The organism is Nostoc sp. (assembly GCF_036917435.1).
Classification (GTDB): domain Bacteria; phylum Cyanobacteriota; class Cyanobacteriia; order Cyanobacteriales; family Nostocaceae; genus Nostoc.
On the sequence record NZ_JBALDM010000049.1, the window covers coordinates 115,343 to 173,013 of the forward strand.

At 41.5% G+C, this 57,671-nt stretch carries 54 protein-coding genes and 2 tRNA genes (1 of these 56 cut by a window edge); 39 read left to right on the forward strand and 17 right to left on the reverse strand.

The window, feature by feature from the left end; all coding sequences use genetic code 11:
- Positions 1-484 precede the first annotated feature (484 nt).
- Positions 485-2,422, reverse strand: a complete 1,938-nt coding sequence (gene gyrB / locus V7K98_RS24845; protein ID WP_335026739.1) for a DNA topoisomerase (ATP-hydrolyzing) subunit B — start codon at positions 2,420-2,422, stop codon at positions 485-487.
- A 182-nt stretch (positions 2,423-2,604) separates the two neighbouring features.
- Between gyrB and miaA the strand changes: the two genes are divergently transcribed.
- Positions 2,605-3,507: a tRNA (adenosine(37)-N6)-dimethylallyltransferase MiaA gene (miaA, locus tag V7K98_RS24850; protein WP_335026741.1), complete on the forward strand. Its 903-nt coding sequence runs from the start codon at positions 2,605-2,607 to the stop codon at positions 3,505-3,507.
- Positions 3,508-3,568: 61 nt separating this feature from the next.
- On the opposite strand, the gene V7K98_RS24855 is transcribed toward miaA, so the two are convergent.
- Entirely contained in the window at positions 3,569-4,297 is a 729-nt protein-coding gene (locus V7K98_RS24855; protein ID WP_335026743.1) for a Uma2 family endonuclease, read from the reverse strand.
- A gap of 259 nt (positions 4,298-4,556) precedes the next feature.
- Positions 4,557-4,793 carry a type II toxin-antitoxin system VapB family antitoxin gene (vapB, locus tag V7K98_RS24860; protein ID WP_335026745.1) on the reverse strand — a complete coding sequence of 79 codons (237 nt, stop codon included), beginning with the start codon at positions 4,791-4,793 and terminating at the stop codon, positions 4,557-4,559.
- Positions 4,794-5,003: 210 nt separating this feature from the next.
- On the opposite strand from vapB, the gene glcD reads away from it, so the two are divergent.
- The 8 genes from glcD (at position 5,004) to V7K98_RS24900 (ending at position 14,890) form a co-directional block, all read left to right on the forward strand.
- Positions 5,004-6,476, forward strand: coding sequence for a glycolate oxidase subunit GlcD (gene glcD, locus V7K98_RS24865; protein WP_335026747.1), 1,473 nt, complete (start codon positions 5,004-5,006; stop codon positions 6,474-6,476).
- A gap of 587 nt (positions 6,477-7,063) precedes the next feature.
- Entirely contained in the window at positions 7,064-7,579 is a 516-nt protein-coding gene (locus V7K98_RS24870; protein ID WP_335026750.1) for a hypothetical protein, read from the forward strand.
- Positions 7,580-7,862: 283 nt separating this feature from the next.
- A complete protein-coding gene (locus V7K98_RS24875; RefSeq protein WP_335026752.1) occupies positions 7,863-9,101 on the forward strand; it encodes a glycoside hydrolase family 10 protein in 1,239 nt (412 codons plus the stop codon).
- Positions 9,102-9,154: 53 nt separating this feature from the next.
- Positions 9,155-9,715, forward strand: coding sequence for a hypothetical protein (locus V7K98_RS24880; protein WP_335026843.1), 561 nt, complete (start codon positions 9,155-9,157; stop codon positions 9,713-9,715).
- A gap of 366 nt (positions 9,716-10,081) precedes the next feature.
- Positions 10,082-12,331: a PAS domain-containing sensor histidine kinase gene (locus V7K98_RS24885; RefSeq protein WP_335026754.1), complete on the forward strand. Its 2,250-nt coding sequence runs from the start codon at positions 10,082-10,084 to the stop codon at positions 12,329-12,331.
- Positions 12,332-12,392: 61 nt separating this feature from the next.
- Positions 12,393-12,464, forward strand: a tRNA-Lys gene (locus V7K98_RS24890).
- Between the two features lie 629 nt (positions 12,465-13,093).
- The gene (locus V7K98_RS24895; protein ID WP_335026756.1) at positions 13,094-13,249 is read left to right on the forward strand and encodes a hypothetical protein; all 156 of its coding nucleotides are present in this window, start codon (positions 13,094-13,096) and stop codon (positions 13,247-13,249) included.
- 144 nt (positions 13,250-13,393) lie between these two features.
- On the forward strand, positions 13,394-14,890 hold the full coding sequence (locus tag V7K98_RS24900) for a flavin-containing monooxygenase (protein WP_335026758.1): 1,497 nt from the start codon (positions 13,394-13,396) through the stop codon (positions 14,888-14,890).
- 45 nt (positions 14,891-14,935) lie between these two features.
- Here V7K98_RS24900 and rppA read toward each other — a convergent pair whose 3' ends face one another.
- Positions 14,936-15,628 (reverse strand): two-component system response regulator RppA, encoded by a 693-nt coding sequence (gene rppA, locus V7K98_RS24905; protein ID WP_335026760.1) that lies wholly within the window; start codon positions 15,626-15,628, stop codon positions 14,936-14,938.
- Positions 15,629-15,694: 66 nt separating this feature from the next.
- On the opposite strand from rppA, the gene hisG reads away from it, so the two are divergent.
- The 6 genes from hisG to V7K98_RS24935 all read left to right on the forward strand — a co-directional run bounded on the left by hisG (position 15,695) and on the right by V7K98_RS24935 (position 23,953).
- Positions 15,695-16,339: an ATP phosphoribosyltransferase gene (gene hisG, locus V7K98_RS24910; protein WP_335026762.1), complete on the forward strand. Its 645-nt coding sequence runs from the start codon at positions 15,695-15,697 to the stop codon at positions 16,337-16,339.
- Between the two features lie 107 nt (positions 16,340-16,446).
- Positions 16,447-18,987 carry a GAF domain-containing protein gene (locus tag V7K98_RS24915; protein ID WP_335026764.1) on the forward strand — a complete coding sequence of 847 codons (2,541 nt, stop codon included), beginning with the start codon at positions 16,447-16,449 and terminating at the stop codon, positions 18,985-18,987.
- Between the two features lie 14 nt (positions 18,988-19,001).
- Positions 19,002-19,427, forward strand: a complete 426-nt coding sequence (locus V7K98_RS24920; RefSeq protein ID WP_442940440.1) for a response regulator — start codon at positions 19,002-19,004, stop codon at positions 19,425-19,427.
- 5 nt (positions 19,428-19,432) lie between these two features.
- Positions 19,433-21,712 carry a hybrid sensor histidine kinase/response regulator gene (locus V7K98_RS24925; RefSeq protein WP_335026847.1) on the forward strand — a complete coding sequence of 760 codons (2,280 nt, stop codon included), beginning with the start codon at positions 19,433-19,435 and terminating at the stop codon, positions 21,710-21,712.
- A 206-nt stretch (positions 21,713-21,918) separates the two neighbouring features.
- A complete protein-coding gene (locus V7K98_RS24930; protein WP_335026849.1) occupies positions 21,919-22,830 on the forward strand; it encodes a hypothetical protein in 912 nt (303 codons plus the stop codon).
- Between the two features lie 118 nt (positions 22,831-22,948).
- On the forward strand, positions 22,949-23,953 hold the full coding sequence (locus tag V7K98_RS24935) for a zinc-binding dehydrogenase (protein WP_335026766.1): 1,005 nt from the start codon (positions 22,949-22,951) through the stop codon (positions 23,951-23,953).
- Positions 23,954-24,131: 178 nt separating this feature from the next.
- Here the strand turns inward: V7K98_RS24935 and ychF are convergent, their stop codons facing one another.
- From ychF to yidD, 3 genes are all read right to left on the reverse strand, one after another.
- On the reverse strand, positions 24,132-25,223 hold the full coding sequence (ychF, locus tag V7K98_RS24940) for a redox-regulated ATPase YchF (RefSeq protein ID WP_335026768.1): 1,092 nt from the start codon (positions 25,221-25,223) through the stop codon (positions 24,132-24,134).
- Positions 25,224-25,268: 45 nt separating this feature from the next.
- Positions 25,269-25,454, reverse strand: a complete 186-nt coding sequence (locus tag V7K98_RS24945; protein ID WP_335026770.1) for a hypothetical protein — start codon at positions 25,452-25,454, stop codon at positions 25,269-25,271.
- A gap of 152 nt (positions 25,455-25,606) precedes the next feature.
- On the reverse strand, positions 25,607-25,843 hold the full coding sequence (gene yidD / locus V7K98_RS24950) for a membrane protein insertion efficiency factor YidD (RefSeq protein ID WP_012412579.1): 237 nt from the start codon (positions 25,841-25,843) through the stop codon (positions 25,607-25,609).
- A 61-nt stretch (positions 25,844-25,904) separates the two neighbouring features.
- Here yidD and V7K98_RS24955 point away from each other — a divergent pair, with 61 nt between their 5' ends.
- The gene (locus tag V7K98_RS24955) at positions 25,905-26,639 is read left to right on the forward strand and encodes a diacylglycerol/polyprenol kinase family protein (RefSeq protein WP_335026772.1); all 735 of its coding nucleotides are present in this window, start codon (positions 25,905-25,907) and stop codon (positions 26,637-26,639) included.
- A gap of 220 nt (positions 26,640-26,859) precedes the next feature.
- Here the strand turns inward: V7K98_RS24955 and V7K98_RS24960 are convergent, their stop codons facing one another.
- Positions 26,860-27,759 (reverse strand): alpha/beta fold hydrolase, encoded by a 900-nt coding sequence (locus tag V7K98_RS24960; protein WP_335026774.1) that lies wholly within the window; start codon positions 27,757-27,759, stop codon positions 26,860-26,862.
- 452 nt (positions 27,760-28,211) lie between these two features.
- Between V7K98_RS24960 and V7K98_RS24965 the strand changes: the two genes are divergently transcribed.
- The 4 genes from V7K98_RS24965 to V7K98_RS24980 all read left to right on the forward strand — a co-directional run bounded on the left by V7K98_RS24965 (position 28,212) and on the right by V7K98_RS24980 (position 31,548).
- Positions 28,212-28,766 (forward strand): thioredoxin family protein, encoded by a 555-nt coding sequence (locus V7K98_RS24965; protein ID WP_335026776.1) that lies wholly within the window; start codon positions 28,212-28,214, stop codon positions 28,764-28,766.
- Between the two features lie 71 nt (positions 28,767-28,837).
- Positions 28,838-29,566 carry a UMP kinase gene (pyrH, locus tag V7K98_RS24970; protein WP_335026777.1) on the forward strand — a complete coding sequence of 243 codons (729 nt, stop codon included), beginning with the start codon at positions 28,838-28,840 and terminating at the stop codon, positions 29,564-29,566.
- Between the two features lie 25 nt (positions 29,567-29,591).
- On the forward strand, positions 29,592-30,113 hold the full coding sequence (gene frr / locus V7K98_RS24975; protein WP_335026851.1) for a ribosome recycling factor: 522 nt from the start codon (positions 29,592-29,594) through the stop codon (positions 30,111-30,113).
- Positions 30,114-30,426: 313 nt separating this feature from the next.
- Positions 30,427-31,548, forward strand: coding sequence for a geranylgeranyl reductase family protein (locus V7K98_RS24980; protein WP_335026779.1), 1,122 nt, complete (start codon positions 30,427-30,429; stop codon positions 31,546-31,548).
- A 326-nt stretch (positions 31,549-31,874) separates the two neighbouring features.
- Here the strand turns inward: V7K98_RS24980 and V7K98_RS24985 are convergent, their stop codons facing one another.
- Complete coding sequence (locus V7K98_RS24985; protein ID WP_335026781.1) at positions 31,875-32,681, reverse strand: CPBP family intramembrane glutamic endopeptidase; 807 nt, start codon at positions 32,679-32,681, stop codon at positions 31,875-31,877.
- 399 nt (positions 32,682-33,080) lie between these two features.
- The gene (locus V7K98_RS24990) at positions 33,081-33,518 is read right to left on the reverse strand and encodes an AbrB family transcriptional regulator (RefSeq protein WP_335026783.1); all 438 of its coding nucleotides are present in this window, start codon (positions 33,516-33,518) and stop codon (positions 33,081-33,083) included.
- A 1,445-nt stretch (positions 33,519-34,963) separates the two neighbouring features.
- Between V7K98_RS24990 and V7K98_RS24995 the strand changes: the two genes are divergently transcribed.
- Positions 34,964-35,971 carry a succinate dehydrogenase/fumarate reductase iron-sulfur subunit gene (locus V7K98_RS24995; RefSeq protein ID WP_335026785.1) on the forward strand — a complete coding sequence of 336 codons (1,008 nt, stop codon included), beginning with the start codon at positions 34,964-34,966 and terminating at the stop codon, positions 35,969-35,971.
- Between the two features lie 115 nt (positions 35,972-36,086).
- On the opposite strand, the gene V7K98_RS25000 is transcribed toward V7K98_RS24995, so the two are convergent.
- The 4 genes from V7K98_RS25000 to psbX form a co-directional block, all read right to left on the reverse strand.
- On the reverse strand, positions 36,087-36,611 hold the full coding sequence (locus V7K98_RS25000; protein ID WP_335026853.1) for a TolB family protein: 525 nt from the start codon (positions 36,609-36,611) through the stop codon (positions 36,087-36,089).
- 102 nt (positions 36,612-36,713) lie between these two features.
- Positions 36,714-37,274 carry a TolB family protein gene (locus V7K98_RS25005; protein ID WP_335026787.1) on the reverse strand — a complete coding sequence of 187 codons (561 nt, stop codon included), beginning with the start codon at positions 37,272-37,274 and terminating at the stop codon, positions 36,714-36,716.
- A 47-nt stretch (positions 37,275-37,321) separates the two neighbouring features.
- Positions 37,322-38,248 (reverse strand): Ycf66 family protein, encoded by a 927-nt coding sequence (locus V7K98_RS25010; RefSeq protein WP_335026789.1) that lies wholly within the window; start codon positions 38,246-38,248, stop codon positions 37,322-37,324.
- 249 nt (positions 38,249-38,497) lie between these two features.
- Entirely contained in the window at positions 38,498-38,617 is a 120-nt protein-coding gene (gene psbX, locus V7K98_RS25015) for a photosystem II reaction center X protein (protein ID WP_012412183.1), read from the reverse strand.
- A gap of 279 nt (positions 38,618-38,896) precedes the next feature.
- Between psbX and V7K98_RS25020 the strand changes: the two genes are divergently transcribed.
- Positions 38,897-39,190, forward strand: a complete 294-nt coding sequence (locus V7K98_RS25020; RefSeq protein WP_335026791.1) for a YggT family protein — start codon at positions 38,897-38,899, stop codon at positions 39,188-39,190.
- Here V7K98_RS25020 and V7K98_RS25025 read toward each other — a convergent pair.
- Entirely contained in the window at positions 39,187-39,336 is a 150-nt protein-coding gene (locus V7K98_RS25025) for a histidine kinase (RefSeq protein WP_335026793.1), read from the reverse strand. The two genes, V7K98_RS25020 and V7K98_RS25025, sit on opposite strands and share 4 nt — an antisense overlap.
- A 4-nt stretch (positions 39,337-39,340) precedes the next feature.
- Positions 39,341-40,684, reverse strand: a complete 1,344-nt coding sequence (gene accC / locus V7K98_RS25030) for an acetyl-CoA carboxylase biotin carboxylase subunit (protein WP_335026795.1) — start codon at positions 40,682-40,684, stop codon at positions 39,341-39,343.
- A gap of 396 nt (positions 40,685-41,080) precedes the next feature.
- Here accC and V7K98_RS25035 point away from each other — a divergent pair.
- The 13 genes from V7K98_RS25035 (at position 41,081) to V7K98_RS25095 (ending at position 51,276) form a co-directional block, all read left to right on the forward strand.
- Positions 41,081-41,163 (forward strand) — tRNA-Leu (locus tag V7K98_RS25035).
- Between the two features lie 124 nt (positions 41,164-41,287).
- Entirely contained in the window at positions 41,288-41,911 is a 624-nt protein-coding gene (locus V7K98_RS25040) for a chorismate lyase (protein ID WP_335026797.1), read from the forward strand.
- Between the two features lie 350 nt (positions 41,912-42,261).
- Positions 42,262-42,825, forward strand: coding sequence for a Uma2 family endonuclease (locus V7K98_RS25045; RefSeq protein ID WP_335026799.1), 564 nt, complete (start codon positions 42,262-42,264; stop codon positions 42,823-42,825).
- Positions 42,826-43,338: 513 nt separating this feature from the next.
- Positions 43,339-45,108, forward strand: coding sequence for a DUF3352 domain-containing protein (locus tag V7K98_RS25050; RefSeq protein WP_335026801.1), 1,770 nt, complete (start codon positions 43,339-43,341; stop codon positions 45,106-45,108).
- Positions 45,109-45,111: 3 nt separating this feature from the next.
- Complete coding sequence (locus V7K98_RS25055; protein WP_335026803.1) at positions 45,112-45,270, forward strand: hypothetical protein; 159 nt, start codon at positions 45,112-45,114, stop codon at positions 45,268-45,270.
- 41 nt (positions 45,271-45,311) lie between these two features.
- Positions 45,312-46,373, forward strand: a complete 1,062-nt coding sequence (gene ccsB / locus V7K98_RS25060) for a c-type cytochrome biogenesis protein CcsB (RefSeq protein WP_335026805.1) — start codon at positions 45,312-45,314, stop codon at positions 46,371-46,373.
- 293 nt (positions 46,374-46,666) lie between these two features.
- Entirely contained in the window at positions 46,667-46,975 is a 309-nt protein-coding gene (locus tag V7K98_RS25065; protein ID WP_334862251.1) for a KGK domain-containing protein, read from the forward strand.
- 70 nt (positions 46,976-47,045) lie between these two features.
- Entirely contained in the window at positions 47,046-47,666 is a 621-nt protein-coding gene (locus V7K98_RS25070) for a Uma2 family endonuclease (RefSeq protein WP_335026807.1), read from the forward strand.
- 60 nt (positions 47,667-47,726) lie between these two features.
- Positions 47,727-48,080: a KGK domain-containing protein gene (locus V7K98_RS25075; RefSeq protein WP_335026809.1), complete on the forward strand. Its 354-nt coding sequence runs from the start codon at positions 47,727-47,729 to the stop codon at positions 48,078-48,080.
- 145 nt (positions 48,081-48,225) lie between these two features.
- The gene (tnpB, locus tag V7K98_RS25080; RefSeq protein ID WP_335026811.1) at positions 48,226-49,500 is read left to right on the forward strand and encodes an IS200/IS605 family element RNA-guided endonuclease TnpB; all 1,275 of its coding nucleotides are present in this window, start codon (positions 48,226-48,228) and stop codon (positions 49,498-49,500) included.
- A gap of 65 nt (positions 49,501-49,565) precedes the next feature.
- A complete protein-coding gene (gene tilS / locus V7K98_RS25085) occupies positions 49,566-50,561 on the forward strand; it encodes a tRNA lysidine(34) synthetase TilS (protein WP_335026813.1) in 996 nt (331 codons plus the stop codon).
- 30 nt (positions 50,562-50,591) lie between these two features.
- Positions 50,592-50,891: a type II toxin-antitoxin system HigB family toxin gene (locus V7K98_RS25090; RefSeq protein WP_335026815.1), complete on the forward strand. Its 300-nt coding sequence runs from the start codon at positions 50,592-50,594 to the stop codon at positions 50,889-50,891.
- Positions 50,875-51,276, forward strand: a complete 402-nt coding sequence (locus V7K98_RS25095) for a helix-turn-helix domain-containing protein (RefSeq protein ID WP_335026817.1) — start codon at positions 50,875-50,877, stop codon at positions 51,274-51,276. Before V7K98_RS25090 ends, V7K98_RS25095 begins: the two co-directional genes overlap by 17 nt.
- Before the next feature lie 217 nt (positions 51,277-51,493).
- Here the strand turns inward: V7K98_RS25095 and hmpF are convergent, their stop codons facing one another.
- Positions 51,494-53,254 (reverse strand): pilus motility taxis protein HmpF, encoded by a 1,761-nt coding sequence (gene hmpF / locus V7K98_RS25100; RefSeq protein ID WP_335026819.1) that lies wholly within the window; start codon positions 53,252-53,254, stop codon positions 51,494-51,496.
- 408 nt (positions 53,255-53,662) lie between these two features.
- On the opposite strand from hmpF, the gene V7K98_RS25105 reads away from it, so the two are divergent.
- The 4 genes from V7K98_RS25105 to V7K98_RS25120 form a co-directional block, all read left to right on the forward strand.
- A complete protein-coding gene (locus tag V7K98_RS25105) occupies positions 53,663-54,838 on the forward strand; it encodes a response regulator (protein ID WP_335026821.1) in 1,176 nt (391 codons plus the stop codon).
- Positions 54,839-55,132: 294 nt separating this feature from the next.
- Positions 55,133-55,498: a response regulator transcription factor gene (locus V7K98_RS25110; protein ID WP_069073698.1), complete on the forward strand. Its 366-nt coding sequence runs from the start codon at positions 55,133-55,135 to the stop codon at positions 55,496-55,498.
- Between the two features lie 13 nt (positions 55,499-55,511).
- Complete coding sequence (locus tag V7K98_RS25115; protein ID WP_335026823.1) at positions 55,512-56,042, forward strand: chemotaxis protein CheW; 531 nt, start codon at positions 55,512-55,514, stop codon at positions 56,040-56,042.
- 14 nt (positions 56,043-56,056) lie between these two features.
- Positions 56,057-57,671, forward strand: the 5' portion of a protein-coding gene (locus V7K98_RS25120) for a methyl-accepting chemotaxis protein (RefSeq protein ID WP_335026825.1). It continues 1,322 nt past the right edge of the window; 1,615 of the gene's 2,937 nt are visible here — the first part of the coding sequence; its start codon is at positions 56,057-56,059; its stop codon lies off the right edge, out of view.

Here is a 57,671-nt window from a genome sequence, read left to right on the forward strand (position 1 = left end):
TAAATCAATTGTAAATTTAAATACTTTTATTTCGGTAAGTTCCTGTCATCTGATGATGAGAAATCCTCAAAGTACTTATTAATTCTTGTTTGATAGATAATATTCAGTTATTTTCTTGAAGGATAACAAATGTGTTTCTAGTTGGTAGACAAAATTTATTAGCTAGTTTAGTGCAAAAGTATTATCTTAACTAACTTCCCAATAAAATTGGTAGTTTTGCTAACACTAGAATATTGAATTTTTGTAAAGTATTGACAAGAAGCGAATTATATGGATATGAAATAAATTAGATTTATCCAAGAGTTACGGAATAACAAACCACAGAAGACAGGGAGAAATGAGTTTAAGCAATATTTGTTATGCTGTGTACAAAAAATTTATAAGAAGTATTTTTTATATTTCGGATATAAAAAAGGTAATGGGTGAAAACGTATCACTCATTACCAATGTCACAAATTATTGGAGTAGTGTTAGGGAATTGATATTAGATATCTAAATCGGTGAAGTTGAGTTTAGAACCATAAGTTTCGATGAATTCTCGTCTGGGTGCGACGCGATCGCCCATTAAAATTGTGAAGATGCGATCGGCTTCGGCAGCGTCCTCAATTTCGACTTGCTTCATTTTGCGGGTTTCTGGGTTCATTGTGGTGTCCCAGAGTTGTTGTGGCATCATTTCACCCAAACCTTTGAAGCGTTGGATGGTGTAGTTGGCGTTAGCGGGGAATTTGGCGATCGCTTGATTCTTTTCGCGATCGCTGTAGCAGTACTCATGATTACGTCCCCGTTCTACTTTAAACAGTGGGGGACAAGCAATATAAATAAAGCCTTGTTCGATGAGTGCCCGTTGATATCGATAGAAGAATGTTAACAACAAAGTACGGATGTGCGCCCCATCTACGTCAGCATCCGTCATGATAACTATGCGGTGATAGCGCAGCTGGGTAGAATCGAATTCATCACCTTTGACACCTAAACCAAGGGCTGTAATTAACGATTGAACTTCGTTATTTTTATAAATTTTAGCGTCATCGGTTTTTTCAATGTTGAGAATTTTACCACGTAGAGGCAAGATTGCTTGAGTGCGGCGATCGCGTCCTTGTTTCGCACTTCCGCCGGCTGAGTCGCCTTCCACGATGAATATCTCAGATTCGCTAGGATCGCGAGAACTACAATCTGCCAATTTACCGGGTAATGGTGAAGATTCTAGTACAGATTTGCGTCGAACTAATTCCCGTGCATGACGGGCTGCTTCTGCGGCTTTGAAAGCTTGGATAGCTTTATCTAAAATTGAATCTGCGATCGCAGGGTGAAATTCTAGATATTCGGTGAGGACTTCTCCCACCAGAGAATCGACAATACCGCGAACTTCAGTGTTACCGAGTTTGGTTTTGGTTTGTCCTTCAAATTCTGGATCTGGGACTTTAACGGAAATTACCGCAGTCAAACCTTCACGGACGTGTTCGCCACTGAGGTTAGTTTCATTCTCTTTAATTTTATTGCGCTTGCGTGCGATCGCATTTAATGTCCGAGTCAAAACCGCCTTCAACCCTTCTAAGTGCGTACCACCATCAACCGTGCGAATATTGTTAGCAAAACCTAGCACATTATCAGTATAAGCATCAGTACACCATTGCAATGAAACTTCTACTTGTACGTTGTTGCGTTCGCCCTGTACATAGATAATTTCTTCATGCAACGGCTGCTTCTCGCGGTTCATGTACGCGATATATTCTTTAATGCCACCCTTGTAATTGTAAGATTCTACCTTCGGTGTATCGCTCTTTAGTAGTTCTAAGCGGTGGTCAGTAAAGGTAATTTTGACACCTGCATTCAGATACGCCAATTCCCGTAGGCGACCTGATAAAGTAATGTAATCAAACTCAATGCTAACTGTAAAGATTTGAGTATCTGGCTTAAAGGTGACAGAAGTTCCGGTTCTAGCTTCTTTATAAGGCTTTGTTTGCAGTTCGGTAACTGGGATACCGCGTTCATAGCGTTGGAGATGAACCTTTTTATCTCGCCAAACTGTAACTTCTACAACCTCAGATAGGGCATTAACAACAGAAATACCAACCCCGTGCAATCCTCCAGAAACCTTGTAGCCACCGCCGCCAAACTTACCACCAGCGTGGAGTACCGTCATCACGGTTTCCAAAGCCGATTTCCCGGTGCGCGAGTGAGTATCTACGGGGATACCGCGACCATCATCTGTTACAGTCACGGAACCATCAGCGTTGATATCCACTTCTATATGAGTGCAATGACCTGCTAAAGCCTCATCAACTGAATTGTCCACCACCTCGTAAACTAAATGGTGGAGTCCTCGCGGCCCGGTGGTACCGATGTACATTCCTGGTCGTTTGCGGACGGCTTCCAGACCTTCCAGAACTTGAATCTGATCGGCACTGTAACTGCTCGTCATGTAAACTCTCCTGATGCGTGGGGTTAAACTCGCCTAAAAGTAAATAAAAGCAAAAACACTCCAAAATTGTAACACAAAAGCCTTGCTAGCGTCTGTAGGGCATTTTCAAGAGAAGTTTATACTAGGGTTGCACTACCGGGCAAGATGAGGAAGATGAGGGGGATGAGGGAGATGGGGGAGAAATGACTAAATTAATTGTGATTTGTGGGGCGACGGCAACGGGTAAGTCCGGTTTAGGTTTGGCTTTGGCGATGCGGTTGGGTTCTGTAATTCTGAGTGCCGACTCTCGTCAAGTTTACCGTGACTTTGATATTGGGACGGCGAAACCAACTGTGGCTGAACAAAAATTAGTGCCGCACTACTTAATAGATATCTGCGATCCCATAGACACGATGACAGTAGCAGACTACCAGGAGCAAACACAAGCCTTAATTGCTTCTGTTGATGTTACACCACTTTTGCTAGTTGGTGGGACTGGTTTATATATCCGTTCCATTGTCCAAGGCATGAAAATTCCGAGAGTTGCACCACAAATGGAATTGCGATCGCAACTTGAATCTATAGGGCAACCACAACTCTACGCAATGTTACAACAAGTTGACCTAGTTGCAGCACAAAAGATTCATGCTAATGATTCAGTCCGAACTTTAAGAGCATTAGAGGTATATTATGTTACCGGATATCCAATCTCCGAACAACAAGGGGAGAATCCACCAAACTATCCGATTTTGCAAATTGGTTTGGATTGCGATGTTGAAAGGTTGGGGAATAGGATTAAACAGCGTACTGAGCAAATGATAGCAGATGGTTTAGTTGCTGAGGTGGAATATCTTTCTCAAAAATATGGCGCTGATTTGTCTCTGTTGAATACTTTGGGCTATCAAGAAATCAAGCAATACTTAGCTGGGGATATTTCCTTAGATGAAGCGAAAGAATTAATAATTTTGCATACGCGACAATTTGCCAAACGACAACGCACTTGGTTTCGAGCATATCCCCAAATTGAATGGTTTGATGTCGATTATCCTGATTTATTAGAGAAGGTTTGGCAGCGAATAAATGAGTTTATTAATTCCACTAATTAGTGAGATTTTTTTGCTCATGTAAAGACGCAAAAAAAAACTTTGCGTCTTTACAGCGAGTGTATTAAAGAGTGTCGGGATCTACACCCATAGCCCGTAGCCTATCTGCTAGTAATTGGCTGCGTTGTTCTGCTTGTTCAGCACGTTGTCGTTCCTGTTCAGCACGTTGTCGTTCCTGTTCAACACATTCATCCCCAGTTAGCAAAACATTACCATTTTGGTAGCACCAGCGTAACCAATTATCCTGTCTGCCTTCAAATTCACCTTCCCACATAGTTACACCTAAACCAACTTGTTCTAACCAAGTTTCTGAAGTTTCAAAGTACCGTGTTCCCCTAAGTTCATAAATGCGTAGTACTTTTTCTCCTAATTGCTGATTTGGGTCATATACGATGTAGTAACTAGCCCGCATGTGTTCATAAATTTTCAGCTTTTTGCCCAGTTCATCACCTTCTTTATTAGAGACAATTTCGAGGACAACTTCCGGTGGTTTGCCAAAACGCCAAACCATATAACAACGATTTTGTTTTTCCCACCACTTTTCAGGTACTTGGACATCTAAGCTGAGAAAGACATCAGGTACAATGGGCGGCTGAAGGTCTGTGTAGTAAATACCTACATTAGCTTCAGCTAAAAAAGTCTGGTTTTGTAAAGAACTGTAAAGAGAACTAACTAAAAGGCGTTGTTGTTTGGCAGATGCGAAATTATCCGCAGGTGTATCATTTTCAGTGACTAGCTGGTTGGCATCTGGCACATAGTAGTCATCATTATTGATTAGAACTTCCTGAACCATGACTTTATCCAGTATTTAAGAGCGTTATTTATAGGTTAGTTGATTCGTAGTGGGAGGTGCGCGTATCTTTCCACACTGACAGACACGTTTTGACAGCTACTGACTGGTGTTGAACCTCACTCGCTTCCAGAAGATAACAAAGGTGAAGTAATTTGGAGAAATTACCTTATCTAGAAAGCAAGAATAAAACATAAGATATGAGATAGTTTTTCTGGGTTTCCTGCTGACCAAATAATTACGTGAGTGTCTAATAACAGTTTCATCTTTCACTTTCATCTAACCAAAATTCATCAGGTAAAGGTTCATTAAAATCATCACTTATCCAAATCTTACCTTGGTTTAAACCAAGTACCCGATTCTGGGGTGGTTGTTGGGGTTGAGCATATTTTTGTGCTATGAATTCCACAAAATCTAGCACTTGTTGTTGCTGTTCGGGTGCTAGGGTTTGCAGCTTGGCAATTAATTTTGAGGTGGTATCTACAACATTGGAAGTCATCTCACCCTCTCCTGTTGAATGTCTGACTCTATGTTACTTTAACCCCAAAGTTAACTGAGTATTGGGTTTTAGCATCATTCAACGCCCTTGTTAAGACTTCGGTACTCAAATAATGCGATCGCCTTTTACTCACTCTTGACTGCTATTCTTGCAACAATAGTAATTACAGCTATACTAACCAGCCTGCAATATCTACCACTTTAAAAACCTATGCTTACCCAAGATAAAAAACAACGCAACTGGAAACCTATTCTCAAAGCATTCGAGGCTGTCCTTGGCAAAAATGGCGTAGTACAACGCCGCGAAGAACTCATTACCTATGAATGCGATGGTTTAACTGGCTATCGCCAACGTCCGGCTGTGGTGGTGTTACCCAGAACTACAGAACAAGTTGCAGAAATTGTCAAGATATGCAATCAATACTCTATCCCCTTCATTGCACGCGGTTCTGGTACTGGTTTATCTGGCGGCGCTTTACCAGTAGAAGACTCTATTTTGATTGTTACTTCATTAATGCGACAAATCATCAGCATTGATTTGGAAAATCAACGCATAGTTGTACAACCAGGGGTGATTAATAGTTGGGTAACACAAGCTGTTAGTGGTGCTGGTTTTTACTACGCCCCTGATCCATCTAGTCAAATTATCTGCTCTATTGGGGGCAATATTGCTGAAAATTCTGGTGGCGTACATTGTCTCAAATATGGTGTCACCACTAACCACGTTTTAGGATTAAAAATTGTCACGCCAGAAGGGGAAATTGTCGATTTAGGCGGACAAATCCCTGAAATGCCTGGTTATGATTTAACGGGTGTATTTGTTGGTTCTGAAGGCACTTTAGGAATTGCTACAGAAATTACTTTGCGAATTCTCAAAAGTGCAGAATCAATTTGTGTGCTGTTAGCAGATTTTACGAGTATTGAAGCTGCGGGAGCAACTGTTTCTGACATCATCAGCGCCGGAATTATTCCTGGTGGGATGGAAATGATGGATAACTTTAGCATTAATGCAGTTGAAGATGTTGTAGCAACTAATTGTTATCCCCGCGATGCTACTGCTATTTTACTAATCGAAATTGACGGTTTAGAAGTCGAAGTTGCAGGAAATAAGCAACGAGTTACTGAAATTTGTAAAAAGAATGGTGCGCGTAATGTTACTTCTGCTAGTGACCCAGAAACCCGATTAAAATTATGGAAAGGACGTAAAGCTGCTTTTGCTGCAGCTGGGCATTTAAGTCCAGATTATTATGTACAAGATGGTGTAATTCCCCGAACTCAGTTGCCTTATGTTCTGCATGAAATTGAGGCATTAAGTAAACAATATGGTTATCGTGTTGCTAATGTATTTCATGCTGGCGATGGCAATCTTCATCCGTTAATTCTTTATGATAATTCTGTGCCTGGAGAATTGGAACAAGTAGAAGAAATGGGTGGAAAAATTCTTAACCTTTGTGTCCAAGTGGGTGGTAGTATTTCTGGCGAACATGGCATCGGCGCAGAGAAAAGGTGTTATATGCCACAGATGTTTAGCCAAGTTGATTTAGAAACTATGCAATGGGTACGGCAAGTTTTTAATCCTAAAGGGTTGGCGAATCCTGAAAAGATATTTCCCACACCACGAACTTGTGGTGAGGCAGCTAATGCATCAGCTATCAAGCAATTTGAAGGTGTGGAAAGATTTTAAGAAAAACTGATGAAGTAAATGATGAACTTATGAAGTTTTGACTTTTCACAAGTGTGGAAAGTCATCTCAAAGGTTTAATCTAGCGTAGCGATCGCCAGAAAAGTTACTTGTTTTTTTACGGTATTAAATAAAGAGCAAGATACTTGTATTTTCCCGGATAACTTGATAGAATCCTATGTATTAAGCTTCACGTTTGAGCTTAACAAAAAAATAAAAGCCCTCTTCCCCAAGTAAAATCTCGGAAATTTATTTTCTTGTATATATACTCTGTCTCATTATTTCTGAATGGTTAATAAAAGCTTGTAGTCAGCACTTCAGTGCTTGAAATTGAGCGATAAATCGCTCACTACAAACCTACCAAAATTAATGTGCTGGACTTTTAGCGGCTTATTTATAGATTATTTAGACTCACGCGAACTGAAAGCTGTAGTGTCTTACAAGCTGACGAATGGTGAGTGTGGATCGTCTTAATAGGCTCAATTTTTGATGAAAAGATTGGGTAAAGGTTCTATCCGTGATGCGGAGTTGTTGAGTCAGTCTGACTGAGTAACTCCGCACCAAAGAATACAGAACCAAAGGATAAGAGAATGCATCTGAGAAAGTTAGTTAAGTATGGGATTTTTGTAGTGATGCTTGTCATCGGGTTCTGTTTCACAGGAATTGCCCGTGCTTATGATTTTCCACCCCCAAACCAGCAGGTTGCGATCGCGCAGCAGACGAGCGATCTGATGTTTAATACGTTGTTCGCAGCGCTGACGCAGGAGTTTGACGAAACCACGGCGGCTAACGTAGAGCAGGGTAAGCAGTCTATCTCGCTGATATTTAACGATCAGAATAAGGATATGCGACTGGTTGGTACTTATGGCCCCCTCGAACAAAGCGATCGCCCCCGCGACAGCTTCGAGATTCAGGCAAACGCGCTGGCACTAGCTGGACAGGCATACACATCCGTCCAGAAGGTGGATAATAAATGGTATTACCGACGCTCAATCCCTCTCAGCAACTTCAGGGCGGAGTGTGCCCTTTGCCACGTCAATTTCCCAGTCGGCCCCACGTCAACTCAGGTGGGTGCGCTCATGCTCAGAGTCCCCATCACAAGGTAAGGGAGTTCTAAAAAATAAAATAATTATTGTATTAAGGTACGAGTCAGTGATGCATCAGCAACACTGAGTTAATGATTTATACAGGGCTTATGCATTACTTAAGCTCTGATTCTTCCGTAGCGGTAATTCATAAATTACCGCTACTTTCCTTAGTATATTTATAACCCGGAATTCTGATTTATAACCTCTGATTTAATCATGATTTATTCACATATCCCGGATAATTACAATTTGATTTTGTAGCTATATATAATATTCCGATCGCACTAGGTCACGCTTACAAATGAATCGGGTTGTTCGCCGTTGTGTTTCTTACTTACTGTGTTTGGGATTAGCAGTTATTTTAACAGTCTATTCACTCTCTTCACCCCCGGTTTATTCCCAAAAAATAAGTCCTTTAACTACAGAAATTCGTGGCGTTTGGATCACTAATGTTGCTAGTGGTGTGCTATTTGTCCCTTGGGGGATTAACCGTGCTATCAGCCAATTATCGGCTCTCAACTTTAATACAATTTATCCTGTAGTTTGGAACCGAGGACATACTTTTTATAAAAGTACTGTAGCTAAAATGACTACAGGTTCAGATTCTCAACCTTTTCTCAAGTTTATGCATGGTGGACAAGATGTTTTAACAAAAATAGTGACACTTGCTAAAAATAAAGATTTGAGAGTAATTCCTTGGTTTGAATACGGGTTTATGACACCACATTATTCACAATTAGCAAGGCGTTATCCTGACTGGTTGACAATTGGGCAAGAAGGTATAAAGTCTATCCAAGATGCACCACCGGAAGAAATTGATAATAGTTTAGTAAATAAGCTGGCTTGGTTGAATCCTTTACATCCACAAGTGCAAGAGTTTATTCAAGGGCTAATTTTGGAAGTAGTCAGAGATTACGATGTGGATGGTATTCAGATTGACGACCATTTTGGAATGCCAGTACAGTTTGGTTACGATCGCTTCACTATTGAACTTTACCAGCAAGAGCATCAAGGTAAAAGTCCCCCTATAGACCCTTTTAACCCAGAATGGATGCGTTGGCGGGCAGACAAAATTACTGATTTTATGGCAGAAATCTATCAAGCTGTGAAGGCTGTTAAACCCAAAGCCAAAATATCTCTGTCTCCCAACTACCAAGCCTTTGCTTACAAATACTACTTGCAAGATTGGGAGAATTGGGTAAAAAAAGGTTTAGTTGATGAGTTAGTTCTACAGGTTTATCGAAACGATCAAAGCTCTTTTATCGCTCAACTGGAACAACCATCGATAAAATTAGCTCAAAGTCTAATTCCTGTAGAAATTGGTATATCTACGGGAACGGTGCGTAATCCGGTGAAAATGGCACAAGTTAGAGAACAAGTTCAAGCTGTGCGCGATCGCAACTTTGATGGCATCTCCTTTTTCTACTGGGAGAGTCTCTGGGGTTACATCGTACCAGAATCGCCCCAACAGCGACGCAAAGCTTTTTTGGAGATGTTTAATGCTAGAACTGTCAGACTATTCAAACCAAAGAAATTTTGATATTGTCATTTGTCATTTGTCATGTTCCCAGTCCCCAGTCCCCAGTTCCCTTAATGTCATTCACGCCGGAAAATACTAGATTTAGCTTTACACTACTATGGACTGTCGCTACTTGTGGCGGTTTTTTATTGAGTTTACTCTTCGTTGAAGTTGGCGAGAAACCGGATGTTGGGGTAGTAGAGGCGGCTATCGGCTCAATTGCGATCGCACTTTTTCAAGGTTGTCTTCTCAAAGAACCTGTATTCTGTATTAGGTGGATTTTGTCAAGTCTTTTGGGTTGGAGTCTCATCACTGCGATCGGGATTGGTGCTGTAGGCTGGATAATTCCCAGCACTCAGATTCTTCCCCTGAGAATCCTGTCAGGAGCGATTTATGGGGCACTTGGCGGCTTGGGAATCGGATTAGCGCAATGGTTGGCAATTCCTCAGCCGATGGCGTGGCGATGGATATTTGTCTCTTCTGCAAGTTGGGCTGTTGCCGTCCCCGTAGGTTCTGCGGTGGGAATGATTTTGCACCGCTTAACCCAGTTATTCTTAGGCGAAGTTATGGGATTAGCTATCACCTGGCTGCTGGTTGGTATCCTCACCGGAATGAATGCTCATAAATTGCGATGATAACTTCCTACTTCCCTGCTTGTTTTCTCGGAATATTAAACAAAAAGTTATTAAGAATTATCAAATTATTTGATATATACTGATGATTGCACTTAGATGTATGCAAAAATCCTGAAAAAATGTTAAAAATCATATCCAAGTAAGTTTGCCCTAACCTGCAAATGTGTTTTCGCCTTCAAAAAGCAGGATTTGTTAAGCTGACTTCTATTAGCTTTCCTAGATTTCTGACAAGAAGTAGAGAAAGATCAAAATTTCCATGAGCAACAGCTGACAATACTTTGCTATAGGCGCTAAAGTGCATCTACTACAAGCGTAAAGATAAGAGAGCGCCTAGAAGAGTCAGTCATACCAGAAAGGGACTCTCGCATGAATATAAATCCAGCAGAATCAACTATGGAGTTGACAAAATTATCGCCTCCTCAAATGATCTTCGGCACAGAAGTAGATGAGAAAAGTAGTAGTGAGCAGTTTCTACTGAGCATGTACAATTCTGTGCAGGCATCAATATTTATAGTAGATGTTCTAGAGGATGGGGATTTTCAGTATGTGGCATTAAATCCCACTCATGAGCGGTGGATAGGCATTTGCTCAGATGAACTCCGGGGCAAAAAGCCAGAAGATATTCTTTCCCCCATTGATGCTGCTAGGGTGCGTCAGCATTACGCTGACTGTGTGCTATTTGGCAAAACGATTTCCTACGAACAATGTTTGCAATTCCAGGGGGTTCCGACTTGGTGGAGTACAACTCTCACGCCACTAAGGGATGCCAACTCCCGGATTTATCGACTCATTGGTACTAGTAGTAATATCACTCCTGTAAGACAAGCTAAAGAAGCAGTCGGACTTCAGGTTGAACGAGAAAGATTGCTAGAAGCGATCGCTGGACGAATTCACCAATCTGTAGAATTAGAGACAATTCTCCATCAGACAACAATTGAGTTGCGGCAATTTTTGAATTGCGATCGCATCCTAATTTATCGCTTCGAGGCTGATGGTAGTGGGGTAATCGTTGCTGAATCAACTGTGATTGTGAGCGATCCCCTGTTGGGAAAAACCATCAGCGATCCCTGCTTCAATGGCAAACATCCAGAACACTATGGGCGAGGTTGCATTCAAGTTGTTGAAGATATATATGCAGCCGGCTTGCATCCTTGCCATATAGATTTTCTAGCATCTTTGCAGATCAGAGCTAATCTAGTGGTGCCGATTTTCCAAGAGCAAGATATGTGGGGGCTATTGATTGCCCAGCATTGCCAGGAATCGCGTCAGTGGCAGCAAACAGAAACGGACTTACTCAAACAGTTAGCAACTCAAATCGGCATTGCTGTGCAACAAGCAGAACTTCATCAACAACTTCAGGATCTCAAAGCCAAGTTGGAGTTACAAAAACAGAAGCACAAAAATCAGTTGCAGCAGGTACGAAACTTTGAAGCCTTAGTGCGACGGATGACAGAACAAATCCGCGATAGTCTGAATGAAACTCAGGTGTTGCAGACAGTGACTCAGGAATTAACCGAGTTACTGAACCTTGAACGTTGCCAAATTGAACTCTATAGCCCCTGTCAAACCCTAGTAACTATTGCCTACGAGTACACCATTAATCTACCCCAATGTCAAGGATTAACTAGACAAATTGCAAATCGTCTGGAAGTTTATCAGCCCTTGCTGCAAAAACAACCTCTGCAATTTTTAGAAATTGCCCCTGGATGGGAACCGAAGTTATTGGTTATGTCCCAAATGGCTTGTCCCATTTTCGATACTCAAGGAATTCTAGGAAATCTTTGGTTGACAAGACCATCACAAGAGGCATTTGATGAATTTGAAATTGAATTAATGCAACAGGTTGCCAATGAATGTGCGATCGCAATTCGTCAAGCTCAACTTTACCAACAAACCCAGACACAAGTTAAAGAATTAGAAAATTGCGATCGGCTCAAAAACCAATTTCTGAGAAACCTCTCCCAAGAACTGCGGACACCCATAACTAGCATCAGCCTTGCAGTCCAAACCCTCGAAAGTGTCCTCACACCAGCAGAGATATTAGAAATAGAAATAGTTCCACAACTCTTGCAGATTCTGCATAACGAGTGTGCGCGAGAAAACAAATTAATTAACGATTTACTCACACTCACATATCTCGAAGCCGAACCAGAACCCCCGACTTTAATTGCCATTGACTTACAAAGCTGGCTTAAACCCATTGTCGAGTCTTTTCGAGAACTCACCAACTGTCAGCAACAGCAGTTAAACCTAAGTATCGATGGTGAACTCCCGCTTTTAGAGACAGATATCACAGATATGGAGAGGATTATCACCGAACTACTCAACCATGTCTGCAAATATACCCCAGCAGGTAAGTCTGTCACAGTCTCTGCTCATCTAAGAGGGGACGCAATAGAGCTTAATATTAGCAATTCTGGACTAGAGCTTACCAGCAACGAACTCTCACAGATATTTGAGCCTTTCTATCACCTTTCCAAACACGATCCTTGGAAACATAGCGGCACAGGACTGGAATTAGCATTAGTACAGAAAATGGTCAGACATTTAGGCGGTTCAATTTATGTAGAGAGTGGAGCCGGTCAAACCACCTTCACCATCAAATTCCCCATTTAAGTCGTTTTTTGGCGCGGTACTAGCTAAATTGTCAGAAGTCTGCTATGATGGCTATTCGTGCGGGTGACTAGCTCAACGGTAGAGCAGTAGACTCTTAATCTATTGGTTCTGAGTTCGAATCTCAGGTCACCCACCTTTTAAAGTATTGTCAAAGCTTGTTAATCAATAATTCAGACGTGAATCCGGTATACATTCCTCGCAAAAATGTCTGACTTTTTATCGTATATGTAAAAGTCTGAAGGTATGGGGCATGGAGTTGCAGCTTCTTCGTCAAACTTTGGGAGTTACCAAGACTCTACGCCTTAGCCTTGACGTTTGCGTAGTGTAATACACTGTTACAAATAAAATTATTGTAATAACAACAGCTTGGGCATTTGTTACCAATACAGAAGCGGACGTTAGGAAAAAAGTTGTTGTCCTTACCACAGCTTGTCTATTTGTTATCAACACAAATTATTTCGTTACCAATGCTTATTTGTTAGTATCCCTCTTCTGTCACTCTCCGAAAACATTTGCCATTTCTGAATTTTAGAGTCTTTGTATAGCAAGAGATTGCGCGATTCTTTTCTAATAACAAATACAAGACCCATTTTTTTCTAATAGTATAGTTTGTATTGATTGCCTCATCAGGCTTCTAGCGATCGCCCTCCCGGAAAGTGACAGAAGAGGGGTATAGCGGTTCTCGGTCGAGTGAGGTACACCCGTAGGGGCACGGCAGTGCCGTGCCCTTACACTTCGTGATTAATCTTGTACCGCATCTGAATGGGAACTGCTATAACGACAGCTTATGCCTTAGTTACCAACATAACTGGTTTTGTTACCATAGCCGATCTATTTCTAGCAAATCTTGATGTTGTCCTTTCTAGCAAGACACGCAATATTTCACAGCCTTCTGCAAAATCTTCAATTAAGTTTTGAATCTATGAGTTATCAAAACCGCCTTTGCAGATTAAATTGATAACTTGCGTATAAACAGGTTTTTTTGATGTTATTTAAATAAATAAAACCTGCTATAAATTCATTTTTACAGAAATTATTACGAATTTTACTAAAAAAAAGAATATGGAAATCAAGCAAATTTGCGTGATTGGGGCTGGAATTAGCGGACTAGTAACAACTAAAACTTTTGTCGAAGAAGGCTACAACGTTACTGTATTTGAGAAACAAAAAGGACTTGGTGGTGTTTGGGAACAATCTCGAAGTTACCCAGGATTAACAACCCAGAATACAGGTGACACATATAGTTTTTCCGACTATCCCATGCCTGCATCATACCCAGAGTGGCCCACAGCAGAAGATATGCGGAATTACTTAAATTCATACGCCCAGAATTTTGGGGTTCTTGAGAGAATTCGCTTCCAAACGGAAGTTACCAATGTTTCCCACAAAACTGGAGAACAACCAGGATGGGTAGTTACTATCAGAGTGAAAGAAGGTAATGGCGATAAGACAAGAGAGGAAAAGCACGAATTTGACTTTGTACTAGTGTGCAACGGCACATTTAGCATCCCAAAGTTACCTTCTTTGCCTGGTAGAAAAGAGTTTGTCGCATCTGGAGGACAGGTAATTCATTCTACCGAATTTAACGATGCCTCAATTATTGAGGGGAAGCGGGTAGTAGTAGTGGGTTTTGGCAAATCTGCCTGCGATATTGCGACTTTGGGGGCAAACATAGCCAAAAAATCCACCCTCATCTTCCGTAAGCCGATGTGGAAGGTTCCGAGATTTTTCCTGGGTTTAGTAAACCTGAAGTATATTTTATTAACTCGCTTTTCAGAAGCTTGGTTTCCCTACCGTCAGATGAGACGGCTTGAAAGATTACTGCACACTCTGGGTAAGCCGCTAGTATGGGCTTTCTGGCGCACTAATGAGATGCTGATACGCCTGCAATTCGGGCTTGATAGTTGCGGAATGTTACCGGAACTACCTATAAATGTGGTTAACTGTACCATTAGCATAGCTCCCCCAGATTTCTTTAAGTACGTACACTCTGGTAAAATTCAGGCAATTAAAACGAGCATTGCCAAGTTTATCCCTGATGGTGTGGAATTAGCTAATGGTCAGCAGTTGCAGGCAGATGTAGTAATTTTTGGGACAGGATTTACCCAAGAACTTCCTTTTCTCCAAGAAGAATATCGCCGACAGCTAATTGATGAAGATGGTAATTTTAATCTTTATCGTTATCTGATTCATCCTAATATTCCTCAGATGGGTTTTGTTGGCTATAACAGCAGTTTCTATAGTCAGTTGACATCAGAAGTTGGTGCTTGGTGGCTACTAGAGTATGTCAAAGGCAATTTGTTATTGCCTTCGCCGTCAGCAATGTATCAAGAAATGGCAGCAGATATCGACTGGATGAAAACTCAATACCATAGTGTTGTAGCGAAGGCGACATGCATCACCTCGTTTTCTTTGCGTTACACTGAGCAACTTATGGAAGATATGGGTGCAAATCATGAACTTGGTATCTGGAAAGGAATTTCACAGATTATGATGCCTGTAGATTTATCCCTATACAACAAACTTCGACAGGAATTGAAGTCGCAAAAACTAAAATAATTCCTAATTTGTAGCGGGGCGTAGCCCATTACGAATTAGTTAAACTCACTCCACTGAGGAAGCACCGAAACGATAGCCTTTGCCGTAGACTGTGTGAATCAGCGCAGTTTCTCTACCTACTTCAATTTTACGGCGCAGCAAACGAATTAATGCTGCAATCACATTACTACTGGGTTGTTCTTCTTCTTGCCACAAATTTTGCATAATTTGAGCATGAGTCATTAGTTGTCCCGTGTGTTCCATAAAATATTGCAGCAACTGACTTTCTTTTTGCGATAACTCAATTATTCTTCCTTGGCGATAGGCGACTTGATTTTCACAATCGAGTTCTAAATCAGCGACGGTTAAACGTCCGGCGGTAGTTTCATAACTTTGGGAACCAGAACGACGCAATAAAGCCCGGACTCTGGCTAGTAACTCGCGCAGTTCAAAGGGTTTAACTAAATAGTCGTCTGCACCAGCATCTAAACCTTGTACTCGGTCATCTAAAGTATCTTTAGCTGTGAGAAATAGTACGGGAGTAGTTTTACCTTGTCGTCGCAATTGCTGACAAATCTCTAACCCGGTTTTTCCTGGCAGCATCCAATCTAAAATTAGTAGGTCATAATTGCCTGTTTGTGCATGTTCGTTGCCACTTGTGCCATCGAAAGCGGCATCCACAATGTAACCCTCACGAGTTAACAAGCGACTCAAGGGTTCAGTTAGTTCAACTTCATCATCAACTAATAAAATTCTCATGCTGCTGTGGTAAGCATATAGAGATATTGTTCAACTGCTAGAACGTCAAGGATATTAAGAAAAAGAATGCTGACTGTTGCATTGCCAAAAGGGGAACTCCTTAAAAATAGCATCCGCCTGCTACAATCTGTGGGATTAGATTTTAGTGCTTTTTTAGATTCAGGAACTCGCCAACTTCAAATTCCTGATACTAAGGGAGTTGCAAAAGCTTTGTTGGTACGGGCGCAAGATGTGCCTGTTTATGTAGAATATGGTCAAGCACAATTGGGTATTGTTGGTTACGATGTGCTGCGGGAGAAGCAGCCGCAAGTTGCTCACTTGATAGATTTGCGGTTTGGTTATTGTCGGATGTCGGTGGCGGTAAAAGCATCAAGTTCTTACCGATCGCCTTTAGATTTACCACCGCATGGTAGAGTAGCTTCAAAATATGTGAATTGCGCTCGTGAATATTTCCACAGTCTAGATTTACCCGTGGAAATCGTACCATTATATGGTTCAGTGGAACTAGGCCCGATTACTGGAATGTCAGAAGCGATCGTAGATTTGGTTTCTACAGGGCGGACTATGCGCGAAAACGGTTTGATTGAAATTGCTACTCTGTATGAAAGCACGGCGCGGTTGATTGTCCATCCTCTAAGTTACCGTCTAAACACGGGTAATCTTAGTGATGTGATTGCCAAGTTGCGGGAAGCGGTTTTGGTAGAAGTTTAACAGTTAGCTGTTTCGCCGTAAGCTTCCCACTTAATTCCGTCTTGTGCGATTCATTTCGAGTGAACGAATCGCACAGCACCGAAACTTAAATTTATTAATTAAAGTTAATGAACCCTGGACAAATTGATACAGAAATGGCGCGGCTACAAGCCCTCCGCCAGTATCAAATTCTTGACACTGAACCCGAAGAAGCTTACAACAATCTTGCTCAATTAGCGGCATTTATTTGTGGTACTTCCATCTCTTTGGTAAATTTTATTGATGAAAACCGTCAATGGTTTAAAGCAAAAGTAGGTTTAGATATATCAGAAATGCCCCAGTGTATTGGATTATCTTACCTTTGCCAAGAGCAGCGTCAGATTGTAGTGATTCCTGATACTTTAGCTGATGAAAAGTTGGCTAATAATCCGGTAGTTACTGGATATCCATTCGTGCGATTTTATGCAGGTGTACCTTTAATTACTCCGAAGGGAGATATGGTAGGAACTCTGTGTGTAATTGACCAAGTTCCCAAAGAATTGAGCCAAAAACAAGTAGAGGCGCTTGTGGCTTTAGGTAGCTTGGTAATCGACCAACTAGAACTTAGGCGTTATGTAAATGAGGTATCTCAAGTTACTGAAAAGCTAATGGTGCAAGAGCAAGCTGCGACAGCCCGCATCAATAATCTTCTCGAAAGCATCACTGATGGTTTTTTTGCCCTGGATAAAAAGTGGCGATTCAACTACATTAATGGTCAAGCAGAACGGCTGTTGCAAAAAAACCAAAATGAGCTTCTGGGTAAAAACATTTGGGAAGTGTTTCCAGAAATTATCGGCACAACATTTTACCACGAGTATCACAAAGCAATCTTAGAACAAGTGAGTGTGGAATTTGAGGAGTTTTATCCGCCACTAAATTGCTGGCTTCAAGTCCATGCTTATCCTGCAAAAGATGGTTTGTCTATTTATTTTCAAGACATTACTGAACGGCGGCGAACAGCAGAAGCACTAAGGGAAAGTGAGGAACGCTGGGAATTAGCATTACATGGTAATAATGACGGCATTTGGGATTGGAACCTGAAGACTAATGAAGTGTTCTTCTCAACTCGGTGGAAGGAAATGCTCGGTTATAAAGACCACGAAGTTTCCAACGGTTGGCAGGAATGGACAAAACTAATCCACCCTGATGAGCGAGATTGGGTACTTCAAGCTTTCCAAGACCATTTTGCCAAGAAAACACCTTTTTATGTCTGTGAATACCGAGTCCAGTGCCAAGATGGTAGTTATAAATGGATTCTAGATCGAGGACAAGCACTTTGGGACGCATTGGGTGATATAGTTCGCATGGTGGGTTCTTATACAGATATCACAGATCGCAAGCGTGGAGATGAAGAATTAAAACGGCAGAATTTGCGATCGCAATTATTTGCAGAAATCACCCTGAAAATTCGAGAATCTTTACAAATAGATGAAATTCTCCAAACCACGGTTACAGAGGTACAAAAGTTACTACAAGCTGACCGAGTTTTAATTTTCCGATTGGAAACTGATGGTTCGGGAACGGTGGTACAAGAGGCCGTATTACCTGGTTGGCCCGTCATTTTGGGAGAAAATCTCACCGATGCCTGCTTTAAAGAAAAATATATAGAAAGATATCGTCTAGGCAGAGTGAGTGCGATGGAAGATATTCAAGCTGCTCACATTCACCCTTGCTATCGAGAATTTCTTCAGCAGTTTGGTGTAAGAGCTAACCTTGTAGTGCCGATTCTCGTCAGAGATAATATTTGGGGCTTATTGCTGGCTCATCAGTGTGCCACACCTCGAAAGTGGAATAACTCTGAGACGGAGTTGTTAAAGCAACTAGCTAACCAAATTGGCATTGCTTTATCTCAAGCGCAACTATTAGAAAAAGAAACTCAGCAAAGTCAAGAACTCGCCCGTTCTAATGCAGAATTAGAACAGTTTGCTTATGTGGCTTCCCATGACTTGCAAGAGCCGTTACGGATGGTAACAAGTTATTTACAGCTACTAGAGCGAAGATACAAAAATCAACTTGATGCCAATGCCGATCAGTTTATCACCTACGCAGTAGATGGGGCGCGGCGAATGCAGACCCTAATCAACGATTTGTTGAATTACTCCCGCGTCAGCAGCCGTGGACAGGCTTTTAAATTGGTTGATTGTGATGTAATCTTACAGCAAGCGATCGCTAATCTCGAAATTGCGATCGCAGACAGGAAAGCAATTATCACTCATGATGCTCTACCTGAAGTCATGGCTGATAGTACCCAATTAACACAAGTATTTCAAAACCTCATTGGCAATGCGACCAAATTTTGCCAAAATCAGCAGCCACAAATTCATATTGGAGTAGCCAAGCCAAATGCAAATCTAGACGGGGAAAGTTTAAATTCTATCCCATTGGTAGATGAATTGTTGTTCTGGATCAGGGATAATGGTATTGGTTTAGAATCTCATTATGCTGAACGTATATTTATAATTTTTCAGCGCTTGCATGGTAGAGACAAGTATCCCGGTACTGGAATTGGTCTAGCAATTTGTAAAAAAATTATAGAACGTCACGGCGGCCGGATCTGGGTTGAGTCGAAACCGGGTCAAGGCTCGACTTTCTATTTCACAATTCCAGATAGGACAGGTAAACAATCGTGAGTATCACAGCGATTATGCCTATTGAGGTTTTGTTAGTAGAAGACAATCCTGGCGATGCTCAACTTACACGCATCGCCCTAGAAACTAGTAAAATATCTTGTCACCTAAATGTGGTCGAAGATGGTGTGGAGGCAATGGCATTCTTGCGTAAACAAGAAAAATATGTTAGAGCAGCCCATCCCGATATTGTATTGCTCGATTTGAACTTACCCAGAAAAGATGGACGGGAGGTATTGGCAGAAATCAAAGCAGATGAAAAGCTCAAGCGAATTCCCGTAGTCGTTTTGACGACTTCTCAAGCTGAAGAAGACATTCTCAAAGCCTATAATTTATCTGCAAACTGTTACATAACTAAGCCTGTAGATTTCGATCAATTCGTTAAAATTGTACAATCAATAGAAAATTTTTGGTTTGCGATCGTAAAACTGCCGCCGGAGTAGCGCAAATGGCAGGTAAAAATATTAAAGTTTTGTTAGTAGAAGATAACCCCAGTGATGTCTTTTTATTACAGGAGTTTTTAAAAGAAGTTACCACAGTTGTAGTTGATTTGATGCCTGTTGAGCGACTTTCAGAAGCACTAAAATACTTAGCTAAGGAACTTTTTGATGTAATTTTGTTAGACCTCTCGCTGCCAGATAGCCAGGGGCTAGAAACCTTTGTCATCGCTCATCATCAAGCAAAAGCCACTCCGATAATTGTGCTGACGGGTATAAATGATGAAACCCTAGCAATTAGAGCAATGCAAGAAGGAGCGCAAGATTATTTGGTGAAAGGGCAAGTAACTGGTGACTTGCTGGTTCGATCTATGCGTTATGCTATTGAACGTCAACGGGCAGATGACGCATTGCGCCACAGTGAGGAGCGATTTCGCGTAGCCCTGAAAAACTCTCCTATCTTTGTCTACAACCAAGATATAGATTTACGCTACACCTGGGTTTACAATCCCCCATTTAGATTGACTGTTGAGGAAATATTGGGCAAACAAGACTTAGATATTATCTCAGTTGAAGATGCTCAACGTCTCACCACAATTAAACGTGGAGTGCTAACCACTGACATAGGAACGCGAGAGGAAGTATCAATTACAATCAAAGAGATAACTCGATATTACGATTTGACAGTTGAGCCATTGCGGAATGAGTCGCAAGAAGTTGTGGGCGTGACATGCGCCAGTATTGATATTAGCGAAAAACAAGCTGCGCTACGCGAACGCAAATTGGCAGAAGAAAAAATCCGCGAACAAGCAGCATTACTAGATGTCACCACAGATGCCATTTGCGTGCGAGATTTAAACAATCAAATTATTTTTTGGAATAAAGGCGCAGAAACACTTTACGGCTGGAAAGCTACAGAAGCTTTGGGCAAAAATGCTAGTGAGCTTTTGTATGACGAACCTTCGCCAGAAATCGAAGCGGCTCTTTTACAAGCTACAAGTAAAGGTAAGTGGCAAGGCGAGTTAACTAAACTTACCAAAGCTGACAAAGAAATTCTTGTTGCTAGTCGCTGGAGTTTAGTATGCGATGAACAAGGAAAACCGAAAGCTATTCTCACCGTTGACACAGATATTACTGAGAAAAAACATTTAGAAGCCCAATTATTTCGTGCCCAACGTTTGGAAAGTATTGGCACTTTAGCTAGCGGCATTGCTCACGACCTCAACAATATCCTCACACCGATTTTGGCAGGAGCGCAACTCTTGCCACTCAAATTTCCCGATGCAGATGAGCGCACCCGTCATCTATTAGAGATTTTGGAAATTAATGCTAGACGCGGGGCAGATTTAGTCAAACAAGTGCTGTCATTTGCGCGGGGTGTAGAAGGAAAGCGGATCACTTTGCAACTCAGACATATAATTGTGGAAGTTGGTAAGATTCTTAAAGAGACATTTCCCAAATCCATACAAATCAGCACAGACATACTGCAAGATTTATGGATGGTTTCTGGAGATAGCACCCAACTACATCAAGTGCTGATGAACCTCTGCGTTAATGCCCGTGATGCAATGCCGAACGGCGGGAGTTTGAGCATCTATGCTGAAAATCTATTGATTGACGAAAATTATGCCCGCATGAACCTGGAAGCCAAAGAGGGGCCTTACATAGTGATTACTGTCTCCGATACTGGAGTTGGAATTTCTAAAGAAATTTTAGATAGAATTTTCGAGCCATTCTTTACCACAAAAGATATCGGAAAAGGCACAGGGTTAGGACTTTCCACCGTGCTGGGGATTATCAAAAGCCACGGTGGTTTTGTGAACGTCTATAGCGAACCAGGAAGTGGGACTAACTTTAAGGTTTACTTGCCAGCAGTTGAGGGAATGGAAACAATTACTCCAGAAGAATTGACACCACAAAAAGGACATGGAGAATTGATTTTGATTGTGGATGATGAAGTTGCCATTCAAGAGATTACGAGGACATCGCTGGAAGCTCACAACTACACAACCTTAATTGCCGGTGATGGCATTGAAGCGATCGCGCTATACGTTCAAAATCGGGATAAAATTGATATCGTACTGATGGATATTATGCTGCCCACCCTTGATGGTTTAACAGCCATCCGTACCCTGCAAAAAATCAACCCTCAAGTCAGAATTATTGCCAGCAGTGGACTTATGTCTGACAACAAGCTGAGTGCAGTAGCTGCTATTGGTATCAATACGTTTTTGGTAAAGCCCTATACAGTCAACGAATTATTGCTTTCTTTACAGAAAATATTATCGTAACTCAACTAATTACGTAAATATTCTGATGCTTATGAGTACAAAAGACAGCTTCATTAATGTGGGTGCAAATTGTTGGTACTTGATATGATTGAGCATCGACTAACACACTCCTCTTACGGAGTGTAGGGGCTGGAAAGAGTTTTTCTAACCCCATACCCCATGCCCCATGCCCAATGCCCAATGCCCAATGCCCAATCCTTTCTAATATGTCTCGGTTTCTCAGGTTAATCATCAATATAGTAGTCTTGAGTGCATTGTTATTCATATCTGTGCAAGTTTGGGCACAAGATTGGCGACCAGTTCGCGGTGGCATCCCTTTCGGAATTAGTGGTATGGCTTTGATAAAGCAGCAAAGCAATACGCTCGATTTTCTGATTGTCCACGACAATAAAAAACCCAATCAAACACGTTTAGCAATTATTAGTATTAAAGGGAAAAACCAACCTGAATATTTCTCATTAAACTGGCCAGACAAAATAGAATTGCCCATCGATTTAGAAGCTATAACATCTGTTCCAGAAAAAACCAAATTCTCTTTCATCGCTTTAAGCAGTTCTGGAAAAGCCTATTACATTAGGTTAAATCCAGTTACTAAAACCGTCTTAGTTCTCAAAGAATTCAATTTACCAGGAATTATTCAAGGAAATAATTTTGAAGGATTTGGATTACAAAATATAGACGGAAAAATAGTTGCTATTTGGGCACATCGAGGTGAAGGAGAACAACCAGCAACTATTTTTTGGGGAATGTTTGATTTGGCTAAATATCAAATTACTCTCGCAGGTTCTGCCAATCTAAAAGTACCGTTTCCATCTGGCAATGTTCGTCATATTTCAGATATTAAGATAGATCCCATAGGAATTGTGTACATCACCTCAGCAAGTGATGCCGGAGATGATGGCCCGTTTCAGTCAGCTGTGTATGTCGCTGGTTATCTGGGATTGGGTGGTAACAAAATTGCATGGCGGCAAAATTCTCAACTTGTTCCCCTTTACCGCTCTGACTACCACAAAATTGAAGCTATAGAACTTGTACCTGGTGCAGAAGGTGGTGTAATTGTTGGTACAGATGATGAGAATTTGGGTTCTTATGTATACATTGTGGGTGGAAGTAACTGAACGGTATGTCCTTTGATAACCTGTGTAAACTGCTATTTGAAAAATACCCTCTAGGACTAAGATTTAGGAGTAGCAGCTGGTAAGTGAGATTTAAACTGATACCAATTATTTGGAAATAATGATGAATCCCAAGACTTATAAAAAACTAATTGTCAAACAGTTGAGCCGAGATTTTAGAACCGCTGTCAATATTGTTGAAGCTGATTTTCCTATACCTGCTCCCAATGAAATTGTCGTGCGTAATCTGTTTGCAGGAGTGAATGCTTCCGATGTCAATATTGCCGCTGGGGTATATTTTGTAAATACACCACCATTCGATGTAGGAGTTGAAGCTGCATCTGTTATCGTTGCTCTTGGTAAAAATATACAGCATCTCCACATAGGTGACAATGTAATTACTTTTCAAATAGGAGGTGGATACCGCGAGTATTTTGCAATTGATGCCACTCAAGTTATTCCAATTAAAGAAGCAACAAGAGAAATACTGACTGTTGTGCCCAGTGGTATAACTGCTGCAATTGGTTTAGAAGTTGTTGGAGAAATCAAAAGCAGTGATGTGGTATTGGTAACAGCCGCAGCAGGTGGCACGGGTAATTATGCTGTCCAACTCGCCTTGCTTGCAGGCGCTCATGTGATTGGAACATGCCGAACACAAGCAAAAGTTGAATTTCTCAAGCAGCTTGGCTGTCATCGAGCAATCAATTACTCTCAAGAAAATCTTGATGAAGTTCTCAAAAAAGAATATCCTCAAGGCATTGACTTAGTTTATGAATGCGTTGGAAGTGAGTTGTTTGATATATGTGTTGATAACCTGGCACAGCGCGGTAGAGTAGTTATCACCGGATATATTTCTGAATACTTATCATCAGAACTAGAGTTAGTAACCCGTCCGAGAATATACAACAAATTACTATGGAAATCAGCCTCAATACGCGGCTTTCTGTTTGTTGACTATCCAGAACATATACAAGAGAAACAGTCTCGACTAATGGAATTATTATCGACAGGTAAGATTAAACCTGCTGTTGATTCAACAGAATTCAGAGGAATAGAGTCTATCGTTGACGCTGTGGAATACTTATATAGTGGTAAAAATTGCGGTAAAGTTATTGTTCGTTTTTAACAACGATTATGAACTTATCTAATTACTGATTGCAACTATATTTTGATAATTACTGGTTTATTTGCGATCACCTAGCACTAAACACACATCAATGTTTTTGTCAAGTTATTTCTGGCGATCGCAATTTAGTATAAGTTGACCATTATCTAACTGATAACGGCCACTTAATCAATTCCCCCTACACATTAAATCGGAACAACATTACATCCCCTTCCTGCACAACATACTCTTTACCCTCACTGCGAACCAACCCTTTTTCCTTCGCAGCATTCATCGAACCAGTTGTTACCAAATCTTTATAAGCGACAGTCTCAGCGCGAATAAATCCCCGCTCAAAATCACTGTGAATGACACCAGCAGCTTGAGGTGCAGACATTCCAGCATTAATTGTCCAAGCGCGGGTTTCTTTGGGGCCACAGGTAAAATATGTCCGCAAGCCTAAAAGCGAGTAAGTTGCCCGAATCAATGATTTCAAACCGCCTTCTTCCACACCTAAAGACGCGAGAAAATCAGCCTTATCTTCTTCTGGTAACTCTACCAACTCCGCTTCAACTTGAGCCGAAACTATCACAACTTGGGCATTTTCTGTCGATGCAATTTGCCGCACTGTTTCCACAAAATGATTACCAGTTGCCAACTCATCCTCAGATACATTGGCCGCGTAGATAATCGGTTTATAAGTGAGCAGTTCTAATCCCTTAATAATTACTTCTTCTTCTTCATTCAAACTTACCTGACGCACCGATTTACCTTCATTTAAAGCCGCAGCTAATTTTTCCAAAACTGAGACTTCAAACTGTGCATCTTTGCTGGTACGAGCTTGTTTGCGAGTCCGATCAATTCGCCGCTCAATTTGTGCTAAATCTGATAAACCCAATTCTATATTAATGATTTCAACATCTCGTGCTGGATCAACAGAACCAGCAACGTGAATAATATCATCATTTTCAAAACAACGTACCACATGGATGATCGCATCAACTTCCCGGATGTGGGACAGGAATTGATTCCCTAGTCCCTCACCCTGACTTGCACCTTTAACTAAACCGGCAATATCTACAAATTCAACCCGCGCCGGAATAGTTTGTACCGAACTAGCAATCTTAGCAAGAACATTTAACCGCTCATCCGGTACTGCGACAACGCCGACATTCGGTTCAATCGTGCAAAAAGGGAAGTTAGCTGCTTCTGCCTTGGCATTAGCAACTACAGCATTGAATAAAGTAGATTTTCCGACGTTGGGAAGTCCGACAATTCCGGCTCTTAGCATTTTGGATTTTAGATTTTGGATTTTAGATTACATTACCAGGGTAATTTAAACAGGTTCTGGTATGGTTTGGGGAATCGTCCCTGGAACCGTTTGAGGAATAGGAGCAGGTAATGGTTCTGGTAAGGGCTGGGGTATGCCTGGCCCCGGTGTAGGTTCAGGACTCGGTAGTGGATTCGGTTGAGGATTGGGAATTCGTGGTTCGGGTATAGAAATCGCAGTAGGATTAATCATCGTAAGTCCAAATTAAATTATTCAACCTTTCCACGCTAGATGACAACCTCAACTGTTGACATCTCCCCAAATAGCTATACCCCTCTTCTCATCCTCTGCGTTCCTCCGCGCTTCCCTCCGCGCCCCTTTGCGTTAAAACTCTAATCCTCAAACTACTCCTCCTTTACCTTTTCCACCACCTCCGGCACAGGATCGTAGCCACCTGGATGAAACGGATGACAGCGCAAAATACGCCGAGTTGCCATCCAGCTACCACGCAATACTCCAAATCGCTCAATGGCTTCAATAGCATACATAGAACAAGTGGGTTGAAAGCGACAAGTCGGGAGAAACAACGGCGAGATAAACATTCGGTAGCCCCGAATCAGCCAAATAAATAATAATTTCATTACAGTTACCTAAATCTTATAAATTAGTAATAGAGGTAAAAATTTTCATTTTGTTACATCTTTGTTGACTAAATTTTCTGACTCAACCTCAATTCCGGTTTTATGGCTGCAAATTGCGTTGGCTGTGCCCGCCGAAGGCATCGCTGCAATTTGGGTGTTACTCATCCTAATAATTGCATGGGTGGTAAACCGCTTCGCTAACAAGCCAGAAATCGTGCGGAAGATAGTTCATATTGGCACTGGTAACGTGATTTTAATCGCTTGGTGGCTAAATATTCCCGCCAGTGTAGGGATTACAGCTTCTATTTTAGCGAGTGCAGTCACCTTATTATCTTACCGATTGCCCATTCTTCCTGGTATTAATAGCGTTGGAAGGCAAAGTTTCGGGACATTTTTTTACTCTGTCAGCTTCGGTATTTTAGTTGCCTGCTTCTGGTACTTGCAGCAACCCCAATACGCAGCACTAGGAATTTTGATCATGACTTGGGGAGATGGACTAGCAGCCTTAATTGGGCAACGCTTTGGTACACACAAGTATAAAGTTTTTGGCACGCAAAAAAGTTGGGAAGGCTCCCTAACTATGATGCTCGTTAGCTATCTCGTCAGTAGTTTGATTTTAGTTGGAACTCAAGGAAATAACTGGCAAACTTGGGCAATATCACTTGTGGTTGCAATTATTGCTACTGGTTTAGAAGCTGTTTCATTTTTGGGTATTGACAATTTAACAGTTCCTTTGGGTAGTGCAGCCCTTGCTTTTTATTTAAGCCAGTTAGTACATAATTTCGTAAGTTTATAGCGAATCCTTTAAATAAAACTCTGCGTACCTTCGCGCATTTAACTTGCACAACTAGGGCGGGCAAGATGCCCACCCCACAAGAGATTCATTTTTTAAGGATGCAAATTATGCCGAATCTAAGCTAAAAAACATCTAATTTGCATAATCAAATTAAATATAACTCTTGTGAGCTAGGCATCCTGCCCGCCCAGTATATGCAATTTAAATGTGGAACATCTTATTACTGCGATCGCTCCCAAACCCAATCGAGTAAAATCGGATTGACTAATTCCGGCGCTTCATCCTGCGGACAATGCCCAACTCCCTCTAAAGGAATAAACTTCTCTACTTGCGGAAAGTTAGCTAATTCTCTCCCTAATTTAATTGGTTCCCACGGATCGGCTGTTCCCCACAAGATAATCGCCGGACATTGTAACAGTGGTAAAAGGTCTTCAGGTAGAGGCCCTGTAGAATAAGAAGTAAAAGCCAGGAACACAGCGCCAGCCCCCGGATCGCTTGCTGGTGACATGAGAATATCTACCAACTCATCTGTCACCATCTCAGGATTAGCATAAGCTTGTAGCAAAATCTTCCGTACTGTTTTTGGTTTAGCAAGTTGATTGAAAAAGAAATCACCAACTGGTTTGATAGATAACAAGCTTTGCAGTAAAGGCGCTCCGAAACGACGAGTCCAAGGTAAAGTTGCCCGTTTGCGATCGTGCAACAGCCGTAAAGAACAGTTGAGTAAAGCAACTCCCAAGGCAATATCTGGGTTGCTAACTGCTGCTTGCATGGCTACAATACAGCCAATGGAATTGCCAACTAAAAAAGCAGGTTCACCCACTACTTCCCGGCAAAAATCTGCTACCTGTTGTCCCCAGGTTTCTAGAGTGTAGGCAATTTTTTCACCAGGTTTAGGTTTTGCAGAACCGCCAAAACCAATTAAATCAATAGCATAAACCCGACAATTTTGTGCTATTACAGGAATATTTTTCCGCCAATGCCACCAAGAAGCCCCAAATCCATGCACCAGGACAACAACTGGCCCAGTGGTTCCTTGGGTTTGATAGCAGATAGGGAAATCTTGCCAAATCCAGGTTTCTGTAGAGGTAAATGCTGTATTTGAACTTGAGGTTGTCATAATAAATTTGATGAATACAAGAGCAAAAGCCTTTTAGCAACAAGAAACAAGTAAAATTGTTTTTAATTTGGATAAAATTTATCAGATTTTCAAAGAAAATCCTTGGCTCTAGTGATAACTTAGACATATCACCACCAAAGCTTCTAAGCTGATAATTTTATGCAGCATAGAGAGTTTTCGTCTTGTTGATAGAGGCAATTTGCTCACAACTTAGATTATGTCAGCATTAGGAATCATAACTTCTATGATGGGAATAATATTTTTGCGATTTATTTAGAGGTGAGTGAATTAGCATCAGTGCTAGATTCAGTAGTTTCACAATTTACGATCGCGAATGAGAGTCTATAACATTGTCAGAATATGAGGCATCGGCTAAGGGGTGGTTTGCAACTGGAAACTGACGCTGAATTTAACAATATTTTTCTTGTTCCTAGTTCTGCGAGCCAGATAACATGAATTTACTAGAAACAATCGATACTCCCATTGGGAGCTATGCACCCGATTTTGAACTGCCAGGAATTGACGATCAAGTACACCATCTCAGGCGTTATCTTGAGAAGTTCCGAGCAGTGGGCGTTATTTCCATGTGTAACCACTGTCCTTATGTAGAGTGGTATATCAACAGGTTAAAAAACATTCAAGCCGAATTTGCCCCCAAAGGCTTTACACTAATTGGCATGAATGGTAGTGATGGTAATCATGAAACTAGGCCCAGCTTTAAAAATATGAAAGCTTTTGCCCAGCGTCACGATTTGAACTTTCCTTACCTGTGGGATTCGACGCAAGATGTAACCCAGAGTTTTGGGGCTACGAAAACACCAATGGCCTTTTTAATAGATGCTAATGGTATAGTTCGCTATAAAGGCAGAATTGATAATCATCCCCAAGATGCATCAGCAGTGGGAGAAGAATATTTGAGAACTGCGATCGCCTCTCTATTTCTTGGTCAGACCATAGATGTACCACAAACAGAACCAATAGGTACTACATTGATTTGGCGTAACTAGACATAGATAGTCCCAGTAACTGCTATCTTAAATTGGAGGCAATTGCAACTTTTTTGATAAAGCGTAACTTCATGGGAACGAATTACCGACGGGTTTTACTCAAACTGAGCGGTGAAGCCTTAATGGGCAACATGGGCTATGGCATTGATCCAGAAGTGGTCAAAGGAATAGCAGAAGAGGTAGCAGAGGTGATAAGCACTGGCGTTCAAATGGCCATCGTTGTTGGCGGCGGCAATATTTTTCGTGGCGTGAAAGCAGCGTCTGCGGGGATGGACAGGGCAACCGCTGACTACATAGGGATGATTGCCACGGTAATGAACGCCATGACGTTGCAAGATTCTCTAGAACACATAGGGGTACAGACGCGGGTGCAAACTGCGATCGCTATGCAAGAATTAGCAGAACCATATATTCGTCGTCGTGCCATCCGTCATCTTGAAAAAGGGCGGGTGGTAATTTTTGGGGCTGGTTCTGGAAATCCCTTCTTTACTACAGATACTACTGCCGCACTAAGAGCAGCAGAAATTGATGCTGAGGTGATTTTTAAAGCCACCAAAGTAGACGGGGTGTATGATGCTGACCCCCACATTTATCCTAACGCCAAGCGTTACAATAGCCTCACCTACGCACACGTTTTAGCCAAAGATTTGCGGGTGATGGATAGTACTGCGATCGCCTTGTGTAAGGAAAATAATATCCCAATTCTGGTATTTGACCTAACGGTGCGAGGTAACATCCACCGAGCAGTCTTGGGAGAATCCATCGGTACCCTTGTGGGAGGTTCTTGTGACATTAGCTGAAATATTAGCTGACGCTAAAAGTAAAATGCAAAGTTCTGTTGAGTCAACTCAACGATCTTTTAACACGATTCGCACTGGCCGCGCCAATTCGAGTCTATTAGATAAGATATTAGTGGACTATTACGGTTCGCCGACAGCCTTAAAATCACTGGCTAATATTAGTACGCCAGATGCCTCGACAATTCTGATTCAGCCCTACGAGCGCAACACCCTAAACATTGTTGAGAAGGCAATTTCCCTCTCAGATGTGGGTTTAACCCCCAGCAACGATGGTTCTGTAATTCGGCTGAATATTCCGCCTTTAACAAGCGATCGCCGGAAAGAATTCGTCAAAATGGCTACCAAGTATGCTGAAGAAGGTCGTGTTGCTATTCGCAACATCCGCCGCGATGCCATAGACTCGATTCGCAAGCAGGAAAAAGCCTCTGAAATCTCCAAAGATGAATCAAAAGACCACCAAGACGACTTGCAAAAACTGACAAACGAGTATACTGCCAGAATAGACTCACTCTTGGCAGAAAAAGAAAAAGACATTACGACTGTTTAAAGTCTAAACTCTGAAGCATAAAGGCTGAAGGATGATAGTTAAATTCTTCAGCCTTTATCATTTTTAGCTATCTAACAAAAATTGAACAAGTAAGTAGGCACGAATAATTAAAGTAGGAGCAATCCACGAATTGCCCCTACTCATACCATTTCTTTGTGAGGCTGCGCCAAACCCTTTTAACTTCTTTCTTTGCGTTCTTTGCGTCCTTTGCGGTTCGTTTTTCTTTCTTATACTTATGGTTTAGCGCATCTTCATACAGAATTGGTATCAATAGAAAGAAAATTAACTAATTCAGGAGCAAAAATTCAGTCTTATGTACGACTGCATCATCGTCGGCGCTGGGCCAGCTGGTGGAACAGCTGCATATCATTTAGCCAAGCAGGGCCGCTCAGTATTAGTGTTAGAAAAAGAATCCCTGCCAAGATATAAACCTTGTGGCGGTGGTGTATCTCCAGCGATCGCGCAATGGTTTGACTTTGATTTTAGCCCAGCAATTTCTGTAAAAGCTGACTCCTTTCGTTTTACATGGAAATTGGGCGATCCTGTAGAAACAAAAATTGGTACAGGAGAACCAGTCTGGATGGTGCGACGAGATATTTTTGACCATTTTCTAGTGCAGCAGGCACAGAAACTAGGGGCTGAACTCAGAGATAATACTGAAGTGATTGGTATTGAATTTAAAAGTGACCATTGGCAAATTAACACAGCCAATGGCCCAATTACAGGTAGCTACTTAATCGCGGCTGATGGTGCTAAAGGCCCAATGGCAAAATGGCTAGGCTTCAAAGAACGTAAACGTTTTTTAGCAGCAGCTTTGGAAGCAGAAGTTCCTGCAACTGTGACAGACAAATCCACAATTCACGTTGAGTTGGGCTTGGTGAAAAATGGCTACGCTTGGAACTTCCCGAAGGCGGATGGTTATTCTATTGGTGTCGGTACATTTATCCGTGGCGAACCGCAGGATTTTAAGAAGATTTTAGATGAGTATGCGCGATCGTTTAATCTAGATATCAAAACTACTAAGCAGCATGGTTATCCACTTTGCTTGTGGGATGGAAAGCAAAAGTTACATACCCAAAATGCAGTTTTGGCTGGGGAAGCTGCTTGTGTAGTTTATCCAATGACAGCAGAAGGCATTCGTCCTTCAATTTTTAGTGGTTTGATCGCAGCAGGAGCCATTAATGATTCCCTTTCGGGTGACACCAACGCTTTAGAAAAATATAGTGAAGCTATTAATGAAGAATGTGGTACTGAGATGGCTTGGGCACAACAATTAGCTGGAGCATTCTATCGCTTTCCTGGTTTTGGGTACAAGGTTGGTGTTAAGCATCCCTCCGGTGGCAAAATCATGGGTAAGATTGTGTGTGCAGAACTACGCTATAGCGACATTGCCAGTCGTGCCCTCAAGCGTTTAATTCCTGGTTTTGGAGGTTGAGTATTAGGTAGCGAATCTCTAGCGGAGGAGACACCAACGGCACAAAAATTAATCATTTCTTGTAGGGTGGGCATGTCGTCCGCCCTATTTTTATAAAAAGGGAGGAGGAAAAAAGTATCAACAAAAACTTTAGTTGTGGGTTATTGCCCAATACAGTTCAGTTAAGCATTTCTTCCTTCTCTTCCTTCTCTTCCTTCTCTTCCTTCTCTTCCTTCGCGTCTTTTGCGGTTTGTTAAAAAAATAACGTTGACAAAAAGTTTTAGCCTTAACTGAACCGTATTGGGTTATTGCCCACTAGGATAAAAAAATTGTATCGAGTCACGAAATTAAAAATACCGAGAGAAAAGCCAGATACTTATTCCAGTTCCCAATACACAAATAATTCCCGCCAAACCAGCTAGAGGTTTTTTATTCTTACCTGTGAACCAGTCAGAGACAATACCAGTGTAAGTAATTAATTCTGCTGTATCTAGGGTTGCGATCGCCCATACCCATCCCGCGTGCAATCCCCAAGCTAAACCCAAATTGTTGCTAGAGGCAAAACGTGCCAACACCAGCACCATTCCCATCAGCCACAATCCAGGGAGTTGAGGCGCGGTTTCACGTTGCTCCCAAACTAGATGTAGTAAGGCAAAAATCAAGCTAGAAATTGCTGCTGCTAGCCAAACTGGATAATCTTGTGCTAATTCTGTAAATAGGAAACCCCGAAAAACTAACTCTTCTATCCCACCGACTAACAACGCTATCAAGAAAATCGGTAGCAAGATGGGTAGTAGTAACTTGAAATTTTTCTTTTCAAAAGAACACCAACCTAAGCTAAATTGCCCACTAAATACAATAGCTAGGCTTGCGACTCCCAAACTGAAACCTAGTGCTAAAGAACCAAGAGTTGAAAGATTTACAACAAAGCCGTAATCCGAAAAAGATTTATTGGTAAGCCAACTAACTCCCCACAAAATCAGGGGAGCTAATAGGTAAAGTGACACCAATAACGGCATCTTTTGCTCTGGCTGTAAAGGTTTAGGAGGTTGCCAATTGAGTAATTTTGCTGATACTGCTGCTATTGGCAACCAGCAAACTATCCAGAAAATAAAAAATGCCATCACTATAACTAGTGCTGGTGCATTTTGCATAAATGCTAGTAATGCGTTGACCGAAGATTCAAAGAAAGTTATCAAAAAAAACACGATAAGTAGAGCGGCGTAAATAATTAAAGGTTTGTAGTGAAAACTTTAGTCCTCTCTTCGAGACGCTACGCGAACAAATGAGGGCTGAAGCCCTCACTACAAACTAATCTCAAGATTTTTTACATTACTTAATCTAGTTTGATTTATTCTCGCCTACTTACTTAGACTTCTTGCACTATAGATTTCTTGCTGATTAATCAAGAATCTACTAAATTTGGTGAATTTTGCAAGGGGTCTAATCGTATTTTTTACTTGAGACAAAATTTTCTCAATAGAGTTACTAGTTTGCTGTGGAGGTAAGGACAAGTTATCATTACCTGAAACTTATCCCTACCATCAGAAAATTTACTCTTCGTCTTCCAAATCTTCGTCTGATTCTTCAGAGTCTATATCTGGTGAGGTTAGTTTTTTATCACTTTCACCAAGTTGAATCAAGTGAATATGCTTGTATCCCAGCCTGATTTCAAACTCATCTCCAGACTTTAAGCCCATTGCTTTGGTATATGTAGCACCAATCACAATCTGACCATTTTGATGGACGCTAACCCGGTATGTCGGTTCACGACCACGACCATCTTTAGGTGCTTCTGGACTTAGAGGAATTCCTCTAGCCGATAGCAAAGCGTCATAAAAATCGGTGAGATTGACACGAACCTGGTTATTCTTAGTAACAGTGTAGTAGCCACACTGTTTAGCTCTTTCTCGGCGTGGTAAAGTCGAAAGTTCTTTTACTTTAGCAAGTAGTGCTTTTCCGGTTAATGGTGCGGTTGCAGTTTCAGTCATTATGCTCAAATTTTCCTTACTCTCCAAGCTGATAAATGATGTAGTCTTATGCTGTGCATTTAGCTTTTTAGCTTATGCATAGAGCTACTTAGGACTCTAGTGTAACGGGTGAATCACTGCCGATAGGAGACAAAAGCACTTCATATTATGGTTGTCCACAACCAATTAGAGGTCATAGTTGCCACAGAAATTTATTTTGCTGATTTCACGGCACTTTTAACCATTATTCGCCATCAGAAATAAAATTATTTTCTTTTTTGGCGCTACTGTAGCGGTGTAACTTTCAGCCACCTTTACAAACCGGGTTGAATCTACTCCAAATAAGTCGTAGATCCAATAAATTGCAGGTTCTTCACTTTCACTGCTTGCCTTTCTGCTAATGAGTAGGTAGAGTTTTCTCTATTCATCCTCTCAAGCTTAGGACAGCATAGTATTTCAATAGAGTCCTACGGGCTTATGCCCTTTTGTCCTGCCAGTAGAGACACGAATTTTCTTGTCTCTACATTACGAATAAACAAAGCAGTAGTAGCCGCGCTGATACGGCTATTGATTCTGCTTTTGTGACTTCGTAATTTTATATCAAATACTAGCATGGACTAATAATAGCAAAATAGTTGATTAATTTTGAATTAAAGTTGCTGGTAAATTTTTATTTAAATTTCTGGACTTAAGGAAGAAAAAGCCGTGACGATTTTCGTAACCCTTTATTGCATTATAAAAATTTATCTAATTTATATGAGTAGTTTTGACCAATGAGTTAAATCCAAGATTTTCTTTATTGAGAGGAGGCAAAAATCTCAAAGTCTCGCCTATCCAGGATTCCCCGATGCGCGAGACTTTTATTTGAAAGTGGTGAGGATTTTTCCTGAGTTGATTACAGTAAGCTCAAAAGCGGTCAGAGGATTTTGTACGTCTGTCTATGGGAAGAATAAATCTCTTAACATCCGCCTAGCGCTTAATTGCCACTAATATATATTGAATATTTGCTTTTACACTTCTATATAATCAAAAAATTCCGTCAAGCGGCAGCAAAGGCGAAATTTTTAAGCTAGGATTGCTTGACTCAATTTGACATTAAGGCGTGCTGCTAACCTGAAATGCATTTAATTTGGATGCGATCGCTAGCTAAAAGATAAACCTGAGTCCCTTTCTAAGTAAACCCCCTTTCCATTACATTCTCAAACGGCTAAATTCAATGTCAAGCTACGATTACATTTTTGGCGTTTTCTCTCAGAATTTGACACAAATTTTGCCTACAGCGCTGCTAAAAGTAAAATTTTAATGGTTATCCTTAAACTAGAATCAGTTGCCCTTTAATTGTCAGCCTATTAACACCAGGCTTTGAATTGAGGGCAAAAAAAGTATAGCTCACTTTTCGTAACTACCTGCCTTAACTCATAATTGTTGAGGTTGGTGAAGCAATTTTAAAATTTTGGTTAGTAGTCATGGAAGTTATTTTTAAGGTCATTAGACAACAACAAGATTCCTCCCCTGTTGTGCAAACCTATCTTGTAGAGGCTGAACCAGGTAATACAATTCTGGATTGCCTCAATGATATTAAGTGGGAGCAAGATGGAACGTTGGCATTTCGCAAGAATTGCCGTAATACTATTTGTGGTAGCTGTGCTATACGAATTAATGGGCGTTCGGCTTTAGCTTGCAAGGAAAATGTTGGCAGTGAACTTGCCAGACTACAACAAATAGCATCATCCCCAAGTAAAGTAAATGCCATTGCTGAAATCACGATCGCACCTCTGGGCAATATGCCCGTGATTAAAGATTTGGTTGTGGATATGAGCAGTTTCTGGAATAATCTAGAGGCAGTTGCTCCTTATGTGAGTACGGCAGCACGACAAGTACCAGAAAGAGAATTTTTGCAAACACCACAAGAGCGATCGCGTCTCGATCAAACTGGTAACTGTATTATGTGCGGTGCTTGTTATTCTGAATGCAACGCCCGTGAAGTTAATCCAGACTTTGTTGGTCCCCATGCCCTTGCCAAAGCTTATCGGATGGTAGCAGATTCTCGTGATAGCGATACCGAAAATCGTTTAGAAAGCTACAACGAAGGTACTAAAGGCGTATGGGGTTGCACCCGTTGTTTATACTGCGACTCAGTTTGTCCAATGGAAGTTGCACCATTAGAACAAATCACCAAAGTTAAACAAGAAATTCTTACCCACAAAGAAGCTAGCGATAGTCGCTCAATTCGTCACCGGAAAGTATTGATAGATTTAGTTAAAGAAGGTGGTTGGATTGACGAACGTCAATTTGGTTTACAAGTTGTCGGTAATTATTTTCGGGATTTAAAAGGATTACTCAGTCTTGCACCCCTCGGTTTGCGGATGATCCTCCGGGGTAAGTTTCCCCTATCATTTGAGCCTTCAGAAGGGACGCAACAAGTGCGATCGCTCATTGAATCTGTGCAACAAGAATTAGGGAATAGGGAATAGGGAGTAGGGAGTGGGGAGTGGGGGGAGATGAGGGAGATGAGGGAGATGGGGAAGAAGAATTAATAACCAATGCCCCATTCCCCATGCCCAATTCCCCATGCCCAATTCCCATTTTTCAACGCGGTTCTTGAGGTATATTTAACGGCTGTCCATTCCGGTCATATACTAAAATATCCCATTGCCCGTTATTACTGGATTCAAAAGCAATCCTACCGCCATCAGCGCTAATTGTAGGGTTGCGGACTTCAGATTGGAGGTTATTAGTCAAATTGCGTGATTGGCGTGTTTCCCGGTCGTAGAGAAAAATAGCCGATCGCCCCTGACGGCTAGCCGCAAACACAATATAACGACCATCTTGTGAAGCACTGGGATGATTTGCGATCGCATCAAAGGAATTTAAACCTGGCAAATCAACTAAATCACGAGTTACCGTATCAAACATATAAACATCTTGGCTACCGCGTCGGTCAGTAATAAAAACAATATATCTCCCAGAAATTTGGGGGTTTAATTCCGACGCTAAACTATTGAGACTCCGACCCCCCGGATCAAAGGGATAACTCAAAATGCGAGGGTAGCCAAAACATCCAGTCAATAAACTTAAACAGAAAAAAACAGGTATAAAAAAAACAGGTTTCATATATTGGGCATTGGGCATTGGGCATGGGGCATTGGGCATGGGGCATTGGGCATGGGGCATTCTTCCTCTCTCCCTCATCCTCCTCATCTCCCTCATCTCCGTCTACGGAGGTGAACCTACGGTTGCACCGTTGGGAATATCTAACTCAATATTTGGCCCCCGGTCTAGGACTTCAATATCCCACTGACCACGGCTAGCGGTTTCAAAGACAACATAACGTCCATCTGGGCTGATATTTGGTTTTCTGATCCAGCCGCGATAGGTTGGTGTGACGATTTGCGACTGTTGTGTAGCGCGATCGTAAAGGGCCACCACCGCTCTACCTTGGTCACTAGTAAGATAAGCAACATAACGCCCGGTGTAGCTCAAACTAGGACTTTCGGCAATTGTCTCTGCTCGGTTTATGCCAGGTGTACCAATAAACTGTTGCCTCTCCAAATCGAAAACCAGTAGCTGCTGATTACCATTCCGATTAGATACAAACGCTAAAAAGCGCCCATTTCCACTCAAAGCAGGTTGCTCTTCGGTATAGCGACTGTTGAGAGAAGTAGGCCCTATGGGAATATTGCTAGAACTACAAGATGCAAGCAAACCTGTTAAACCAAAAACCAGGCTCCAATGAATTGGTCTTTGGAGCCAAAATGTAGGCGTAAATTTTTCCACCTCAACTGTTTTCCGTCGCCTTTAAACCTATTTCCACACCAACTGTTTTAAACATCGTCATCAAAATCGGTCGAATTATCTGGCCTCTGACTTGGCTTTTCAATCGGGTTGTATGGTACATAATCAGTTGGGATCGCGTCATCATCTTCGCGCGGTCTTCGAGAAGCCGAATCAGTGGATGGACGACGCCTTCTAGGTCTGGGAGCAACATCATCTTCCCGACTTTCTGGACGTTGAGAACCGTTATTATTACGGCGAGAAGGTTTTCTGACTTCCCCTCCCGAACTTTCCCAATCATCAACTTGCCTAGATGAAGAACCCCAATTTTCATCTTCAGAGCTTTCAGAAGGGCGATTCACAGAACGGCCAGAAGTTCCCCGCCGCGTTCTATCTGCTGGAGCTTGTCTTTCACTACTGCTACTTCTGCTGTTACGGCGTTCAGGACGACGGGGGGGTTGCTCCTCGTCATAGTCATCACGAGTTGAAATTCTATCCCTACTACCCTGAATCCGGGGACGCATGGGGCGTTCCTCCTCGTCTTCATAAGGCAGTGGATCTAAGTCTGCCTCCATCTCAGCCCCATAGTCCTTGCGATTGCGGTTCATTGAATAATTTCCGCTTACCTCTCGCTCATTGTCCACAATCGGAGTATTACGCTTTGCTTGCTGGGTAGCTATACTCCGCAGGCGAATACTTTCAACTGCAAAAAATACAGTTGTGCCAACTAAAAGCAGTTGACCAAATTGTAGAATCGGGTCTAGCCGCCATCCTTGAAACACGAGAATGAAACCACAGAGCAAGCCAACTGCCGCAAAAAAGATATCTTGATCCCGTGACAATTCTGGACGCACAGTGCGGAGAAAATACAGTGCTGCCCCAGCCACAGCCAGGAAAATTCCTAGAATACTGGCTGAGTTTGCCCCAAAATTTACCTGAGCCAGAAAACTGGCTGAGTTCAGCCCAAAATTTATCATTGCTGTTTTCCCAATATCAAATCTATGTTAGCGAGTCACAATTAAAATCACTACTGTAATTAGGAACGATAAATATTGAAGCTTCAGAGCCTCTGGCAAAGAAGCTCTGAAGCTGTTCACCGAAAAGTAAAAACACCTATGTCTGTCATCTACAACTGATGCCAGCCGCAGATTATCTGCTTTTGGTGCAATTAATGTAGATAGCTGACAGACAATCGATTATGAGAGTTAAATTAACTCTCATAAGCATTATGAACGCTGAATTTTATCTTTCTGGCTAATGAAAATTAGACCAACTGTAACGGGTATTACAACAATTGCAGTACCCCATAGCAGACTCCAAAGAAAATTTGCTAAAGAAGGCGTCATACTTCTCAACCTTTTTTTACACACTTCATCCTAATTTTAATAGTGTATTACTTTCTTGAGAAGCCTCTAACTCTGAACCGCTAAACTTGGTAATTGCTGTGAGCGAGTTTGCTTTTTTATTCCAGAAGGAAGTGGCAGCATTTGGTTAAAATGATGATGAGAGTGCTTTACAAAGCTTCAAATTTTGTGGCGATGTCTACGACGGGCTGTTCGATATCGAAAAGCGTGGCTTGCCGTTCGCCTAAGTTTTTCTTTACAGATAGATAGTACCTTAAACCGATGACTGGTGTTGACCTGACTGCTTGGATTCTTGGCCCTGTGTTAGGGGTTATGACATTTTTCTTTATATTCCGAATCATTCTCACTTGGTATCCGCAAGTGAATCTGAATCGTTTGCCCTTTAATTTAATAGCTTGGCCTACTGAACCATTTTTAGTCCCATTGCGAAAACTAGTCCAACCCATCGGCGGAGTAGACATTACACCGATTATTTGGGTTGGTATTTTTAGCCTACTACGAGAAATATTACTAGGTCAGCAGGGATTGCTGACTATGCTATCTCGTGTGAATTAGGCATGGGGCATGGGGTATGGGGCATGGGGCATGGGGTATGGGGCATGGGGTATGGGGCATGGGGCATGGGGCATGGGGCATTGGTTATACTCCATCTCCCTCATCCCCCTCATCCCCCTCATCCCCCTCATCCCCCCAGTCCCCAATCCCTTACCCGTTCATCTCCTGCACAAAATTTGTATAGACATTACCCTGCAAAAATTGTGGAGTTTCCATAATTTTTTGATGGAACCCAATAGTGGTAGGTAGCCCAGTGATGGCACATTCGCGGAGTGCGCGTTTCATGCGGTTAATAGCAGTGGGTCGGTCTGGGGCCCAAACAATTAACTTGCCAATCAAGGAATCGTAGTAAGGCGGGATTTGATAATCTGTGTAAACGTGAGAATCAATCCGAACACCAGGGCCTCCGGGGGGAAGATAACCACTAATGCGTCCTGGAGAGGGGCGAAAGTCATGATCTGGGTCTTCAGCGTTGATTCGGCACTCAATTGAATGACCTCGCAAAACTACTTGTTCTTGGGTAAGCTTGAGTCTTTCCCCTTGGGCAATCCGAATTTGTTCGGCAACCAAGTCTATTCCAGTAATCATCTCTGTTACAGGATGTTCTACTTGAATTCGGGTGTTCATTTCCATAAAGTAGAATTTACCCGATCTATCCAAGAGAAACTCGATAGTACCCGCCCCACTATAATTAATAAATTGGGCAGCTTTGACAGCAGCTTCTCCCATTTTCTCACGCAGGTCTTGGTCGAGAGCCGGACTGGGGGCTTCTTCTAGGAGCTTTTGGTTCCGGCGCTGAATAGAGCAATCCCGTTCACCCAAGTGGATGACATTACCGTAGTTATCCGCCAAAATTTGGAATTCGATGTGGCGAGGACGTTCAATAAATTTTTCGATGTAAACGCCAGAATTCCCAAAAGCTGCTCCTGCTTCCCCTTGGGCTGCCAGGAAAAGTTTGACAAATTCATCTTCGGAGCGAACTAGGCGCATACCCCGTCCACCGCCGCCTGCGGTGGCTTTAATCATTACTGGATAGCCGATATCCTTAGCAAATCTTAATCCTTCTTCCTCAGATTCTACTAACCCCTCAGTCCCTGGTACTGTCGGGACTCCAGCTTTTTGCATGGTTTCTTTGGCAGTGGATTTATCGCCCATCAACTTGATAGCTTCTGGAGTTGGGCCGATAAAGGCAATATGATGGTCGGCACAGATTTCCGCAAATCGGGCATTTTCTGCCAAAAATCCATAGCCGGGATGAATGGCTGTCGCATTGCGCGTCAGGGCGGCGGCAATAATATTGGGAATATTCAAATAACTTTTACTGCTAGCAGGTTCGCCAATGCAAACCGCTTCATCAGCAAGTTGGACGTGGAGAGCATTCCGGTCAACGGTGGAGTGAACCGCGACTGTGGCAATTCCCATTTCTTCACAGGCGCGGAGAATGCGAAGGGCGATTTCTCCCCGATTGGCAATTAATATTTTGTCAAACTTCATTTTTTAGTTTCGATATCATTACCAGTAGATTGACATTTTCTCTGATCCAACTTGAAACGACGCTTCCGCATTATTTAAAATTATCACAGGAGATTCGCCACCCTGACTCTAAGCAAACTCGCATATTGCAGGCTTGCTGCCTCTACGGGTTTTACTACACTAACAACATTGCTGTTGTAAGTCTTGGCTAGCTTACCAAACTGGGCTTTTGCGATACGCCATCGCACCGTTTATCCCAAAGTTGCTCTACCCTTTTTAATATCACTTGTGCAGATGCTAAATTTCTGTCAGTCTGATACCGCCTTGAAGAAATTTATATTTTTGAGAAATATAACTTTAGATATCACCTTACTATAATTATTTTCTTATGCTATAGTCTATCTTTAGACAAGTCGTGCGGATGTGGCGGAATTGGTATACGCGCACGCTTGAGGTGCGTGTGGGCAATGCCCTTGCGAGTTCGAGTCTCGCCATCCGCATATTTTTGTTTGTCAAGGGTCAATAGTCAAGGGTCAATAAACCTGAGACTGTTGACCCTTAAATCTTGGTATAGCTCTGGTTTTTTATGCTTTTATAGAGATACGTAAAGTTTTGTAAAAAGCATTGAGTATTACTTTTACGCCAACAAACAACTTAACACAGCCAGCAGCTTGGCATCGCCTCACTCCGATTTGGCAAGGAGGGGAGGAAGTAATTCAAAAAAGTTTACCTCACACTCAGCTAGCACCTGCTTGGCAGCTTATGCTTTTGGGTGATGGCTCTCCAACACGTCATCTAGAATTGCTTACAGGTGAGCATGTAGAAGTAGATGTCATTGATATGTCATTGATTGGCATGGATTTGGATGCTGCACCTGATTTAATTCAAGCTGTCCCAAGTCCGCGACTACGGCGACAAGTGTGGCTGCGAACTGCTTCTGGTCAACGATTAGCTTATGCTACTTCGTGGTGGGAAGCCAGTCATGTAGATGAGTATTTGCAAAATCGTTCATTACCAATTTGGGCAAGTTTAGCTCGTCTCCGCACAGAGTTGTATCGGGATGTTCGAGGGATTTACTATGGTGACTCATCAGCGCTAGAGTCTGGTTTTGGAGTAACTGGGCCTTTTTGGGGTCGCCATTACTTGTTTTGGCATCATGGACAGCCACTAACCTTAATTTATGAGGTTTTTTCGCCTTATTTAACTAAATATTTGGGAGTGATGCAATTAAATTCTCAAAATCAGTAAAAAGCCTTAAGTAATTCGTAATTACGAATTACGATGATCTGCTGCAATAACATACTTACGTGTCATATAGGACTCATATTTTATTTTTGAACAAAATTAGGTATGTAGGGAAGCCAGTGCGTTGCGGTGAATCCAGCGCTGTAGGCGGGCTTCCCAACCTATGCGACTGGTGAACCCGAAGGGAGGTTCCCTACGTATCTTTTCAGAAATCAAACCGGATTCCTATAGGCGATCGCAACTGAGCAAAACCAAGTAGCTGAAATTATACAATTAAATTAATGAGTTTTCGGTGATGATTTGCCGTTGTTAGTCCTACTGAAATTAGCAAGAAAGGCACGAGGAAAGATTTAATGAATACTGTTGTGCTAAATCTAGAACCGATTGCTCATTTAACCGATGAGCAATTTTATCAATTGTGTATTGCCAATCGTGATTTAAGCCTAGAAATGAATGCAGCCGGAGAATTAATAATTATGCCACCAGTAGGAGGAGAAAGCGGAAATCAAGAAGCTGGACTGATTACTGATTTAGAAATTTGGAATCGTCAAGCTAAATTAGGGAAAGTTTTTAGTTCTTCAACTATCTTTATACTTCCTAACGGTGCAAAACGTTCTCCTGATGCTGCTTGGGTAAAATTGGAGCGGTGGGAAGCTTTAACACTAGAACAACGAAAAAAATTTCCGCCACTTGTACCTGACTTTGTGATTGAACTGCGTTCAGAGACAGATAGGCTGGCATTAATTCAAGAAAAAATGCAGGAATACGTTAAAAATGGTCTGCGTTTAGGTTGGCTAATTAATCCTCAAGATCGTCAGGTTGAAATTTACCGACTTTTGCAAGCTGTAGAAGTTGTGCGAATGCCAGCGATTATTTCTGGAGAAGATATATTACCTGGGTTTGAGTTGCAAGTATAGCGGTTCCCATTCAGATGCAGTACAAGATTAATTGCGAAGTTTAAGGGCACAGCAGTGCTGTGCCCCTACGGGTGTATCTCACTCAACCGATAACTGCTATATAAGTAGCAATAGAGCTTTGCTAAAGTATTGAACCAAAAAATACTGTACTTCTTGTAATGTGGTGCGATCGCTACTGAGAAAAGCCAAGTAGCTGAAATTGACTTGCAGCTTTGTTTAGTTAGTTATATTCTGGAATTGCTTGGAATCACAGATTTACTTGCTGGAATTTTCCGATTGATGCATTAATCTTAGGGAAACGTCCTACGAAATTCAACAAAGCGTGTTAAAAATGGTAACTGAGTCAAAAACACCGCTTTTGAAAGACTAAGGAAAGTTGATTACTAAAGTATCATCAGCATCTAGGGTGGAAAAATTCCATATAATTAGCTGCCCTAAAGAATGCTTAAACCTGTTGGTGTACTTGACTAATCAAGCAAGTAATGAGTTTGCAAGTATAAGGTATAGGTTTCAATGGCACCGCCTCTTGTGTCTGTTCCAATGAAGAAAAATAAGAAACCCTCTCTGGTGCTGACGCTTTCGGCTGCTGGGCTATTGATTGGTGCAGGGAGTGTCGCATACTGGTTATTAGGCCAAAGACAAATATCTTCTAGTGATTTGCTCGTAGGTGCAAATATTATTCCTAGTGATGCGCTTTTTGCGGTTTCTCTGACAACAGATCCCCAGCAATGGCAGAAATTGCGGGAGTTTGGGACAAAAGAAACCCAAGCAGAACTGGACAAAAATTTAGTAGAATTGCGCGATCGCTTTCTCACTAATAATGGTTATGACTTTCAGAAAGATATTGCTCCTTGGGTAGGCAATGACGTTACAATCGCAATTCTTGCCCCAGCAACAGCGAATAAAGCTGTACCCAAACCAGTTACCACTAATGAAAATGCTGGCAGCGATCAGCAGTCGATGGTAATGGTATTACCAGTAAAAAACCCAGAAACCGCCAAAAGCATTTTTGCACAACCCAAAACCCTTAAACAAGGTAAATGGATTGACCGGATTTATCAAGGGATCGCTATTAAACAAAGTGAGGGACAAGCAGGGGAGAACTTCTCGGCAGCATTACTAGATGGGCGTTTTTTAGTTATAACTGATAGTCCCAAAGCCACAGAACGAGCGATCGATGCCTACAAAAATCAAACATCCCTAGCCACAATAGGGGGCTTTGCTGATAATTTCCCAAAAATTGCCAACGATCAACCCTTTAGCCAGTTTTACGTCAATGTGCCAACCGCAGCCAAAATAGCCGCAGCTTCTCCAAACCGCCCAATACCAGCTCAAGTTTTGGCACAATTGCAAAATAACCAAGGTTTAGCAGGAACAATGACTTTAGAGGCAGAAGGAATCCGCTTTAAAGGCGTTTCTTGGTTAAACCCTAATAGTCAACGGGTACTGGCTGTGGAAAATAAAGCTGGGAAAATGCAAAGTCGCGTACCAGCAGAAACCTTAATGATGCTTTCGGGGGGAAACTTACAAAGGTTGTGGGGAGATTACGTTTTAACATCTCAGGGAAATCCCCTCTCACCGATCGCACCAGAACAAATTAGGGGTGGGATAAAATCTCTTACCACTCTTGATTTAGATAAGGATTTGCTCAGTTGGATGAAAGGCGAGTTTTCCTTATCAGTGATTCCTAGTATTCCAAAAGCAGGTTTGCCAGATAATTTTCGTTCAGGTTTAGTGTTTATGGTACAGGCCAGCGATGCCTACAGTGGGCAAAGTCTACGCAATTCAGCTGAGATAGCCATAAAACAACTGGATGATGTGATGAGAAATCAATACCAGTTCCAAGTCCAACCAGCAAAAATTGCAGGGCAACCCGTTGTTAACTGGGTTTCACCTTATGGGACTTTAACTGCCACCCACGGCTGGTTAGATGGAGATGTCGCCTTTCTAGTAGTGGGCGCTCCCATCACTGATAAAATTGTTCCCAAACCCAACAACACACTAGCTAGCACTCTTTCCTTCCAACAAACAGTTCCTACAGAACCAAATCCAACAAATGGTCAATTTTTTCTGGATGTCGAAAGAACTGTGAAAAATTTCCCTTTACCAACTCTAATTTCCAATCAACAAACTTTGCTTGATGCAACGCGCTCAATTGGGGTGACATCCTCTGTCAGCGACAGTCGCAGTAATCTCTACGACATTTTTATGGCACTCAAAAAAGTTAGTAACACGACTCCGTTGCCTAGTCCAGAAAGCAATAAGAGCAACTCTGTTAGATAGGGAGTGGGGAGTGGGGAGTGGGGGGATGAGGAAGTAGCGGAAGAAAGAACTAATGCCCAATTCCCAATTCCCAATTCCCAATTCCCAATTCCCAATTCCCAATTCCCAATTTCCAATTCCCAATTCCCAATTCCACCCTGTAAGCATATAGGATCAGAATAGTCAGAATCCATATTTTAAATCATTCACGGAGAGAACACTTTATGAACCTGGTTGTACTCCAGAATTGGCTGGACAATGCCTCCTTTGCCATATTATTCCTAACAATGTTGGTGTATTGGGGAGGAGCGGCTTTTCCGAATCTGCCTTATCTAGCCGCTTTGGGGACAGCTGGGATGGCGATCGCTAATTTGTGTATGGCAACTCTATTAGGGGCAAGATGGATAGAAGCTGGTTACTTTCCCCTAAGTAATCTTTATGAATCTCTATTTTTCTTAACTTGGGGAATTACCACCGTCCATCTAATTGCTGAAAGTAGTAGCCGTAGCCGCCTAGTAGGAGTTGTTACATCTCCGGTGGCAATGTTGATCGCTGCTTTTGCGACGATGACATTACCATCCCAGATGCAAGCATCGGAACCCCTAGTACCTGCATTAAAGTCAAATTGGCTGATGATGCATGTCAGCGTCATGATGTTGAGTTATTCTGCTTTAATGGTGGGTGCGTTATTAGCGATCGCTTTTCTGATTGTCACTCGTGGTCAAAACATTCAGCTACAAGGTAGTTCTGTCGGTACTGGTGGCTATCGCAGCAATGGCTACCGCTTGCACAAAGCATCTGAACTAATTTCTCAACCACCAGCCCCTTCTGCCGAAAATAACGGCTTTGCTCGTTTTGAAAGTATTAGCAACGGCAACGGTAACGCCAACACTGCCGTTTTAAATTTAGTAACTACTTCTGAGCCTCAAACCGTAGCATCTGCTGAACCCCTTTCACCTCAACGCCTTAACCTTGCCGAAACCCTCGACAATATCAGCTATCGCATCATCGGGCTTGGATTTCCCTTATTGACAATTGGCATTATTGCTGGTGGGGTTTGGGCTAACGAAGCTTGGGGTTCCTACTGGAGTTGGGATCCCAAAGAAACTTGGGCATTAATCACCTGGTTAGTATTCGCCGCCTACCTCCACGCCCGAATCACTCGCGGTTGGCAAGGTCTTCGTCCTGCCATTTTAGCTGCTACTGGCTTTGTAGTTGTTTGGGTTTGCTATCTCGGTGTGAATCTTTTAGGTAAAGGTTTGCATTCTTACGGCTGGTTCTTTTAATAACCTCACCCCTAACCCTCTCCAGCAACGGCTACAGTGTACACACAACTCATCGAACCACCCAAAAAAAGAAAAACCTCACCCTGTCCTATCGGACATCCCTCTCCTTAGTAAGGAGAGGGACAGGTTTTGCATAGCAAAACCAGGGTGAGGTTTCTTAAAGACTTGTGTATACACGCCAGCAAAGGAGAGGGAGAAAAGAGCAGATTGAAATTTACTATTATCTCTTGGGAATTATTTCGGATGAACTGTTATATCACTGGAAAGTATAGATTTAGTGATAGGACATTTTTATGGAAGATGGATTTGAGAGACTAAATCACGATGAAGTTGTGTCTATAGAACCAGACACCTTTAATAAATTAAATATTGCTAAAACTTTTAAAGTCCGTGATTTGATTACCGCAATTAAGGAATATATTGGAGCCGAGGAGACAGATGAAGTAAATTTGTATACCCAAGGATTAAATTGTGAAGTTTTGCAATTTAGTACTCAGGGATGGAAAAAAGGAAAAGTTAGACTTGCTTTAGAATTTTGTCCTGATGAATCGGAATCACCACTTGATGAGATTTTTGAAAAGCTTAAACAAATAGAAAAATAAAATTATTTGTAATTGATAATTTAATTATCAATTACAAATAGTTATACGCCTTTTTTAGCAGGTGAACAATATGGTTCAGACTCCAGTTAAAAAACTAACTTTTGAAGAATTTTTAGGGCAATACCCTGATGGATATGGCATTTATGAACTGTTAAATGGAGAGATTATACAAGTGGAGGCAACTAGAGCGCATAATAATGTGGCAAGATTTTTAATGCTTGCCTTTAATGATGAAATTAGACGCTTGAAAATTGACTATATTGCCGACAAAGATGTAATTGTAAAAACATTTACTGATGCTGGAGAAGAACGAGGTAGAAATCCAGATGTGAGCGTAGTTAGTGCATCACAATGGAACAGCAATGTTCTAGCTTACGGGGCGCTGATTGAGCCAATTCAACTTGCTGTAGAAGTTACTTCAACAAACTGGGATGATGATTATGTTGACAAATTAGATGAGTATCAAAGGCTAGGTATCCCTGAATATTGGATTGTGGATTATCTAGCAATTGCTAGTCGCGCTTATCTCGGTAATCCCAAACTTCCCACGGTTTTTGTTTATCAATTGCTTGAGGGTCAATATCAAGTCCAAAAATTTACGCTCAATGACCGCATTATCTCTACTACTTTTCCTGAACTAGAACTAGCTGTTAAACAAGTTGTAGGTGCAAGTCAAATTCAAAAATTATGAGGAGTTGCAATTCATTTGTCTCTCTTGGGAACTATAGATTTAGTTACAGGAGTAAGATTTATGAATGATGAATGGGAACCTCTAAATCCTGAAAAAGATGTTGTGCATTTTCACCAAGAAACATTTGAAAACTTACCCCGCACTCAAATAGTCTTTCATCTTTTAAAGGAAGTAAAAAGATTTTGGGCAAAACACTGTACATCGTCAGGTTCAAGAATATTTGACGAAGGATTTGAATGTTATGTTTTAATCCCTGGTAAACAATGGCGGACAGGCAAAATTAGAGTCCGCCTAGAATTTTGCCCTGATGAAGTTGAAATTGAAGAAAAACAAGAAAATAATCGCTTAGATATCAATCAAGAAAGTTCTCCACTTGATGATCTTCGGCAACAACTTAACCAAAGTGAAAATTAATACCCAAATCGGAATTTTCGATGCATGTTGATTTCTGCAAGTTGCACACTCGTGACTTCACGTCAATAGTTAGGCGCTGGATATTTCTATATTTAGATGTTTACGTATTATGGTAAAATTATTGTAGTGAAATATTAAAGCAGAAATGCAGAAAGCGTTTAAAGTTACACTAATTCCTAACCACAACCAACAAGTCTTAATTAACAAGACAATTGGTTGTGCTAGGTTTGTGTACAACCGTTTTCTAGCATTGAGGCAAGAGTTATATACGGCTGAGCAGAAAACCTTAAACTATAACGCTTGTAGCCAGCAATTAACTCTACTTAAAAAGGAGATTGAGTGGTTAAAGGAAGTAGATAAATTTGCGCTCCAAAATTCACTTAAAAATTTAGACACAGCATACAAAAACTTTTTTACTGACTTGAAGAAGTCTAAAAATAAAAAAGCTGTCGGCTTTCCTAAGTTCAAAAAGAAGCATGGGTGTAAGCAGTCTTACAAGACGAATCTTACGAACGGGAATATCCAGATAATAGAGAATCGCTTAAAACTTCCCAAGCTGGGATGGATAAAGTTTCATAAATCCCAGGATATTCCGGCTGATGTTATAAATGTTACCGTTACTCGTACTTCCTCTGGTAAATATATTGCTAGTATTTTATGTGAGACAGAGATAGAAAAACACCCACAAGTCACACAAAATATTGGCTTAGATTTGGGAATTAAGTCTTATCTCGTTACTAGCGCGGGGGAAGTTGTAGAGAACCCGAAATATTATCGACTTCAATCAAGGAAATTACGCTCATACAATAAAAAACTATCTCGTAGCTTAAAAGGTAGCAGTAATCGAGTCAAAGCGAAAATAAAGCTGGCTCGTACATACCAACGGATTACAAATTTGAGAGACGATTTTCTACACAAACTCTCAACTCGTTTAATTAGAGAAAACAGTATTATCTGTATTGAAGATTTGCGAGTTGCCAATATGGTCAAAAACCATAAACTAGCTCTGAGCATTTCAGACGCTAGCTGGTCTAAATTTACCACTATGCTTGAATATAAAGCTCTGTGGCACGATCGAATTGTGCAGAAAATTGGTACATTTTATCCTTCATCTCAGACTTGTAATCACTGTGCTTTTATCAACCCATTGGTTAAGGATTTAAAGCTGCGCCAATGGTATTGTCCTAGTTGCAATACTCACAACTTGAGAGATAAAAACGCGGCGTTAAACATTTTGAGTGAAGGATTAAGAATTGTAACTTCGATTAGCGGGGGTATCAATACTGCTGGGGAGACCCGAGCAGCAAAGAGACTTTTCAAGACAGCAGCCGTCGGTGCGCCGGATGCTATAACTGCCTGTGGAGAACTTGTAAGTCCTGAATTTCTTCAGGTAGAGATCGTTGAAGCAGGAATCGCGTGACTTCTAGTCATGCGAGGTTCAAATAAGAGACAATTATCTGTGTCCATCTGCGGTAAAAACTCAAAATGGTATGGACTCCTCTACATGCAAAAATCCATTGCACCATCCGATCGCGCCACTTGTTTGAGCGCAACCAGCGTCTATTAATCGCTGTCTCTGGCGGACAAGATTCTTTGTCTTTAATAAAATTACTTTTAGATTTACAATCCAAATGGGGATGGAATTTAGGCATTGCCCACTGCGATCATCGCTGGCGTTCTGACTCCCAAGCTAATGCTCATCACGTCGAAAACTTAGCTAAAACTTGGGGTACATCCTTTTATTTAGAAACAGCAAAAGAAGCTATAAATAGTGAAGCAGCTGCACGCGATTGGCGATATGAAGCTTTAAGTGCGATCGCGCAAGCAAACAATTATCAGTATATAGTTACAGGACACACCGCCAGCGATCGCGCCGAAACTCTCCTCTACAATTTAATTCGCGGTACTGGTGCTGATGGCTTACAAGCCCTGACTTGGCAACGCCCCCTAAGTACAGGCATTATGCTGGTGCGTCCACTTTTAGAAGTCACTCGAATACAAACTGAGCAATTTTGTCAAGAATTTAATTTACCAATTTGGGAAGATTCCACTAATCAAGATTTGCAATATGCCCGCAACCGCATTCGCCAAGAGCTATTACCATATTTGCGGCAAAATTTCAATCCCCAAGTAGAATCAGCCTTAGCTCAAACAGCAGAACTTCTCCAAGCAGAAGTGGAATATCTCGAAAAAGCTGCTCAACAGTTGCGCCAAAAGGCATTGGGTATTGGGGATGAAGAAGATTCCTTTACTTCTCTTGTTCCCTTACGGTTAAATCGTCGGGTATTGCAGAAAGCACCATTGGCGCTGCAACGTCGGGCAATGCGTCAGGTGTTGCAGCAAATGCTGACTGACGCGCCTAGTTTTGAACATATCGAAAAATTAACGGCTTTAATTATAGCGCCAAACCGATCGCAAACCGATCCATTTCCTGGTGGTGCGATCGCTCAAGTAGAAGGTGACTGGATTTGCTTGAAATAGTTACTTAAAGTCTTTTTATTATCAGGGAAAATGCATATTATTAGTTTTAGATTGTTAAGAGAATATGCAGAAAACCATGCAGATTGTCAGGAAGCATTAAGCAATTGGTATAAAGTCGCCACTAAAGCTAAATGGTCAAATTTAGTTGGAGTACAGCAGGTATTTTCTAAAGCTGAAGCTGTTGGTAATTTTACCGTTTTCAATATTAAAGGAAATAAATATCGCTTGATTGTTAGTATAGATTATGAAGTGCAGTTAATTTATATTAAGTATATCCTTACTCATGCGGAATACGATAAGGAGAATTGGAAAGATGACCCTTACTTTTAATCCAGATAAGTACAAGAAATTATTAACAGCTTATCTTCCCAAGCTGATAAAAAGCGAAGCTGAAAATGCCCAAGCTTTAGGAATAGTGGAAGATTTAATGCATCGGCAACGTACTCCAGAAGAAGAGGAACTGTATCAGTTATTAATCACTTTAATTGAAAAGTTTGAAAAAGAATATTATCAGCCAGACCAGCATAATAACCCTGGATCTATGTTGTTATTTATGTTAGAGCAATCTGAGAGAAGTAGAGATGATTTAGTAGCGGTTTTAGGGACTGAACATTTGGTTGATAATATTTTAAATGGACAAGAGAAGATAAATACAGAACAAGCGCGGAAGCTGGGAGAGTTTTTTCATGTAGAATCTAGTTTATTTATGGAATAATAACCAAGCTCGTAGTTGCTTTTTAGCCCAAAAAATAAGTTAGATTTGATTACTCTTCAACACCTAAATCGTGACATAATTCATATCATCATAATTCGTAATTACTAATTCGTAATGACGGTGCGTGTAGAAAGTGTGATTACGAATTACCGAATTACTTAGCGTAGCAGTAGCGACGCTTCTGCGTCATTACGAATTATTTAATCCCCAGAACTTGTTAAGACGCTAACAATTGTGGCTGAGGCATTAAACTCTGGAGAGTTTGGCGCATCTGAGCGATCGCTTGGACTTGATAATCACCAGTTTCTTGGAATTGATCTAAAGATTCCCCAATTCCTTGCAGCTTTTGCCGTAAGCCATCGAGAGAATCCTGAATTGGTTGGAGTGCTTCTTGATAAAGATTGACTCGACCACAGTATTCAGCAGTTGTTCTTCGTAGGGATAGCAAGTTTTCCTCGATCGCTTTCAATTCTTGGCGCTTTTGATCCAAATCGTGAGTTTGATTGTCAATCATTCCCTGATTTAGCTCAATACCAGAACGGATTTGATCAATTTCACGTTCCAGTTTTTGGATTTCCTGCGAATATTGTTGTCGCTGGGTTTCAATTTGTAACAGAACCGGTTCTAAATTAACTTTATTACCCTCTTCTTCCTCAGCAACAGGATGTCCTTGTCGCCTTAGCAATACAGCTTGGTGTTGCTTGAGAAACTTTTGATGCTGTAACATATTGCGGCGTTGTCCCACCAAACTGGAGTTTAGCATCTGATAGAGGTCTTTTTCATCAGTTAATTCCAGTTCCAAATTGATATGGTCATTGTCAGAAGCTTGGCTTAATTTATTTTGCAGTTCTTCTATAGCTTCTTGTTTATATGTCAGTTCTTGCTCTTGATCGTGAACAAAGCTAGCATCTATTTGCACCTTATGCTGCAAGTCTTGGACTATCTTTTGTAGTTCTTCTAAAGGCATTTTATCCAAAACTTCCACATTAGCTTGCTGGCCGAGAACTACATCACCAGACGTTGCAGCTAAAGTGTGAATTTGTTGATATAACTCTTCCGCGTTTCGTAACTGCTCTTTGATTATCCGAGCATACTCTTGCTTGCTGGTGAAGTCTGCTGTATTTATCTGCAATTGGGCTGTTTGCTGCACTAGAATATTTTGTGCTTCTTGCAACGCATTTTGGCGATCGCTAAATGTTTGTGACAACCGCTCCACTTCTGCTTGCTGTTGTGCGATCGCAGTTTTTTGTTCTTCTAGTTTTTGCCAGTGTGGGTTTAGAATTGCTTGCTGCTTTTCGACCAATTCAAAGGCCTTATGCAGGTGTTCTTGGACTGTTTCTGTAGGAGCAACGCGACTAGATAAGCGATCGAGTAACTCACTCATTACCCGACTTTGCTCCTCATCCAAAACCGCTCCCTGTTTAAAATCTGCTTGATGTTCCTCTAGACGGCGCTGCTCACCCCGCAAATGTTCCCAAGCGCCTTCCAATTCTAGGCGGTTGCGTTCAACTTCTGTTTGTAACCGTTCAATTTCCTGGCGAGATGTGTCAACTTCTTGTTTTTGCTGCTCCAGTTGTTGCAACTCCTCTTCCATATTTTGCAACTGTTCTGAGCGTACTTCCATATCCATTTCACGGCGATTCAACTCTTGCGCCTGAAACGTTAACGACTGTTTCCACTGATCGATTTCATCTTCTTTGAGCTTAAATTTCTCCAATTGGCGGGAAAAATTCTGCAAAATATTGACTAGTGGCCGCCCTGCTTCTTGAATTCGCTGCACTTGACGATTCGGATTCAGTTCAACCAGTACCAAAGCGCCATCATTTAATTTGCTTGCGTCCTCAGCAGCAATCACTTCTTCTGACACAGTATTCCAATTCTGGTCAGTTCGCTGACAAGCTAGCAGTTTCAGTTCAGTTTTGCCACTGCCACTAAGTAAACCACCTTTCTGTTTTTGTACTTCTGCTAAATACAGCACACCGTTAGTCCTTTATTGATGCACTTAAACTTCATGTTTTGGGATATACCTCAAATAATTCTGTTAACTTGTCTCACTGAACCCAAATTTAGGAGAACAAGACAGACAAAACTATAGACGCGATATTTTACGTCTTGATACTTATAAAAGCGAGCTAGTCGCGCCTTTATATTTTGTACTGATGACAGTGATGATGACTTCCGTGTTAACACTAGCTTTGTCAAAGCATATTACGAAAGATTAAGCTTTATAGTTGAATCTATTCCTTAATGGCAACAAGAAATAGGGTAAAAATCTTGCCAATATTCCATAATCAATACTTAAATGACCTGCTAGATAAATGGAAAAATTGCAGGACACAATTCAAAAATAATATTAACGGCATTACGAGGAGTACTTTTTAGGTAAATGCAGGGAAATTTAAGTGAAATTGATATTTGCAGTATTTTGCAATTAATTGAGTTAGGACAGCGAACTGGGGAACTTTGGGTGAGAGCTACTGGCTCTCACCATCACAACAAGCTGAGTGGAGAGGGAACAAATATTTATCATCCCAAAGAACAGTCTTGGTTCGTCTTTTTCCTGAATGGTCAAATTATTTATTGCCAAGAAGGTGAGAGTAGTTTATCCAGAATTAACGATTATTTACGTCATTATCGAGTCGAGACGCGACTCACCGACAAACAAATTGCCTCTCTACCACCAACTGATGCGCCAGAATATGCCTATCTGTGGGCACTTTTGGAGCGGAATATTATCAACCCCAAGATCGCTGGTAGTATCATTCACGGCTTGGTGCATGAAACTCTCTTTGACCTACTGAGTTTACATCAAGGTAACTTTATTTTTCATCAGGGAGCGCCCCTTGCTCCACAATTAAACACTTTTGAGATTGCTCCATTTGTTACAAAAATTACGAAGCAGGTGCAAGAGTGGAAAGAACTCTATCCACATATTCAGTCTTCCGAACAATTGCCAGTGCTATCTGACAAAGTTCAGCTACAATCCTCGCTACCAGAAGCAACTGTGGAGAAATTACAACATTGGGCTGATGGTAAAACATCTTTGCGTCAACTGGCTCGTTATCTCAACCGAGACATTTTGACAGTTGCTAAGGCAATATATCCTTACGTGCAGCAGAGTTGGCTACAACTAATATATTCAGTTACGGCTAAATCAGATACCCACAGCGATAGTGGGGAATTGAAGGGAAAACACAGGGGGCGGATAGTATGTATTGACGATGCGATCGCCATCGGTGAGACTATAAATTCGATCTTACAACCACAAGGCTATGAAGCGATCGCTCTCACCAATCCCTTAGAGGCGCTAAGTCTGGTTTTTCAACTCAAACCGGATTTAATTTTGTGCGATATCGCCATGTCGGAATTGGAAGGTTACGAGGTTTGCGCCATGCTGCGACATTCCACAGCATTTAGACTCACACCGATTATCATGCTTACTGGTAAGGATGGATTTATTGATCGAGTCAAAGCTAGTATGGTCGGGGCAACAGATTATTTAACAAAACCATTTACAGACACTGAATTACTCATGCTTGTAGAGAAATATATCAACAACTAATTGGGAATTGGGCATGGGGCATTGGGCATGGGGCATTGGCTATTGGGAAGAATCTTTTAATAACTCCCAATTCCTAACTTCTAAGTCCTCACTCAGCACTCAGCACTCCTAAGATTTGTTGATCTACTAAAAGATGAGTAAAAAGATGTTATCACAGAGTCAGCCAACTTCGTGAAACGTCAGTCTCCAGGAAAATAGGGAGAACATACAATTAATTTATACAGTTAATACTTGCGGAGGAATCAGGGAATGTTCCAAATAGGAACGTCTACATCAGGAGGTAAATAGACATTTATGAGTACAGTTCTGATTGTGGAAGACAGTATCGCGCAAAGGGAGATGATTACAGACCTCCTGAAAGCAACTGGTTTAACAGTAACCCATGCTAGTGACGGATTAGAGGCATTGGAGGCAATTCAAATAGCACCTCCCGATTTAGTGGTGTTAGATATTGTCATGCCCCGAATGAATGGCTATGAAGTTTGTCGGCGGTTAAAATCCGATCCCAAAACCCAAAATGTCCCTGTAGTTATGTGTTCTTCCAAAGGCGAAGAATTCGATCGCTACTGGGGCATGAAGCAGGGTGCAGATGCCTACATAGCTAAACCGTTTCAACCAACCGAGTTGGTAGGAACAGTCAAACAACTGCTGCGAGGATAAGGATAAAAGCAATATGGTCAGCAAACCGGACTTTTTAAGTGGCAGTGGTCAAGACCATTTCCGACCAGAATTACAAGTAGAAAGTCCTGAAGGTGAGTTACATTTGAGGTTTTACATTCCCTCGCATCAGGAGTTTGCACTACAAGCAACTGGCATTCGGGAGGTAATTGAACTAAGTCCTGATAGAATCACCCCGATTCCTAATGCTTCTCCTTTACTTTTGGGTACTCTAAATTTACGAGGTCGAGTTATTTGGGTGGCTGATTTGGGTCAATTTCTGGGGGAAGCAAGTGCATTAAACACAGATAGAGCGGAAATTTCGGTGATTGCCATTGAAGAGCAAGACACAATAGTGGGTTTAGCAGTAGAGGAAATTGGTGGTATGGATTGGTTGGATGCTCAGAATCTCATGCCATCAACTAGTGTTCCAGATACTATGGCTCCTTTTTTACGTGGAGAGTGGTTACTAGGTACTAAAAATGATCAGTGTCTAAGACTGCTCGATCAAATGGCAATTGTACGGAGTGCTAGGTGGGCAGGATGAAATTGGAGGAGGAAATGACAGCAAGTATTGATAATTACGAGCCGACAACATATCAACAGGCGATGACCGCCTATGTTCAAAGGAATTATGAGGTTGCCGCCACTTTAGTCGATCAAGTGGTGCAAAATTTACCAAATGACCCCAACACTCATTTGTTAAGAGGTCACATCTACTATGTCTTGCAGCAGTACGATGTTGCAAAAGAAGAATATCAACAGGTATTAAGCTTAACTAACGAGCCAGAAATTATTGGTTTTGCCAATAATGGAATTGAGAATATCAATCAATATTTACAGTCATTCGGTGGGCAGATTGATACATCAGGAAGTCAAGAGCAAATAAATTCCTCAGAGATATCTGACCCACTGGCATATAGCGAACCAGAATTAGAAGATTTAGGCGCTAGTGAGGAGTTTGACAGCAAAAATCTTGATTTGAACTTTTTTGGAGAGCATCAAGAAACTGTGAATGGGGTTGAAGAACTATCTTCTAATAGTCCATTTGACATCCCCACAGAAGATAGTATTGGCACAGGAGAAATATCAGATTTTTCTACAGCTTTTGGTGACGATCCTTTTGCTTTGGATGAAGAATCAGAGGAACAAGAGTTAAATAGCAGTAATTATGAAGAAAAAACAGAATTAGAATTGCCTGCTTTTTGGCAGGAAGATATGTCAGAAGATAGTCCTGAAGAATCATTAGTAAATAGTCAGTTTTCAGAGAATGGAATAAATCCCGATCGCGAAAATTCAGGTATTGACAATACTAACTCTTCATCTTCTAATTCAAAAACTAGTAATGGCGAAAATAATTTACCTGATTTGTTAAGTGAGCCAAAATCTCCAGAGCTTAAGGTTGGAAATTTAGAATATAAAAAATCTAATTTTGGAGACGAAACGTTACTTATTGTTGTTCAAGAAGAGGTTAGAAATAGCTCGCCAACTACAAATAACAATAGTAAATATGATTTACCCGAAACTGAAGCACATGATTGGTTGAAGTCAACCGATTTAGGAGCCGAAGAAGAGTTTCAATCGAATTTATCTGATAATTCTTCATCTTTTAATAGCAACATACCTTTAGAAGAAAAGAAGTTTAAATCAGGTACAAGCATCGGCAAAAATAGCTTTGATGATGAAAACTTTGATATGGAAGCATTTGAGTCTGCTTTTGGCTCAGATGGGTCAAGCTCTTATGAAGACTCAAGCAATATACTGAATGAAGAGAATTCTAAGAGCAATATCGATTTTCTAGATGATTTTGAGGAATTTGACGATTTAGGAAACATTCCAGGGTTTGACCTGATCGAAGAAGATTCTAACTTCGGTGATGCAGCAATGTATTCTGCTCCGGCAGAAACTAGTGGTAGTGGACGCTCTCAAGGGGCGGATACTTCTGGAAGCAATGCAGCCGATCGCGAAGAGGAACTCTTCTCCATGACTGGTTCCCATGAAGGAGTTCCAGTATTTAGCCAAACAGATGTCTCGAAATTAGAACCCAACGTTAGCGTTGAGCAAGGCTGGTTAGCACCATTAGAGAATGCCTCCATAGAACGGAAGCAATGGTTAATTGCTGGAAGTGTGGGCATTGTCTCGGCGCTAGTTGTAGCCACAGTTAGCTTTGCCGCCA

Coding starts and splice junctions, on each gene's coding strand:
- gyrB (WP_335026739.1), bottom strand. CDS start 2,422: ATGACGAGCAGTTACAGTGCCGATCAGATTCAAGTTCTGGAAGGTCTG.
- V7K98_RS24995 (WP_335026785.1), top strand. CDS start 34,964: ATGGAAGTTATTTTTAAGGTCATTAGACAACAACAAGATTCCTCCCCT.
- V7K98_RS24985 (WP_335026781.1), bottom strand. CDS start 32,681: ATGCAAAATGCACCAGCACTAGTTATAGTGATGGCATTTTTTATTTTC.
- V7K98_RS24915 (WP_335026764.1), top strand. CDS start 16,447: ATGAACCCTGGACAAATTGATACAGAAATGGCGCGGCTACAAGCCCTC.
- V7K98_RS24930 (WP_335026849.1), top strand. CDS start 21,919: ATGTCTCGGTTTCTCAGGTTAATCATCAATATAGTAGTCTTGAGTGCA.
- V7K98_RS25000 (WP_335026853.1), bottom strand. CDS start 36,611: ATGAAACCTGTTTTTTTTATACCTGTTTTTTTCTGTTTAAGTTTATTG.
- ccsB (WP_335026805.1), top strand. CDS start 45,312: ATGAACCTGGTTGTACTCCAGAATTGGCTGGACAATGCCTCCTTTGCC.
- miaA (WP_335026741.1), top strand. CDS start 2,605: ATGACTAAATTAATTGTGATTTGTGGGGCGACGGCAACGGGTAAGTCC.
- V7K98_RS25095 (WP_335026817.1), top strand. CDS start 50,875: ATGACCCTTACTTTTAATCCAGATAAGTACAAGAAATTATTAACAGCT.
- yidD (WP_012412579.1), bottom strand. CDS start 25,843: ATGAAATTATTATTTATTTGGCTGATTCGGGGCTACCGAATGTTTATC.
- V7K98_RS24980 (WP_335026779.1), top strand. CDS start 30,427: ATGTACGACTGCATCATCGTCGGCGCTGGGCCAGCTGGTGGAACAGCT.
- vapB (WP_335026745.1), bottom strand. CDS start 4,793: ATGACTTCCAATGTTGTAGATACCACCTCAAAATTAATTGCCAAGCTG.
- tilS (WP_335026813.1), top strand. CDS start 49,566: ATGGTATGGACTCCTCTACATGCAAAAATCCATTGCACCATCCGATCG.
- V7K98_RS25020 (WP_335026791.1), top strand. CDS start 38,897: ATGACTGGTGTTGACCTGACTGCTTGGATTCTTGGCCCTGTGTTAGGG.
- V7K98_RS25050 (WP_335026801.1), top strand. CDS start 43,339: ATGGCACCGCCTCTTGTGTCTGTTCCAATGAAGAAAAATAAGAAACCC.
- V7K98_RS24885 (WP_335026754.1), top strand. CDS start 10,082: ATGAATATAAATCCAGCAGAATCAACTATGGAGTTGACAAAATTATCG.
- accC (WP_335026795.1), bottom strand. CDS start 40,684: ATGAAGTTTGACAAAATATTAATTGCCAATCGGGGAGAAATCGCCCTT.
- V7K98_RS24965 (WP_335026776.1), top strand. CDS start 28,212: ATGAATTTACTAGAAACAATCGATACTCCCATTGGGAGCTATGCACCC.
- V7K98_RS25115 (WP_335026823.1), top strand. CDS start 55,512: ATGGTCAGCAAACCGGACTTTTTAAGTGGCAGTGGTCAAGACCATTTC.
- V7K98_RS25090 (WP_335026815.1), top strand. CDS start 50,592: ATGCATATTATTAGTTTTAGATTGTTAAGAGAATATGCAGAAAACCAT.
- V7K98_RS24935 (WP_335026766.1), top strand. CDS start 22,949: ATGATGAATCCCAAGACTTATAAAAAACTAATTGTCAAACAGTTGAGC.
- ychF (WP_335026768.1), bottom strand. CDS start 25,223: ATGCTAAGAGCCGGAATTGTCGGACTTCCCAACGTCGGAAAATCTACT.
- V7K98_RS24895 (WP_335026756.1), top strand. CDS start 13,094: ATGGGAACTGCTATAACGACAGCTTATGCCTTAGTTACCAACATAACT.
- V7K98_RS25075 (WP_335026809.1), top strand. CDS start 47,727: ATGAATGATGAATGGGAACCTCTAAATCCTGAAAAAGATGTTGTGCAT.
- pyrH (WP_335026777.1), top strand. CDS start 28,838: ATGGGAACGAATTACCGACGGGTTTTACTCAAACTGAGCGGTGAAGCC.
- frr (WP_335026851.1), top strand. CDS start 29,592: ATGCAAAGTTCTGTTGAGTCAACTCAACGATCTTTTAACACGATTCGC.
- rppA (WP_335026760.1), bottom strand. CDS start 15,628: ATGAGAATTTTATTAGTTGATGATGAAGTTGAACTAACTGAACCCTTG.
- V7K98_RS24855 (WP_335026743.1), bottom strand. CDS start 4,297: ATGGTTCAGGAAGTTCTAATCAATAATGATGACTACTATGTGCCAGAT.
- tnpB (WP_335026811.1), top strand. CDS start 48,226: ATGCAGAAAGCGTTTAAAGTTACACTAATTCCTAACCACAACCAACAA.
- V7K98_RS25105 (WP_335026821.1), top strand. CDS start 53,663: ATGCAGGGAAATTTAAGTGAAATTGATATTTGCAGTATTTTGCAATTA.
- V7K98_RS24880 (WP_335026843.1), top strand. CDS start 9,155: ATGTCATTCACGCCGGAAAATACTAGATTTAGCTTTACACTACTATGG.
- V7K98_RS25065 (WP_334862251.1), top strand. CDS start 46,667: ATGGAAGATGGATTTGAGAGACTAAATCACGATGAAGTTGTGTCTATA.
- V7K98_RS25070 (WP_335026807.1), top strand. CDS start 47,046: ATGGTTCAGACTCCAGTTAAAAAACTAACTTTTGAAGAATTTTTAGGG.
- psbX (WP_012412183.1), bottom strand. CDS start 38,617: ATGACGCCTTCTTTAGCAAATTTTCTTTGGAGTCTGCTATGGGGTACT.
- V7K98_RS25010 (WP_335026789.1), bottom strand. CDS start 38,248: ATGATAAATTTTGGGCTGAACTCAGCCAGTTTTCTGGCTCAGGTAAAT.
- V7K98_RS25110 (WP_069073698.1), top strand. CDS start 55,133: ATGAGTACAGTTCTGATTGTGGAAGACAGTATCGCGCAAAGGGAGATG.
- V7K98_RS24870 (WP_335026750.1), top strand. CDS start 7,064: ATGCATCTGAGAAAGTTAGTTAAGTATGGGATTTTTGTAGTGATGCTT.
- V7K98_RS25045 (WP_335026799.1), top strand. CDS start 42,262: ATGAATACTGTTGTGCTAAATCTAGAACCGATTGCTCATTTAACCGAT.
- V7K98_RS24925 (WP_335026847.1), top strand. CDS start 19,433: ATGGCAGGTAAAAATATTAAAGTTTTGTTAGTAGAAGATAACCCCAGT.
- V7K98_RS24875 (WP_335026752.1), top strand. CDS start 7,863: ATGAATCGGGTTGTTCGCCGTTGTGTTTCTTACTTACTGTGTTTGGGA.
- V7K98_RS24945 (WP_335026770.1), bottom strand. CDS start 25,454: ATGATTAATCCTACTGCGATTTCTATACCCGAACCACGAATTCCCAAT.
- V7K98_RS24900 (WP_335026758.1), top strand. CDS start 13,394: ATGGAAATCAAGCAAATTTGCGTGATTGGGGCTGGAATTAGCGGACTA.
- glcD (WP_335026747.1), top strand. CDS start 5,004: ATGCTTACCCAAGATAAAAAACAACGCAACTGGAAACCTATTCTCAAA.
- V7K98_RS24960 (WP_335026774.1), bottom strand. CDS start 27,759: ATGACAACCTCAAGTTCAAATACAGCATTTACCTCTACAGAAACCTGG.
- V7K98_RS24990 (WP_335026783.1), bottom strand. CDS start 33,518: ATGACTGAAACTGCAACCGCACCATTAACCGGAAAAGCACTACTTGCT.
- V7K98_RS24920 (WP_442940440.1), top strand. CDS start 19,002: ATGCCTATTGAGGTTTTGTTAGTAGAAGACAATCCTGGCGATGCTCAA.
- hisG (WP_335026762.1), top strand. CDS start 15,695: ATGCTGACTGTTGCATTGCCAAAAGGGGAACTCCTTAAAAATAGCATC.